This is a genomic window from Pradoshia sp. Z5_111, from assembly GCF_058267535.1.
The window spans coordinates 1-57,671 of record NZ_JBZCPQ010000013.1 but is presented as its reverse complement, the minus strand read 5'-3'; the positions used below and the strand labels follow the sequence as shown (position 1 = coordinate 57,671).

The 57,671-nt window shown below is 36.4% G+C and carries 47 protein-coding genes and 1 riboswitch (1 of these 48 running past the window's edge); of the genes, 32 read left to right on the top strand and 15 right to left on the bottom strand.

From position 1 onward, the window contains the following. Window positions 1-79, top strand: the end of a protein-coding gene (locus AC4D4A_RS17770; protein WP_490997094.1) for an Ig-like domain-containing protein. 158 nt of this gene lie to the left of the window's left edge; 79 of the gene's 237 nt are visible here — the last part of the coding sequence; its start codon lies off the left edge, out of view; its stop codon occupies window positions 77-79. A gap of 396 nt (window positions 80-475) precedes the next feature. Here AC4D4A_RS17770 and AC4D4A_RS17765 read toward each other — a convergent pair whose 3' ends face one another. Continuing rightward, a complete protein-coding gene (locus AC4D4A_RS17765; protein WP_490997084.1) occupies window positions 476-745 on the bottom strand; it encodes a hypothetical protein in 270 nt (89 codons plus the stop codon). Between the two features lie 64 nt (window positions 746-809). Then, entirely contained in the window at window positions 810-1,799 is a 990-nt protein-coding gene (locus AC4D4A_RS17760) for a GTPase (protein ID WP_490997083.1), read from the bottom strand. A gap of 435 nt (window positions 1,800-2,234) precedes the next feature. Here AC4D4A_RS17760 and AC4D4A_RS17755 point away from each other — a divergent pair, with 435 nt between their 5' ends. Continuing rightward, on the top strand, window positions 2,235-4,502 hold the full coding sequence (locus AC4D4A_RS17755) for an AAA family ATPase (RefSeq protein ID WP_490997082.1): 2,268 nt from the start codon (window positions 2,235-2,237) through the stop codon (window positions 4,500-4,502). A 168-nt stretch (window positions 4,503-4,670) separates the two neighbouring features. Continuing rightward, a complete protein-coding gene (locus AC4D4A_RS17750; protein ID WP_490997081.1) occupies window positions 4,671-5,402 on the top strand; it encodes a hypothetical protein in 732 nt (243 codons plus the stop codon). A 664-nt stretch (window positions 5,403-6,066) separates the two neighbouring features. Here AC4D4A_RS17750 and AC4D4A_RS17745 read toward each other — a convergent pair. Continuing rightward, window positions 6,067-7,335 (bottom strand): MFS transporter, encoded by a 1,269-nt coding sequence (locus AC4D4A_RS17745; RefSeq protein ID WP_490997080.1) that lies wholly within the window; start codon window positions 7,333-7,335, stop codon window positions 6,067-6,069. Window positions 7,336-7,962: 627 nt separating this feature from the next. Here AC4D4A_RS17745 and AC4D4A_RS17740 point away from each other — a divergent pair. After that, the gene (locus AC4D4A_RS17740; RefSeq protein ID WP_490997079.1) at window positions 7,963-8,166 is read left to right on the top strand and encodes a hypothetical protein; all 204 of its coding nucleotides are present in this window, start codon (window positions 7,963-7,965) and stop codon (window positions 8,164-8,166) included. Window positions 8,167-8,339: 173 nt separating this feature from the next. Here AC4D4A_RS17740 and AC4D4A_RS17735 read toward each other — a convergent pair whose 3' ends face one another. Continuing rightward, window positions 8,340-9,062 carry a hypothetical protein gene (locus AC4D4A_RS17735; protein ID WP_490997078.1) on the bottom strand — a complete coding sequence of 241 codons (723 nt, stop codon included), beginning with the start codon at window positions 9,060-9,062 and terminating at the stop codon, window positions 8,340-8,342. 870 nt (window positions 9,063-9,932) lie between these two features. Between AC4D4A_RS17735 and AC4D4A_RS17730 the strand changes: the two genes are divergently transcribed. From AC4D4A_RS17730 to AC4D4A_RS17715, 4 genes are all read left to right on the top strand, one after another. After that, a complete protein-coding gene (locus AC4D4A_RS17730; protein ID WP_490997077.1) occupies window positions 9,933-11,075 on the top strand; it encodes a BMP family lipoprotein in 1,143 nt (380 codons plus the stop codon). 127 nt (window positions 11,076-11,202) lie between these two features. Further along, window positions 11,203-12,735, top strand: a complete 1,533-nt coding sequence (locus tag AC4D4A_RS17725) for an ABC transporter ATP-binding protein (protein ID WP_490997076.1) — start codon at window positions 11,203-11,205, stop codon at window positions 12,733-12,735. Continuing rightward, the gene (locus AC4D4A_RS17720; protein WP_490997075.1) at window positions 12,728-13,879 is read left to right on the top strand and encodes an ABC transporter permease; all 1,152 of its coding nucleotides are present in this window, start codon (window positions 12,728-12,730) and stop codon (window positions 13,877-13,879) included. The genes AC4D4A_RS17725 and AC4D4A_RS17720 overlap by 8 nt, the downstream gene beginning before the upstream one ends. Continuing rightward, window positions 13,879-14,838 carry an ABC transporter permease gene (locus tag AC4D4A_RS17715; protein WP_490997074.1) on the top strand — a complete coding sequence of 320 codons (960 nt, stop codon included), beginning with the start codon at window positions 13,879-13,881 and terminating at the stop codon, window positions 14,836-14,838. The genes AC4D4A_RS17720 and AC4D4A_RS17715 overlap by 1 nt, the downstream gene beginning before the upstream one ends. 282 nt (window positions 14,839-15,120) lie before the next feature. On the opposite strand, the gene AC4D4A_RS17710 is transcribed toward AC4D4A_RS17715, so the two are convergent. Then, window positions 15,121-15,612 carry a DinB family protein gene (locus AC4D4A_RS17710; RefSeq protein WP_490997073.1) on the bottom strand — a complete coding sequence of 164 codons (492 nt, stop codon included), beginning with the start codon at window positions 15,610-15,612 and terminating at the stop codon, window positions 15,121-15,123. A gap of 456 nt (window positions 15,613-16,068) precedes the next feature. Next, window positions 16,069-16,173: riboswitch (purine riboswitch) on the top strand. A gap of 82 nt (window positions 16,174-16,255) precedes the next feature. Here AC4D4A_RS17710 and ade point away from each other — a divergent pair. Next, window positions 16,256-17,965, top strand: a complete 1,710-nt coding sequence (gene ade, locus AC4D4A_RS17705) for an adenine deaminase (RefSeq protein WP_490997072.1) — start codon at window positions 16,256-16,258, stop codon at window positions 17,963-17,965. A 497-nt stretch (window positions 17,966-18,462) separates the two neighbouring features. On the opposite strand, the gene AC4D4A_RS17700 is transcribed toward ade, so the two are convergent. From AC4D4A_RS17700 to AC4D4A_RS17690, 3 genes are read right to left on the bottom strand one after another with little or no spacing between them, the layout of a single operon-like run. Next, window positions 18,463-18,831 (bottom strand): hypothetical protein, encoded by a 369-nt coding sequence (locus AC4D4A_RS17700; protein ID WP_490997071.1) that lies wholly within the window; start codon window positions 18,829-18,831, stop codon window positions 18,463-18,465. A gap of 54 nt (window positions 18,832-18,885) precedes the next feature. After that, window positions 18,886-19,959, bottom strand: coding sequence for a HAMP domain-containing sensor histidine kinase (locus AC4D4A_RS17695; protein ID WP_490997070.1), 1,074 nt, complete (start codon window positions 19,957-19,959; stop codon window positions 18,886-18,888). After that, on the bottom strand, window positions 19,956-20,627 hold the full coding sequence (locus tag AC4D4A_RS17690; protein WP_490997069.1) for a response regulator transcription factor: 672 nt from the start codon (window positions 20,625-20,627) through the stop codon (window positions 19,956-19,958). The genes AC4D4A_RS17695 and AC4D4A_RS17690 overlap by 4 nt, the downstream gene beginning before the upstream one ends. A 300-nt stretch (window positions 20,628-20,927) precedes the next feature. Between AC4D4A_RS17690 and bsh the strand changes: the two genes are divergently transcribed. The 6 genes from bsh to AC4D4A_RS17660 all read left to right on the top strand — a co-directional run bounded on the left by bsh (window position 20,928) and on the right by AC4D4A_RS17660 (window position 27,118). Continuing rightward, a complete protein-coding gene (bsh, locus tag AC4D4A_RS17685) occupies window positions 20,928-21,926 on the top strand; it encodes a choloylglycine hydrolase (RefSeq protein ID WP_490997068.1) in 999 nt (332 codons plus the stop codon). Window positions 21,927-22,334: 408 nt separating this feature from the next. Further along, entirely contained in the window at window positions 22,335-22,706 is a 372-nt protein-coding gene (locus tag AC4D4A_RS17680; RefSeq protein WP_490997067.1) for a DUF956 family protein, read from the top strand. A 419-nt stretch (window positions 22,707-23,125) separates the two neighbouring features. Further along, a complete protein-coding gene (locus AC4D4A_RS17675) occupies window positions 23,126-24,094 on the top strand; it encodes a mannose/fructose/sorbose PTS transporter subunit IIA (RefSeq protein WP_490997066.1) in 969 nt (322 codons plus the stop codon). Window positions 24,095-24,137: 43 nt separating this feature from the next. Next, window positions 24,138-24,941, top strand: coding sequence for a PTS mannose/fructose/sorbose transporter subunit IIC (locus tag AC4D4A_RS17670; RefSeq protein WP_490997093.1), 804 nt, complete (start codon window positions 24,138-24,140; stop codon window positions 24,939-24,941). Between the two features lie 18 nt (window positions 24,942-24,959). Next, complete coding sequence (locus AC4D4A_RS17665; RefSeq protein WP_490997065.1) at window positions 24,960-25,871, top strand: PTS system mannose/fructose/sorbose family transporter subunit IID; 912 nt, start codon at window positions 24,960-24,962, stop codon at window positions 25,869-25,871. A 230-nt stretch (window positions 25,872-26,101) separates the two neighbouring features. Further along, window positions 26,102-27,118, top strand: a complete 1,017-nt coding sequence (locus AC4D4A_RS17660; protein ID WP_490997064.1) for an oxidoreductase — start codon at window positions 26,102-26,104, stop codon at window positions 27,116-27,118. A gap of 99 nt (window positions 27,119-27,217) precedes the next feature. On the opposite strand, the gene AC4D4A_RS17655 is transcribed toward AC4D4A_RS17660, so the two are convergent. Next, window positions 27,218-28,246, bottom strand: coding sequence for an HD domain-containing protein (locus tag AC4D4A_RS17655; protein ID WP_490997063.1), 1,029 nt, complete (start codon window positions 28,244-28,246; stop codon window positions 27,218-27,220). Window positions 28,247-28,693: 447 nt separating this feature from the next. Between AC4D4A_RS17655 and AC4D4A_RS17650 the strand changes: the two genes are divergently transcribed. The 4 genes from AC4D4A_RS17650 to AC4D4A_RS17635 all read left to right on the top strand — a co-directional run bounded on the left by AC4D4A_RS17650 (window position 28,694) and on the right by AC4D4A_RS17635 (window position 34,422). After that, the gene (locus tag AC4D4A_RS17650) at window positions 28,694-29,671 is read left to right on the top strand and encodes a tRNA dihydrouridine synthase (RefSeq protein WP_490997062.1); all 978 of its coding nucleotides are present in this window, start codon (window positions 28,694-28,696) and stop codon (window positions 29,669-29,671) included. A gap of 281 nt (window positions 29,672-29,952) precedes the next feature. Continuing rightward, the gene (locus tag AC4D4A_RS17645) at window positions 29,953-31,614 is read left to right on the top strand and encodes a M4 family metallopeptidase (RefSeq protein WP_490997061.1); all 1,662 of its coding nucleotides are present in this window, start codon (window positions 29,953-29,955) and stop codon (window positions 31,612-31,614) included. A 587-nt stretch (window positions 31,615-32,201) separates the two neighbouring features. Next, the gene (locus AC4D4A_RS17640) at window positions 32,202-33,608 is read left to right on the top strand and encodes an MFS transporter (RefSeq protein ID WP_490997060.1); all 1,407 of its coding nucleotides are present in this window, start codon (window positions 32,202-32,204) and stop codon (window positions 33,606-33,608) included. 118 nt (window positions 33,609-33,726) lie between these two features. Continuing rightward, on the top strand, window positions 33,727-34,422 hold the full coding sequence (locus tag AC4D4A_RS17635; RefSeq protein ID WP_490997059.1) for a GntR family transcriptional regulator: 696 nt from the start codon (window positions 33,727-33,729) through the stop codon (window positions 34,420-34,422). Between the two features lie 195 nt (window positions 34,423-34,617). Here AC4D4A_RS17635 and AC4D4A_RS17630 read toward each other — a convergent pair whose 3' ends face one another. Together AC4D4A_RS17630 and AC4D4A_RS17625 are read right to left on the bottom strand one after the other, a co-directional pair. Continuing rightward, the gene (locus AC4D4A_RS17630; protein ID WP_490997058.1) at window positions 34,618-37,002 is read right to left on the bottom strand and encodes a penicillin acylase family protein; all 2,385 of its coding nucleotides are present in this window, start codon (window positions 37,000-37,002) and stop codon (window positions 34,618-34,620) included. Between the two features lie 109 nt (window positions 37,003-37,111). Then, on the bottom strand, window positions 37,112-37,966 hold the full coding sequence (locus AC4D4A_RS17625) for a DegV family protein (protein WP_490997057.1): 855 nt from the start codon (window positions 37,964-37,966) through the stop codon (window positions 37,112-37,114). A gap of 151 nt (window positions 37,967-38,117) precedes the next feature. On the opposite strand from AC4D4A_RS17625, the gene AC4D4A_RS17620 reads away from it, so the two are divergent. The 4 genes from AC4D4A_RS17620 to AC4D4A_RS17605 all read left to right on the top strand — a co-directional run bounded on the left by AC4D4A_RS17620 (window position 38,118) and on the right by AC4D4A_RS17605 (window position 42,762). Further along, on the top strand, window positions 38,118-38,681 hold the full coding sequence (locus AC4D4A_RS17620) for a TetR/AcrR family transcriptional regulator (RefSeq protein ID WP_490997056.1): 564 nt from the start codon (window positions 38,118-38,120) through the stop codon (window positions 38,679-38,681). A 309-nt stretch (window positions 38,682-38,990) separates the two neighbouring features. Continuing rightward, window positions 38,991-39,293, top strand: a complete 303-nt coding sequence (locus tag AC4D4A_RS17615) for a nucleotide pyrophosphohydrolase (RefSeq protein ID WP_490997055.1) — start codon at window positions 38,991-38,993, stop codon at window positions 39,291-39,293. Between the two features lie 41 nt (window positions 39,294-39,334). Continuing rightward, entirely contained in the window at window positions 39,335-40,966 is a 1,632-nt protein-coding gene (locus AC4D4A_RS17610) for a DUF2075 domain-containing protein (RefSeq protein WP_490997054.1), read from the top strand. Window positions 40,967-41,262: 296 nt separating this feature from the next. Beyond that, window positions 41,263-42,762 carry a malate:quinone oxidoreductase gene (locus AC4D4A_RS17605; RefSeq protein ID WP_490997053.1) on the top strand — a complete coding sequence of 500 codons (1,500 nt, stop codon included), beginning with the start codon at window positions 41,263-41,265 and terminating at the stop codon, window positions 42,760-42,762. Between the two features lie 114 nt (window positions 42,763-42,876). Here AC4D4A_RS17605 and AC4D4A_RS17600 read toward each other — a convergent pair whose 3' ends face one another. Further along, window positions 42,877-43,980: an SH3 domain-containing protein gene (locus tag AC4D4A_RS17600; protein WP_490997052.1), complete on the bottom strand. Its 1,104-nt coding sequence runs from the start codon at window positions 43,978-43,980 to the stop codon at window positions 42,877-42,879. Between the two features lie 218 nt (window positions 43,981-44,198). Here AC4D4A_RS17600 and AC4D4A_RS17595 point away from each other — a divergent pair, with 218 nt between their 5' ends. The 5 genes from AC4D4A_RS17595 (at window position 44,199) to AC4D4A_RS17575 (ending at window position 50,303) form a co-directional block, all read left to right on the top strand. Continuing rightward, window positions 44,199-44,984: an SDR family oxidoreductase gene (locus tag AC4D4A_RS17595; RefSeq protein ID WP_490997051.1), complete on the top strand. Its 786-nt coding sequence runs from the start codon at window positions 44,199-44,201 to the stop codon at window positions 44,982-44,984. Window positions 44,985-45,356: 372 nt separating this feature from the next. Next, window positions 45,357-46,118, top strand: a complete 762-nt coding sequence (locus AC4D4A_RS17590; protein WP_490997050.1) for an SDR family oxidoreductase — start codon at window positions 45,357-45,359, stop codon at window positions 46,116-46,118. A 272-nt stretch (window positions 46,119-46,390) separates the two neighbouring features. Further along, a complete protein-coding gene (locus tag AC4D4A_RS17585; RefSeq protein WP_490997049.1) occupies window positions 46,391-48,355 on the top strand; it encodes an ABC transporter ATP-binding protein/permease in 1,965 nt (654 codons plus the stop codon). Window positions 48,356-48,363: 8 nt separating this feature from the next. Continuing rightward, complete coding sequence (locus tag AC4D4A_RS17580; protein WP_490997048.1) at window positions 48,364-48,975, top strand: TetR/AcrR family transcriptional regulator; 612 nt, start codon at window positions 48,364-48,366, stop codon at window positions 48,973-48,975. Between the two features lie 503 nt (window positions 48,976-49,478). Next, a complete protein-coding gene (locus AC4D4A_RS17575; RefSeq protein WP_490997047.1) occupies window positions 49,479-50,303 on the top strand; it encodes an alpha/beta fold hydrolase in 825 nt (274 codons plus the stop codon). A gap of 152 nt (window positions 50,304-50,455) precedes the next feature. On the opposite strand, the gene AC4D4A_RS17570 is transcribed toward AC4D4A_RS17575, so the two are convergent. The 3 genes from AC4D4A_RS17570 to AC4D4A_RS17560 all read right to left on the bottom strand — a co-directional run bounded on the left by AC4D4A_RS17570 (window position 50,456) and on the right by AC4D4A_RS17560 (window position 54,151). Continuing rightward, window positions 50,456-51,637 carry an NAD(P)/FAD-dependent oxidoreductase gene (locus tag AC4D4A_RS17570; RefSeq protein WP_490997046.1) on the bottom strand — a complete coding sequence of 394 codons (1,182 nt, stop codon included), beginning with the start codon at window positions 51,635-51,637 and terminating at the stop codon, window positions 50,456-50,458. Window positions 51,638-51,726: 89 nt separating this feature from the next. Beyond that, window positions 51,727-52,152: a DUF1641 domain-containing protein gene (locus tag AC4D4A_RS17565; protein ID WP_490997045.1), complete on the bottom strand. Its 426-nt coding sequence runs from the start codon at window positions 52,150-52,152 to the stop codon at window positions 51,727-51,729. A 367-nt stretch (window positions 52,153-52,519) separates the two neighbouring features. Next, on the bottom strand, window positions 52,520-54,151 hold the full coding sequence (locus tag AC4D4A_RS17560; protein ID WP_490997044.1) for a Na/Pi cotransporter family protein: 1,632 nt from the start codon (window positions 54,149-54,151) through the stop codon (window positions 52,520-52,522). A 349-nt stretch (window positions 54,152-54,500) separates the two neighbouring features. On the opposite strand from AC4D4A_RS17560, the gene AC4D4A_RS17555 reads away from it, so the two are divergent. From AC4D4A_RS17555 to AC4D4A_RS17540, 4 genes are all read left to right on the top strand, one after another. Continuing rightward, complete coding sequence (locus AC4D4A_RS17555) at window positions 54,501-54,731, top strand: excisionase family DNA-binding protein (RefSeq protein WP_490997043.1); 231 nt, start codon at window positions 54,501-54,503, stop codon at window positions 54,729-54,731. A gap of 298 nt (window positions 54,732-55,029) precedes the next feature. Continuing rightward, entirely contained in the window at window positions 55,030-56,022 is a 993-nt protein-coding gene (locus AC4D4A_RS17550) for a Gfo/Idh/MocA family protein (RefSeq protein ID WP_490997042.1), read from the top strand. 177 nt (window positions 56,023-56,199) lie between these two features. After that, a complete protein-coding gene (locus AC4D4A_RS17545; protein WP_490997041.1) occupies window positions 56,200-56,496 on the top strand; it encodes a phasin family protein in 297 nt (98 codons plus the stop codon). A gap of 41 nt (window positions 56,497-56,537) precedes the next feature. Then, a partial coding sequence (locus tag AC4D4A_RS17540) for an ABC1 kinase family protein (RefSeq protein ID WP_490997040.1) occupies window positions 56,538-57,671 on the top strand: 1,134 nt, incomplete at its 3' end.

Below are 57,671 nucleotides of genomic sequence, written 5' to 3'. Positions count from 1 at the left end.
TGGGGCTAAATTAACAATCTATGTTAAAGACTCAGCGGGGAACCAAAGTAAATCGAAAACAGTAACAGTTAAGAAATAATAAGAGAAAGGAAAATCTGATCTTATATGGTACCTGCTTTTAGGACTCTTTAAAAAAGAGGGTTCTATCTACAGGTACCATAGTAATATTACTAATGATATCTTCTGCTTTTCGTTTTCTCATATCTCAATGATATATATATATATATATATATGTAATGCTGGTAAACCCACCAACATCCCGTATGTTGCCACATACAGTCCACACACGTAGAGTGTGTCTCGCAACTCATTTTAAAAGAAGGCAACTAACCTTTGTGGTTGTTGCCTTTTCTTGTTCTTTGAAGGATTACGAGGTTGTAGTGAATACGTCGTAATGTTGAGGAGTTTTAAACTATTAAAGAGACAATTTCTTTGTGATAAGAGAAACTATCTCTTTTTAGGTATATAAATAGGCTTAATTATCACTTAGTGTTTTTGAGTCTTTTTCTATCCAGGCAATTACATCAGAATCAGTTTGTATATCAGAAAGCTTATTTATGTTTACCCAATCTCCGTCTTTGTTCAAATAAAATCTTCCTGTTTTAGAGTAAAGCTCGGCAAGTACGTTTTTTCTAGAATTCACTGATTTCAGATACTCAATGTTAAAATCAGTGCCTTTAACAACTTTTACTTTATAGTCGGGATGTTCGTTGTAATATGCTAATAGCGAATTAATATTTATCATTATAGACCTCCTTTGTTATAAGAATATATAAAGGACCAGAATAGGCCCTTAGTTTCCCTCAAAATTATTCATTTTTTTTAAAAAACATTTTAGATAGATTTCTTAATACTTCCGCATCTAGTTCAATATTATGTTCATAAGCATACTTAATACCGTAACCCAACGATAAAGTCATACTTCCAGCAACTCCAGCACCGACAAGCGACCCCGCTCCAGGTATAACTTTTATTGCCTGCCTAAAGAGACTCTTTCCCAAGTTTCCAGTCAAAGACGAGATTGCCAATTCCTTAGCTCTGTCCCTTGTTAATGGTTTTTCATATAAAGTTGCCAATCTGACCATCAAGCTGACTTGAATACCAGTTAGGGGAATAAAATCAGAGCCTGGGAGTGGCGCAGCACCTACGACACCGGCTGATGTTGCAGCAGCTAAAATCCACTTGTTTGCTGTCGAAGACTTTTCCTTAATATGTCTTGCGAATAAAATATCTTTTTTTTCCTCCTTTAGAATATCGAGGATATCATTTCTAAGCATATCAATATTTTCGCCCGTTCTTGATGATATTGGAGTAACCTTAAAATCATTACTTGTAGCTTGTTGTACATATTTAACAAGACTTGGAATATCATCAGCTGCGTCAATTTTATTTAAGACAAAGATGATCTTCTTATTGAATTTTTTTATATTTGTATATGATTGTCTTTCACCCTCTGAAAATACTGTTCCTGCCGCATTAAGGAAGAAAAGAATAACATCTGCTTCTTTATAAAACTTAAGTGTTTCCTCAGAGTTTTTACTGTTTATATCGTCTAATCCAGGTGTATCAGCGAATATAATTTTATCTTTATAATTATATTTCTTTACGACGGTAGTTTCTCCGGGTTTTGGCCCAACTGAAGCCACTTCTTCTCCAATTAGGCGATTAATTGTTGATGACTTACCTGCATTAACATCACCAACCATTGCAAATAAAATTTCTTTTTCAAGTTGTTCATCAATATTGTTTATCTCTTCTTCATAGCTCTTTTCAAAATCGTTATCATCAAATTGAATCATAATCTCCTCACTCCTCTTTGTAAAATTAAACCAAATTAACCTATATACACCATTTATATACTTAATGCTTTACCCTCTCACGGTATTTCTTTAACCAGAAAACGCATAAATCTGCAAAATATGAGAAATTGAGTATAAAAAATTACTATTAACTAATATGGTGAGTTTAGTGGGAATAAAAACTATCTTCTACGCCTGCCAATCTATTTTAATGAACACCATTTTATCTATATTAATCAATGGAAGGGTATTTGAAAGACTATCAGTTGGCAATTACTTGATTGTTAATAATACAAATAATTAATTACTTAAATCACAGTTGAATATCCGTTAATTTCAAAAATTTGGTATAATTTACACAAGGAGATAAATGTAAATATTTGTTTATTTTTAGAGTGTATCTCTTTTTAATCCCAAAAATTAAGGGGGAGCAGAATGATAGATAAGATTATACTTAAGAATGTTGCTACCTATAATGATGAAGGAGCAGTCTTGGCAAAATTAAAAAAGATTAATTTTATTTACGGTAATAACGGGTCTGGAAAAACAACAATTTCGGAAGTTTTAAGAAATGAAAGTCATTTTCCAAACTGTTTAATAGAGTGGAAAAATAGAAGGATACCAACTTATGTTTATAACAGGAATTTTGTAAATGAAAATTTCCAACAGGATAAAGTTATTAAAGGTATTTTTACTTTAGGTAGGGAGTCAGTTGAACTTCAAGCTCAAATAGATTCTCTAAAGGAAAAAATCATAAAACACGATGAGGATATAGAAAAATTAGATGAAACATTGGATATAAAGTCTAAAGAGAAGCAAGGTTTAATTGATAAATTTAAAGAACTATGCTGGGATATAAAGAAAGAGGTAGATGAGGATTTTAAGGACTTAATTGAGGGATATAGGAATTCTAAAGATAGATTTATGAGTAAATGTATAGATGAGAGTAATGTTAGTAGAGAACTAAAAACACTGGAAGAAATCAAATTAAAAAAGGAGGCTATTTACGATCGACCAGTCGAAAAATTAGACGTTTATAACAAAATTATTTTTGAAAAATCTATAGAAGATAATTTTATCTTTAAACAAAAAATCATTGGTAAAGAAGATGTAGATATAGCTGATTTAATTATAAAGCTAAACATTAGCGACTGGGTACAACAGGGGTTTTTATACATAAAAAACAGCAAAGAACAATGTCCATTCTGCCAACAAACACTCCCATATGAATTTGAAAATAAGTTGAAAAGTTACTTTGATAAAACTTATATAAAGCATATAGAATTATTGAATCAATCTTCAAGTAGTTATATAAATCAAGTTCTTGCTGTTATTGATAACATTGAACTACTTACAAGTTCTAAGAGCGGATATTTAAATGTAGAAAAGCTACAAGAAATCATAAACTTAATCAAATCTAAATTTAATGAAAATGTTCTTCTTATAGATAAAAAGAAAAAAGAACCGAGTAGAAGTATAGAAATTGTAGCGATTGCACCTTTTATAAATGAGGTTAATTCTGAAATCTTGAAGGCAAATACAGATATCATAGAATATAACAACTTAATAGACAATGTTAAAGTAGAAAAAGCAAACTTGATTAAAGATATGTGGAGGTATATTGCAGAAAAGAATAAAAAACATTTTACTTCTTTTAATAACAAAAAAATAGGAGTAGAAAAAGCGATAGAAAGTATTAAGAAAAGTCGACAAGAAAAACAGATTTTTAGACATAGATTTGAAAAGGATTTGATTGAACTTCAAGAAAAGTCTACCAGTGTAGAGCATTCAGTTAGTGAAATTAATATTTTACTTGAATCCTTTGGGTTTAAAAATTTCAAATTAGCCACTGCCGCCAAAAAAGGGAACTATAAAATTATAAGGGATAACGGTGAAGATGCAAAAGAAACTCTAAGTGAAGGTGAAAAGACATTTATCACTTTTCTATATTTTTATCAACTACTAAAAGGAAGCAATAGCAAAGAAGAGATTGTTACAGAGAAGGTAGTAGTTATAGATGATCCAATATCCAGTTTAGATAGTAATGTCCTCTTTATGGTAAGTAGTTTAGTTAGGCAAATAATGTTTGATATAAAAGAGAATAAAAAGAATATTAAGCAACTCTTTTTACTAACACATAATATATATTTTCATAAAGAAGTGACCTTTAAACAAGGGAAGAAGACTTATGGGGAAGGTGGTTATTGGATAGTAAAAAAGAAAGATAACCAATCGTGCATTATTCAATATGATGAAAATCCAATCAAGACTTCGTATGAGCTTTTGTGGAAAGAATTAAAAAGTAGGGATAAACAAAGTCTTGCATCTATTCAAAATGTTATGCGTAGAATCCTCGAGAACTATTTTAAGTTTTTGGGTAATATAGATCTTGATAGTTTAGAGGAGAAATTTGAATATGAAGATAAAATTAGATGCAGGTCATTGATTTCCTGGATAAATGATGGTTCGCATTTTATTAACGATGATCTGTATGTTGAATCAAGTGAAGATGTAATGGATAGGTACTTCGAAGTCTTTAAAAAAATCTTTGAAACGCAAGGACATATCGCTCATTTTAATATGATGATGGGCGAACTCTATAATAAGCCTATTATATCTGATAATCAAGTTGTAAAACGAAATAGAGATGGTGAAAAAGAAATTAGGACTGCAATGAAAGAAGTAGCTGCTACAACTGACTAAAACCAATTTTTCCTTTAAATATTTTGGAATACTCTAAAGAATCGGTAATATTTTTATATGGCACTCGTACACTTTTATCTGAAATAGAACGAACAAAAATAGTAAAAGTGAAATAAATAATTGATTTGGTTTTAAATATATCAGTAGTAATGGAAAGGAAAGATTGGAATGAATTATATTAATTACAAACTAGAAGTAGAAGGAATAGGACCTTTTTCAATAAGTCTTGATTATAGCGAGGGGATAGTAAAGAATATTATTATAAATTTGGTAGATATACAGAACCAAGTAAAGGGTGAAATGAATATAAAATTTGTTCTAGCATCAAATATAAAAAGTGCTGAGGATGCTTTTAGGATTACCCAAGAATTAGTACAAGATGTAATTAACGTGTTATTTACTAAAGTTAAAGGAAGATTTGGTATACCAAGGCGTGGAACCTACAGTATAAATGGTATGGGAATAGTTGCAATGAATAGCATTACCTTACAAAATGTTGAAACAGTTGATGTACCTGCAAATATTACAAGAGATTTAGAAGTAGGATTGGTTGATAATACGCTATTATTGGATTTGAGGAATAATTATACTCATCGTTTGTTCAGATCTGCTATGAGAACGGATGACACTACTTCACGATTTATGTTTTTATACGGAATATTATTGACAATTGAGCCAAAGCAACCAGGGGTAGATCAATTAATAATTAATGAGGAGCCCTTGGTCGAAATGAGGCCTACTACAAATCCAAAATGGATAGGTCATAATGAAACCAAGTATACCTGGTTGAGGAATCAAATTGGTCATACAAATGCTTTAACTAATATATATGATGTGGAAAATGAGATAGCAGAGGTTTGTGGAGACTTTTCAGAAATAGTAAAAAAAATAATAAATTAATAACGCAAAACTAATGGTTTTCACAGTTTTTTGTTTTGTGTAATGGATTGACCAGTAATCAGTGGATTTTTTTGGTAATTGTTTAACTTATAATTCTAAATCGAGCACATATAACAAAACATAACTAAATTGGTTCTTAGGTATATTTTTCTTCTGTATTGAAATAAAACTCGCATAAATTTTAAAGAATATTGATAAACCCACCAACATCCCTTGTGTTGTCACATACACTCCACACACGTGGAAAGCGTAGCAAAATTAGTATTGAAATAAGGCAGTTGCCCTTTGGCGCTGCTTTTTTCTTTTCCCTGTAATTAGATTTAAGTACTGTTCTTTTTCAATATATAGCAGTAGTAAATTTTCTTAATGATTTCAATCGGTAATACTATTTAAAAAATTTGGTAGTCGTATCCTCATAATTCTTTCGCCTTTCAAGTCCAATACAGACCCATAAAAGCAAGCTATATTTTTCTATGTATTTATATCTACTCTCATTCTTAGCTCCCCTTTGCTGATTTCTATTCGGGAATATTTCCATTTTCATTGCTCTAAAGAAAACGTCCCCTTTGCGTTTAAAGCAAACTGCTAATAGACAAGTGAAAAAGGAGGGTATTAAAAAAGCGAAACCACGGATGTGATTTCGCTTACTTCTTAACTATATCGTTTAATTCCATTGACCTGCTTTTTCTAATTTTTCTTTCCCTTTGAACGCAATGATGATTAACAAGACACTTAACAGAATCATCCCTGCAACAGCATATAACACGTATAGATAGCTGCCCGTTGCATCAAATACAAACCCATAAGCAGGGAGCGCCGTAATACCTGCTAATGCTAATCCTAATGCTGCCGTTCCATAAATGGCACCATATTCTTTCGTGCCGAAGATAGAGGTAGTCAATAACGGTCCTAGCGTTCCAACAGATGAAGAAACAAATCCAAATAGTCCGATTGCCACTGAAAATACCATTGGATTGTCTGGTAAGAAGATTAATAAGAAAACGGAAATCAATCCAACGAACATGGAGAAAAAGGTGGTTTTCTTTGCACCCATTTTGTCGGTCAAGAAACCGAATACCAAGGATCCAACTAAAACACCAAACATGAACACACCCATGACATTTCCGGCAAACTGGACATCATACCCAATGCTTTGTGCGTAAGGGGCAATAAATTGAGCAAAACTTGCAACCGCGGTAATTAAGAATAAAAAGAATAATAGTGCATAAAAGGCCAATGACTTTTTCGCCACTGCGGCTGTGACACCTTTGTTTTCTAACGTTTGTGCGTCTTGTTTCGAATCGTTAGCTTCTGCCTTGTCCAAGCCATAAGGTAATAGACCTTTTTGTAGTGGTGACATACGTATGAACAGTAAAACCACTGGTATTACAATGATAATCGCCGCAATCCCAACGATGATGTAAGAAGTTCTCCAACCTTGTGAGGCAATTAACGTTCCTACATACGGTTGTATGACCGCCCCAAACATTCCACTCGCTGCCATCATAATACCAAGGGCTAGTCCGTTTCGTTTTTTAAACCATTGGTTTATAAGAACGGGACCTGCCAATTGTGTCACAAGAACACTACCGACAGACAGTGGGATTGCTAATAAATACCATCCCCATACCGAGTTCATCATACCAAATAACGCAAATGCACCGCCTTGTAATAGAATGGATACAATCAATACCATACGAATATCGTATTTACCCATTATTTTTCCGGCAAACGGTAAGAATACCATCATCGCAATGGATGAGACACTCAAGTATAGGGTAAGTTGTCCCATACCAACGCCTAAATCTTCTGACACAGGTGTTAAAAATAAACTGGCAGCATTATTTATACCACCACGTGCAACACCCATCATAATGGCTAACCCAAACAATACCCACCAAGCAAAATGAATTTTCTTCTTTTTCTGTTGCATGTTCTACCCCTCCTGTCCCTATATAATTTTTCTTTCGATAACCCTTTGCTTTCGCAAAAAAATATATCAGTATGTTCTATATTTATTTTACCTTATAAAAAAGGAGAGTTACAATTTTTGACTTCCTCTTTTTTATATACTCACATAATACCTTTATCGAAGCTTAGTAGGATTCACACCTGTTTTTAATATAGCTAATGAACAGGGAAAGGATGATGTATGTCATTGTAGAAATTGTTTGACCAAATATTCAGAATAATATTACTATAATTATATAATATATTAGCTTAATTCATACGTGTTCAATACGCCATGCCATTCCACCAGATGGCATTAGGAGCATATTAATTACTTGGCGCAAATTCAGAACAAGGAGGTGAAATTATGCAGGAGAGATTCCCGGGTATCGTGTGGTTTTGCGATCGCTGCAATACTTGCCTGAGCGAACAGCCGGGTTTTGATGACCACCACTATGTTTGGAAATGTACAGAGTGCGGTCATAAGAATAGCATTTCTTCGGATTCAATCTATGAATCTGAGGATGATTTTAGAAATTATGACAATTAAGTACAATTAGCTTAGGGTATTTTGAGTAGACTGCTTTATAAATATAAGGGAGGAAAAGCAATGTCAATTTTTGAACGTGACCACAGAGTTATTCCTTATAGTTTACTTAATGATGAATCTAAAGAACCTGATGAAATTGATGAATCTGAAGAATTTGATGAATCTTTAAGTGTTTACGAAGCTGCAGAGATATGGGCTTCGCACGGGAAAGATGAAGATTATATGTTTGGGTACACTGAAGAGGAATTGGAAGATGCTCTTTAAAAAACAACACCCTGCTAGCATTATATAGTTAGCAGGGTGTTGAACATCTCAGGGTTTGTATATCTTTTATTTTCTATTCGTACTTGAAGAGCAAATCCAGTATTGAAATTAGGCAGTAGCCTTCTAAAGGGACACTGTCTATTTATGTTTACTTTTTCTTTTTTTGCTTCAGTTTATTCCTTTGATTCTTCTTGATTAATTTCAAGATCCTTTATCTCTTCGTTAACTAAATTTAACTCTTCTTCTGATTCTTCAAAATCGATATCTTTGATGGGAACTTTGATTGTTTTATTTTCGATTAGCTTGTTTATTTCGTCTGTTAAATGGTCTTGTACCTTTTCTCTACCCGTTTCAATATGATCTCTAATTGTCTGTTCGATAATTGTGTTTGCTTGTTCATCATATATTTTTGCATCGTCATATGATGTCGGAGAGAGTATAGACTGTGCCCATCCTAAATTTTCATCGGATTCAACCAATTCTTTTGCGTAAAATGCAGTTAGTTGTGGCTCTTTAATTGTCAGTGTCTGCTCTTTTTTATTGTATTTGACGGTTTTCTTGTCAATCTCACCTCTATAACCCCATCTAACTAATGCTTTATATTTCAGTTCAACTACCTTTTCCATTCCCAAAACCTCGTTATAGAAAAAGTTCCCTTGTTTATCAACAGGTTTAAAAGTAGCTGTTACGGGATGTCCTGCTATGTAAGTCTCTTTAATGATATCTTGTATAGCTCCAATCTCTAATTCGGTAATGTTATAGATTTCTATTCCTAGTGGGGCGATAATTGTTTCTTTTGTTTCAGAGTCTCCGAAAAACACTTTCCCTAGAAAAAATACCCCTAGAAGAATTGCTGTAGAAGCTACTCCAATAATAAATAATTTAACTTTTGACATGATGTTCTTCCTTTCATAGATGTTTTTATATTAAAGTGAGCGGTGTTATTTTTTGTGAAATGACAATGTTAAAGTGATCAAAATAATAGCAATAAAATAAAGAAAGGAAAATATTGAACTAGCACTCAAGAATAGATTGTAATGGTTCTGTTCACTTCAGAATCAGCAAGAACTCTCATGTGGACCTTTGTGAGCTGTTGTAGATTCAAAATGTATGGTTAGTGTTTCCCATATATTACTCATAAGGTTTCTACTACTCTGATTAAATGGGTATGTTTGAACAAAGATGAGCTAGTAAAATTTATTAATTAAAGTGATGTCAGGAGAGGCGAGAACAACAAAAGAAAAACTGAGTCACCCTTCTTTATATTAGGATAATAAAATTCTAATTGTTTGTGAATAAATAGACCGAATATTTTTATATTTATTGTATTGGATTTATAAACGTGTACTGAATCCGGATATATCGCAATAGCAAGTGATTTTCTTGCCCAGTGAGGGAAGGAGCTGTAGTCATAATATAGTCGAATTATCATTTCCTTTTGATTAAGGAAGTTTTTTTATAATATGACTCTTATTGGATATTTCGCTTTTCTGTTAAGTTTTTGCTGAATATACTTGTTTTTTAAATCAATTTTAGATATAACACGAATATTTATTTATATTTAAGTAATAACGTACGGTTTTTGTTGACGTTGGAAATTCCTAATGTTATTATTGTTAAGTAAAAACGAATACTATTTCGATATAATATTAAGGTTATAACCTCAAGGTTTTTTACTGTCGCTTGACGTTTTTATAAATAAGAGTCAAGAGCCAGTACAAATAGTTGTTTTTTATAAGTTTACAAAAATAGAGGAGGATAATTTCTTGAAACAAAGTACTAAAAAAATAGTAATGGTCTTATTCATGGCTTTAATGACTGTTGCTATGGCAGCGTGTGGAAACAGTGAAGATAAAGCAGGATCCGAGAGTAACGGAGAAGGATTAAAAATTGCTATTGTAACAAGTCTAACTGGTGTTGATGATGGCAACTTTAACGAAAATAACTATAATGGTATTTTAAAATTCATCGAAAACCATCCAACAGCTACTGTAAAAGCTATTAAAGAAGAAACGGGCGATCCTGCTGCAGGAGTACAAGCCGTTGCTGATATCGTGGCAGATTATGATGTGATTGTAACACCTGGCTTCCAGTTTGCTGGAGTTTCAAGTGTTGCTTTAGAAAATCCTGATAAGAAATTTATATTAATTGATTCTGAGCCTACACCTGTAGGTGACCAAAAAACGTTCGATAATATTTACTCTATGATGTTTGCTGAACAAGAAGGTGGCTTTTTTGCCGGAATGGCAGCAGCACTTGAAACAAAATCAAATAAAGTTGCAGTTGTAAATGGAATTGCTTACCCATCAAATGTAAACTATCAATTTGGTTTTGAATCGGGTGTAGAGTTTGTTAATAAAACATATGAAAAAAATGTTGAGGTTGTTGAGTTATCCGGATATGCAGGAACTGATGTCAACGGAGTGGATGTTGGCGGTAACTATGCAGGGTCTTTTGGTGATGAAGCAACAGGAAAAGTAATTGGTAATGCATTGATTAAAAAAGGTGTAGACCAAATCTTTGTTGCAGCAGGTGGCACAGGTAACGGTGTGTTCACTGCTGTTAAGGAAGCGAAAGGCGATGTTAAAGTAATTGGTTGTGATGTTGACCAATTTGATGATGGTGTAAATGGTTCTGAGAACATTGTATTAACATCTGCAGCTAAATTTATGGGCATGAACGTTGAAAAGCAATTAAATGCCATTGTTGACGGAAGCTTTAAAAGTGGAAACGTAGTTCTTCATGCAGATACAGATTCTACTGGATTTATAAAAGAAGAAGGCCGTCATCAATTATCAGAGGATACTCTTACGAAAATGAACGAAGCGTACGATTTAGTGAAAGAGGGTAAAATCGTACCTGCATCTAACTTTAATGGTCATACGCCAGAAAAATTCCCGGGATTGTAATATTCATTAGAAAAACATAGTGGAATAAATCTTTAGAAGTTTGTCGCCTTCTAATCTAAATAGATTAGGAGGAGGATGAACTTCTAATTTTTTCCTTTCTATTTTAATGTGATAAAGGAGAAGAAAGATGTCTGATTATATTGTAGAGATGAAACATATAACCAAACGATTTCCTGGAATAGTAGCGAATGATGATGTCTCTATCGGCATAAAAAAGGGAGAAATCTTCGCCTTACTTGGAGAAAATGGTGCTGGTAAATCAACGTTGATGAGTATGCTGGGTGGCATGTATGAACCGGATGAAGGCGAAATCTATATCCGGGGTGAGAAAGTGAATATCAGCTCACCTAACCATGCGGCGAAGCTCAATATAGGGATGGTCCATCAGCATTTCAAACTGGTATCAGATTACACGATTACAGAGAATATTATTTTGGGAATCGAGCCAATCAGAAAATTTGCAGGTCTCTTTCCATATGTGGATATTCGAAATGCCAATCGAAAAATTGAAGAACTGTCCAAAAGCTTTGGCTTAGAAGTGGATCCTACAAAAAAAATAGCAGATCTGAACGTTTCCATGCAACAACGAGTGGAAATTCTTAAGGTACTTTATCGTGAAGCGGATATCCTTATTTTTGATGAACCGACTGCAGTCTTAACGCCGCAGGAAATTGAATTCTTGCTGGATATAATCAAAGGACTGCGAGACGGTGGGAAAACGATCATATTAATTACACATAAGCTGGAAGAAATTAAGAAGGTGGCCGATCGATGCGCCGTATTGAATAAAGGCAGATTAGTCGATGTCCTGGATGTAAAGACAACATCGGTTAATCATATGGCTCAATTAATGGTAGGCAGAGAGGTAAACTTTGAAGCTGAGAAACTACCTGCTGAGTTTAAAGAGGAAGTATTAAAGGTAGAGCATCTAACCGTTAAAAATGAAGATGGGTTTGAAGTAGTGAAAGATGTATCCTTTACCATTCGCAGCGGTGAAATCTTTGCCATTGCAGGGGTTGCAGATAATGGACAGGTTGAAATAGCGGATGCAATAGCTGGACTAACAAAAGTCAGCAACGGAACTATACATCTTAATGGCAAGGATATCACGAATGAAACAATAAGAAGCAGAACAGAAGCAGGTATATCGTATATCCCTGAAGATAGACAAAGCTTTGGCTTATTTTTGGATTTCGATTTAGCTACTAACCTAGCATTAAAGCAGTATTATAAGGAGCCTTTTTCTAGTAAGTGGATGCTAAATAAAGAGGAATTCGAGCGATCTGGCAGTGAGTTGATTGATAAATATGATATTAGAAGCGGACAAGGCGTCAAAACGCAAGTTCGTTCGATGAGCGGCGGTAATCAGCAAAAAGCCATTATTGCTCGAGAAATCGAATTACAATCACCTCTTATGATCTTCGTTCAACCAACACGGGGAGTAGATATTGGCGCAATCGAAAATATTCATAAGATGATCATTCAGGAACGTGATCGTGGAAAAGCGATTCTCCTTATATCATTGGAGCTAGATGAAATTATGAATGTAGCAGATACGATAGGAGTTATCTATAATGGCCAACTTCAAAAGATTGCTAGCAGAGAGTCATTAACGACCAATGAAGTCGGTGAATATATGATGGGGGCAAAGCATGAGTAAAGATAGAAAGAGTAATAACTTACGTAGTAGTCTTATTCGGCTAATAAATAATGAGAAGTGGCAATCAATCTCCATTCCATTAGTCGCCATAATTATAAGTTTTATTGCGGCAGCTATTGTCATACTTTTAATGGGTAAAAATCCTTTGCAGGCGTTCTACAACTTATTTCAAGGGGCAGGAATTTTACCGAAGCCATTTTATGCTGGCTATAAAAGCATGCTGACTGATTTCATGAGTTTGCTGAACGCGATGACGCCGCTTTTATTTGCGAGCTTGGCAGTTGCTGTCGCATTTAGAGCGGGTCTATTTAATATTGGGGTTGCCGGTCAAATGCTCGTCTCTGGTTTTTTTGCGACGATTATTGTCGGCTACAGTGGCTTGGATGCGGTAATCGCAAAGCCGCTTGTTTTACTGATTGGTATAGTCACAGGGGGACTAATGGGAGGATTAGTTGGGTGGCTCAAATATAAATTTAACATCAATGAAGTCGTATCTACGATTATGTTGAATTATATTGCTCAATATGTCATTAGCTTTTTTATTCAAATGTATTATATTGATCCAGTCTCAAGGCAATCTAAATATATTTCTGAAGCAGCAAGATTAACATTGGCGAATGTTGAAATAGGGGCCTTGAAAATGGATATTCCGTTAGGCTTTGTTTTGGCCATCATTACCGCTATTTTAATAAAGATCCTCATGGACAAAACGGTTGTTGGATTTGATATTAAAGCGGTAGGCTCCAACCGCAATGCAGCAAAATATGCGGGAATTAATGTAGGAAGAAATACAGTCCTGGCAATGGTTATATCGGGTAGTTTGGCTGGACTTGCCGGTGTCACATATTATTTAGGTTATTACGCTTCTATACAACCAAAGGTATTGTCAGACATCGGCTTTGATTCCATTGCTGTAGCCCTATTAGGAAACTCTCATCCAATTGGTGTTATTTTTTCATCATCTTTAATATCAATCATTGATCAAGGAAGCACGTATATGAGTTCACAGGCAGGCATTAGACAAGAGATTTCTTCTGTGATCATCGGGTTGATCCTTTTATTTAGTGCATGTGGTGTATACCTGAAATATAAAATTAGCCGCATGAATGAAAAAGCAGTGGAACGAAAGGAGAGTAAATCATAATGGATACAGTACTTATTGATGGTCTATCCTTTGCTTTGCCTCTTTTTATTATAGCAATTGGCGGTATATACAGTGAAAAGAGTGGTATTACCAACTTAGCACTTGAAGGATTTCAAGGTTTTGGGGCATTCATCGGGGCGCTGTCAGCTGTATTAATCGCAAATGCCTTTGGTACAGATATTCAAGATTTGTTTTACGTAGCGTTATTATTTGCTATGCTTGGCGGGATGGTTTTTGCCGTTATTCACGCTGTACTATGCATTAAGTTTAAGGCAAACCAAGTTATCAGTGGTGTCGTCATTAATATACTGGCGTTGGCTTTAACAACATTCTTAACGACACAAATCAATGCGCTTGTCTTCGGAACTGCTTCGGACAAGTTCCAGTTAGGTGTCATGGAGCGGTTTACTATTGCTGGTTTAGCCGATATACCAGTAATAGGTGCAATCTTTACGAATGTGTATCCGTTTGAAGTAATTATCATCGTGATTGCCATTTTTGCTTGGTATCTTTTATATAAAACAAAGTTCGGCATGCGCTTAAGGGCGTGCGGGGAAAATCCTCATTCCGTGGATGCAGCAGGTGTAGATGTAGCGAAAATCAGGTTTACAGCAGTCTTAATATCAGGTCTATTATCTGGTCTGGGCGGCATGTGTTTTGCCTATTCCATTTCAGCTAACTTTTCTTCCAGCATTTATATGGGATATGGATTTTTAGCGATTGCTGCATTAATTTTTGGTAATTGGAAGATTGTCCCGACGCTAGCTGCGTGTCTTTTGTTTGGTTTTGCGAAATCTGGTGGAGCTTTTATTGCTCAATCAATGGCATTGCCAAGCAGTTATACTGATTTATTTATGATTTTGCCGTATGTATTAACATTATTGTTATTAATCTTCTTTTCTAAATCAAACCGTGCTCCGAAAGCATTAGGTGAGATTTATGACAAAGGAAAGAGATAAATAAATTTACTAAGCAGTTTCCATGGGCTAACATGTTAAATTTGGTTAACGAAACGTGTGAGTATCGATAAATTACGGTTCAAGATAATGCACACTCTTATCGTGCGTCGACATAAGGTGGAAATATACCTAGTGTGTGGGCATACAGTCCACATGTGGATAGTGTAGCAAAGCTTATAATGAATAAGGCAGCAGCCCTCATTGGGGGCGCTGCTTTTTTCGGTTTCTCACAATGAACAAAGCTGTATTTAATGTGAATTATCTTATCTGATTGTCAGGTACCTACCAAATGCTATCCCAAGAGGATTGCAACTTTCGCAATAGAACAATTTGGCCGATATGATATGAATCGTGCATCATGATATTGCTGAGTAAACGCTCAATAGAGTACCTGTTAGCTGCATACAATGTTTTTAGCTTTTCATCCTCAAGGTCCGCAATGACCGTTTTTAATTTATTCATGACTTCAATAAGGCGCTGCACTGTCTGGACCCATCTGATTTCGTCTTCTGGATCTCCTGGATTTCCGAAGGTTTCTTCATTGTTTTCTGGCTTCTGCGGATTCTCGGTTCCCTTAATTCGATGGATTACATCTTCATTCCAAAATATCAAGTGGTTGACAATTTGCCAAATCGAATTGCTGTTTCCCGAACTTCGCCATGCCGCCTCAGCTGCGGTAACTCCATGAAGTGCCTGATTCATGGAAGCAAACCATTCATTCTCATGGCAATGCATGTCGAGTTGTTCTAAAAACAATTTAGTTACGACTTGCATACTACCAATCTCCTCCCTGTTTGGGATCATTTTTTAAAGTTAAAAGATAAGTAAAAAGCTGACGATAATAAAATCCTATAATCTATTTAGCAAAAAGCCACTCATACGCATATAATTTTGGACTGCTGGCTATATAAGGACGAATGTATTCTAAATAAAATGCTCTATACATTTATTTTGAGAATACAACCAAACTATAACACTCTGACTTTATTCGGCGCATCCAGCATGTATTCCTTCCACATAACAAATAAAGTTCTTATATATGGGATAGGTAGGCTATGCTTAACAAATTCCTCATAAATCTACGATTATTCCTGGTGATAAAAGCTATTGATTCCATACCTGGAAGTTAAAGATTAAAATAATTCATAAGAATAAATTTAGTAAAAATATTTCATTGACTATCAATGCATGTGTTGTTAGAATGCAAAAAAGGTTTACGAAATAAAAACAGTTATATTATAAAAATAAACTCGTATAATCTTGGAAATATGGTCCAAGAGTTTCTACAAACTAACCACTTTAATTAGTTCGTCTACGGGAATAGATACGTACAGAATGTATAGTAAACTGCTATTTTATTTATACATCCTTCTACTTTCTTATTTGTCCCGCTGAGCACAAAATGAGGAGGAATAAGATGAAAACCCCAAAACAAATCAAATCCCAAATATTAGCAGCAAGAAATATCAGTTTACCTGAGTTAGTTATTAAAAATGTTCAAACAGTAAATGTGTTTACGGATGAATTGGAGCGTGTGGATGTTGCCATTCACAATGGTAAGTTCGTAGGTATCGGCCATTATAATGGTAAAAAAGAAATCGATGGCACTCCATATACAATGGTTCCAGGTTTAATTGATTCACACGTCCACATCGAATCTAGTATGCTTTCTCCTTCTCAATTTCAAAAAGCTGTTTTACCGCGAGGAATTACGACTATTATCACAGATCCCCATGAAATAGCAAATGTCCAAGGGTTAAAAGGAATAGAATGGATGTTAAAAGACAGTGAAAACTGCCTATTGAATTATAGCTATCAACTGCCTTCCTGTGTCCCGGCAACTTCCTTTGAGGACAATGGAGCAACTCTGACGGCAGAGGATCTTGCGTCTCTTTATAATCATAAGCTTGTGCTTGGCTTGGCGGAAGTGATGGATTTCCCCGCAGTATTATCCGGTCAGGAAGATATAATATCAAAGCTGTCCGGGGCAATTATCAACAATGTTCCGATTGACGGACATGGTGCTGGTTTAAGCGGGAAAGATATTAATGCCTATTTGACAGCGGGTATTACAACGGATCATGAATGCGTAAAACCAGATGAAATGATTGAACGCGTCAGACGAGGTATGTATGTGATGCTTCGCGAAGGCTCTGCTGCCCGCAATCTTCATGATTTGTTAGCCGGCTATAGTAAAGAGCTTTCGCATCGTTTAATGTTTTGTACAGACGATAAGCATATAGATGATTTATTGGAAGAGGGAAGTATTGATTATCATGTACGTGAATGCTTAAAGGCTGGAATCGATGTATATTCTATTATGAGAATGGCATCCCTTAATGCGGCTCAATGCTACAATCTAAAAGGGAAAGGGGCAATTGCTCCTGGCTATGATGCTGATTTTATTTTATTGAATGCAATAGAAGAATTTGATATACATTCTGTTTGGGTAAACGGCATCCGTTACGAAGAAAAAAACGAGCAATTGAAAGAAGCACCTTTTGAAAATACCGTGATATTGGGAAGCTACTCAAAGGAGCTTTTACATCTGCCATTGACTTCTGATGTAGCAAGGGTAATTGAAATTATTCCTAACTCGATTGTGACGAAAAAAGCTCAATACAAGGTACCAGCTGTCAATGGCCTGTTTGTGCCAACTGAAGAAGAGGATTTCGTAAAAATGGCTGTAGTCGAAAGACATAAAGGTACAGGAAGTGTAGGAGTCGGTATTGTAAAGGGCTTCTGTCTGCAAAAAGGAGCTATTGCTACAACGATTGCTCATGATTCGCATAATATTATATGCATCGGAAAGAATGATGAAGATATGGATGTCGCTATCAGGCAGCTTGAGAAAATTGGCGGAGGTATTTCGATTGCTTGCAATGGAGAGACAATCGCTTCATTATCATTGCCTGTTGCAGGATTAATGACAACCATCTCACCTGAAGAATTAAATCATCAATACAGCCAACTGCTGAGTGCACTTTCATCACTTGGCATCACGGATGAATTTTCACCTTTACTAACATTATCCTTCTTGGCCTTGCCAGTTATTCCTTCGTTAAAGCTTACGAATCAAGGATTGTTTGATGTTGATTCATTTACGTTTGTAGATGTAAGTGTATAAATTAATTGGAGGGTCTCTCTAAAGTCTTCAATGATTTTTGAGAGGCCCTTCTTTGTTTGTGCAGGTGCGTATGAATCCTCCCCAGTAAATTTGTTTAAAATATCCATTGGATGGAGCACCTGTATATATAACTAATTCAGTGAAAAAGTGTCGCTAAGCTTAGAAATGAGGCAGTAGCCCTCCGTAATAAGGGAGCTGCCTTTTTATATTAGAGAATGCAGTAATTATTGGATAACTATATAAGGTTGATTCCACAAACCTAGTGTAAGTACATATCCTGCTGCTGCACCCATCAATAATGTAATAAAAGTCCTTTTGTTTTCCATCTTGTAATATCTCCTTTGTATACTTCATTTGATAGTTGTATTTTACCTATTTGATGTTTGCAAATTGCAAAAGAAATGTTTATTAAATGTTAAAATGAAAAAAATATTATCCATATATAAAAGAATCCTATAAACGATTACCGTTTATAGGATGTTATACTTCCATTATGGCTATTTTAATAAATCCTCGCTCAAAGATAGTATCTGTGGTGCTAGTTTTTCTCGTTTTCTTTTTGTTATTTTCACATATATGGGATAGGCAACGCTTATTAGCACAATTCCTAAAAAACCTACAATTATTCCTGGTATGAAAAGCTGTTCATCCCATACTAGACAGCAGCTCATACCTATTCCAAATAATAATGTTCCTATAAGGCCTGACATAATGGCCAAGATTGTTCCTGGTCTTTCTGCACTTTTATCCAAATTTCGTAACTGTTCGAATGGATCATCTTCCTTTTTCATATATTTCTTTTTAATAGCTTCTATTTCTGACTGCCTTTTTGCAGAATATGTATACTCAAATTTACTATTTTCCATCATTGTCATCCATTCCTGATTTATATTTACGCATAAGATAATATTTCTATCATTTTATTCGATTACGTTCTCCTTTAAGTAGACAGTAAACGTGCTTCCTTCTCCCGTTGTACTTTGTACATGAATATCTCCACCAACTATATCAATCACTTTCTTTACCAATGCTAGTCCCAAACCGTTTCCTTGCGTAGCATGGGAAGTATCCCCCTGATAAAATTTTTCGAAAATATGCTTTCCTGTTTCAGGGCTAATGCCACAACCGCTGTCGCTGACTTCTACAAATGCAGTAAGTCCTTCTTTTTTTACCTTAATACCAACAGTTCCGCCATGATCCGTAAACTTTATCGCATTTGAAAACAGATTGTTCCATACTAGACTTAACAGTTCGGCATCTTCGTGTATGAAAATATCTTCCTCTAAATCGGTTTCAATATTAATGTTCTTACTTCCCCATGATTGTTCAAACAAAAGTAAACATTCGCAAATCTGTTCTGTTAAATTATAATGTTTTCTCTCCGGAAAGATTTGTTGATTTTCCAGGCGATTTAATTTCAATATATTTGTAATCAGACCAGATAATCTTCTTGTCTGCTCGGTAATGGCCTTTGCATATTCTACCTTCTGTTTTTCAGAAAGGGAATGTCCCTGAAGCAGCGTTCCATAATTTTGGATAGCCGCAAGGGGGGTCTTAATTTCATGAGAGACATTTGAAATAAAATCTGTTCGGAGAGTTTCTACTCCAGACAACTCTATAGCCAGTTCATTAATCCCTTTGATAATTGCATCGAATTCATTGCTGCTGTTTTCATTTCTAATATAGGGAATCTGTGTGTTGAAATTGCCGGACATTATTTCATCCAGACCTGCCTGAATCCGTGCTATTGGTTTTCTTACCATCAAGGTCCGGCGAATTTCATCAATCATACTGAAAATAAATGTGAGAATGATAACGTTTAAGAAGGTAATGGGAACAGCTGCTTTCATTTCTTCCGTCGTCAAATCAACCCAATGTAAAAACAGAACCAGATTGCAAGTAACTACAAATGCCATCAGTATAAAAAATATTAGGAATCTCCCAAAATTAAATAAAAACTTTTTCCTATTTCGTTCATCAGTTGTAATTCTCATTTGAGCACCGTCTTATATCCTAATCCATGTACGGTAACTATTTCAAAATCATTGCACGCAGAAAACTTATCTCTCAATTTTGTAATATAAACATCCACTACACGTGGTCCTGACTGAGATTCGGCACCCCAGAATTCATCCATCAACTGAGTTCTTGTAAATGTTTTCTTCGGGTATGACAACAGCTTATACAATAATTTGAATTCTCTTACTGTCAGATTGATTTCTTCCTCGTTTAAATAAGCTGAGTGCTCTTCAATATCAAGCCTTAGCTGGCCAATCTCGATTTTTTTATTGGATGCAATTTTTGCCCTGCGGAGCAATGCTTCTAGTCGAAGGAGTAATTCATCCAAATCGACAGGTTTAACCATGTAATCATCCACACCGGCATGGAATCCTTTTCTTTTTGATTCGAGATCTTCCTTTGCTGTCATAAATAACATAGGGATATCATTGTTCAATTCCCTAACAGACTTAGCAAATTCAAATCCATCAATCCCCGGCATCATTATGTCAGAAATAATTAAATCAAATATATGGTCAGTCATCGCATCATAGGCATCATTGACATTTTGAACACCTTTAGCTTGATAGCCGTTTAGGTTCAAATAAGTACAGACTGTCTGATTTAAATTTTCATTATCTTCTACTACTAATATTTGAAACATATGTATTCTCCTCGTTGTATTTTTGACATTATAGCATGTGATTGTTTACGAAATGTTAACGTATTATTAAAACGTCTAATAGATAAATAAAAGATATGCTATAAGAACCATCAGAAGAAGAAATTGGTCTATTGTTGACTGATACTAATGAGAGCCTAATCTAGAGTCTTTAAACAAAACTGATTCAATAATGATTACGATGTGAACATAGCTTGTATAAAAATTAAAAAATGCAGAAAAATATAGTGGATGATAGATGGTTATTTTTGCATATCTGATCTTTTGTAAGATAAAAATGAGGTGACCGATATTTGTACAGGATTAAGTATTCAATCTCAAGAGGGTAAGTGGTTTTTTGGAAGGAATATGGACTTAGCCTATTACTTCAATCAAGCAGTTATGATTATCCCAAGAAATTATCAATATCAAGATAGAGTCTCAGGTAATATGGTAACCAATAAACGCGCTATCATTGGAATGGGGACGGTAATTGATAACCATCCTCTTCTGGCGGATGCTATGAACGAAGTTGGCCTAGCCTGCGCAGGATTAAATTTTGAAGGGTACGCGTACTTTGAGAAAGAACCGATTGAAGGGAAAAATAATATTGCACCCTACGACTTTATACAATGGGTTTTATCAAATCACGAAACAGTAGAAGAAGTTAAACGTGGGATTGAGCATCTAGAACTTGTGGATTGCCCAATCAATGAAAATACACCGGTTTCAATGCTTCATTGGATGATTGCAGATAAGACAGGAAAGGCTATTGTGGTAGAAAAGACAAAAGACCGCTTGACTGTACATGACAATCTGATAGGAGTTTTGACCAACAATCCTACCTTTGATTGGCATTTAACTAACTTGAATGAGTATTTACATCTGACACCGATTTCACCAAAAGAAACAAAATGGGGTAAGCAAACATTAAAAGCATTAGGCATTGGAGCTGGAACATTAGGGATACCCGGTGACTTTGCTTCTGTTTCCAGATTTGTAAGGATTGCTTATATTCGTACACATATGCCTAAAATTGAAGGAGATATTCACTCTATTACTCAATTTTTTCATATGCTGGATTATGTAAAAATGGTTAAAGGTGGGGTCCTTACAGATGAAGGATTAGAGGATGGTACAACCTATTCCTCTTGTATGGATCAAGAAAAAGGTGTTTATTACTATAGAACGTATGAAAATAATCGTATCAATGCAATCGATATGCATAAGGAACAACTAGAGGGGACAAATCTTAAAATCTTTAAATACCTCACAAACCAGGATATCAACTATCAGAATTAGGTTCACTAAATTCACGAGCGTAATGTTTCATGTTTCTCGTAACATATTTATGTTTAAAGGCAGTCTGTCCTCACCGAATAGGGCGCTGCCTTTTACTGTTTCCAGTTTGGATTTATCGATATGTATGGACTTCGGCTATGCTTCTAGAGCTGTGCAAGCATTCTCTTGGCAAATGGTGAAGGAGTTGAGGTGTTACTGTCTAAAGATTCTTCAATTAGTGATTAGTTTCTTTTATTATTTCAATATAAGCTCAGTTAGTATCATCAGAAGAATATCCTCTATCAATCATCTACTGTTTAGTTCTATCTATGAAGATGGTTTTTCTATGATTATTAACTCTATTCACTTAAAGTGAGAAAATGCGTATAATAATGAATATTAAAAGAGAGAAATGGAGTAGTATATCAAATGGTTCAATCAATCAATACAAAAGATGAGTTAGTTATTGATGCGACCTCACATAACGGGCTTCCTGAATATGGAAAAATTATGATTGGTGACAAAGGATTTGAATTCTTTAATGAACGTGATGCTCGTAAATTTATTCAAATTCCTTGGGAGGAAGTTGATTATGTGATTGCTTCTATCATGTTTAAAGGGAAATGGATTCCGCGTTATGCTATTCAAACTAAACGAAATGGGACATTTACATTTTCCTCAAAGGATTCAAAAAAAGTTTTACGAGCCATTCGTGAACATGTTGATCCTACTCGTATGGTTCAATCATTAAGTTTCTTTGATGTAATCAAACGCAGTGTGAGTAGTATATTTAAAAAGTAATAGTTCACAAAAAAGATGAGTTGGAAGAACTTATCTTTTTTTGTCGAAAAAAAATTCCCTGATAAAGAGACTTTGGACATAGAAAAATTTAATCCTGCTTGAAAGCGAATTATTCGGCATGCTATAATCACTAAGAAAGTTTATTGAAATTTTCGAAAAGCTAGTCTAAATAACCATCTCCTTTATTTTTTACGCGATTCTACTTCGATCAGATGTAAGTAAAAAGTATTGATTGATGAAGAGAAAAAAGGGGTCTTTTTACCTGAAACTTCATTTAATCACTTTTTTTTATGTCTTTTTTTGTCGAATATAGTCGTTTTAGATGGTTGGAAAACACATCTATAGAAATCTATAAATATAGAAATAGACGTGTTTTACTGTATTAGTTGCTTGTAACAATAATAATAGGAGGTTAGAAGATGGTAGGGATTATCATTGCTAGTCATGGTGAATTTGCGAATGGTCTCTTGCAATCTGGAGAAATGATCTTCGGAGTACAAGAAAATGTAAAAGCTGTTACATTGATGCCGAGCGAAGGACCTGATGATGTAAAGGCAAAAATGAAAGATGCAATTGCCTCTTTCGATAACCAAGATGAAGTCTTATTCTTAGTCGATCTTTGGGGTGGTACTCCTTTCAACCAAGCCAACAGCTTGCTTGAAGAACATCAAGACAAATGGGCAATCGTTGCGGGTATGAACTTACCAATGTTGATTGAAGCTTTTGCATCTCGTTTCTCAATGGAAAAAGCTCATGAAATTGCCGCTCATATTTTGGGCACTGCTAAAGAAGGGGTTAAAGTAAAACCTGAAGATTTAGAACCTGTTGCAGAGGTTAAACCTACTGATAAACCTTCAACAGCTGGTGCACCTGGTAAATTTGAGTACGTGTTAGCTCGTATCGACTCTCGTTTGCTTCACGGACAAGTAGCTACTGGTTGGACTAAAGCAACAAATCCTACTCGTATCATCGTTGTATCTGATACCGTAGCTAAGGATGATCTTCGTAAGAAATTAATCCAACAAGCTGCTCCACCAGGTGTAAGGGCACATGTTGTTCCTGTACATAAAATGATTGAACTTGCAAAAGATGATCAACACTTTGGCGGTCAGCGCGCATTACTTCTTTTCGAAAACCCGCAGGATGCACTTAGGGCGGTTGAAGGTGGGGTTCCATTAGAGACAATCAATGTTGGTTCTATGGCACACTCACCTGGTAAAGTTCAACCGAATAAGGTATTGGCATTCAATCAAGAGGATATTGAGGCTTTTGCTAGTTTAAAAGAGCGTGGTTTGAAATTTGATGTACGTAAAGTTCCGAACGATTCAAAAGGCAACATGGACGAGATTATCAAGAAGGCTCAAGAAGAGTTAAACAAACAAAAATAATCATGATTATCACGAAAAAAAGGGAGGATAAATCATTATGGATTTGACTATTATTCAAATAATATTAGTCCTTTTCGTAGCATTCTTAGCCGGTGTAGAAGGAATTTTGGATGAATTCCATTTCCATCAGCCAATTATTGCATGTACGTTAATCGGCTTAGTTACAGGAGAACTTGTACCTTGTCTTATCTTAGGCGGTACGCTTCAAATGATTGCTTTAGGATGGGCAAATATTGGAGCAGCCGTAGCACCGGATGCTGCGTTAGCATCAGTTGCATCTGCTATTATTTTAGTTTTAAGTGGACAAGGTCAAGATGGAGTATCTTCTGCAATCGCGATTGCAGTTCCGCTTGCAGTTGCTGGCCTTTTATTAACAATTATCTGTCGTACGATTGCGACTGCATTTGTTCACTTTATGGATGCTGCAGCTGCAGAAGGAAATATCAGAGTAGTAGAATTTTGGCACATCGCTGCAATTTGTATGCAAGGTTTACGTATTGCAATCCCAGCTGGATTAATTTTAGCCATTGGTGCAGGTCCGGTTCGTAACTTGCTTGAATCTATGCCAATGTGGTTGACAAATGGTTTAGCTATCGGTGGTGGAATGGTCGTTGCTGTCGGTTATGCAATGGTTATTAATATGATGGCTACAAAAGAAGTATGGCCATTCTTTGCAATTGGATTCGTATTAGCAACTGTTACAGAAATCACACTTATTGGTTTAGGAGCTATCGGTGTGGCTCTGGCACTCATCTATTTAGCTCTTTCTAAACAAGGTGGTTCAGGTGGTAATGGCGGAAATGGTAATACAGGTGACCCAATAGGCGCTATTATTGATAATTACTAAGAAGGAGGAGGACAGAAAGTGGAAAAAGAATTGAAATTATCGAAAAAAGATCGTATTTCTGTTTGGTGGCGTTCAACCTTCATTCAAGGTTCCTGGAACTATGAACGAATGCAAAACGGTGGTTGGGCGTATGCAATGATCCCAGCTATTAAAAGATTATATAAAACAAAAGAAGACCGCTCTGCTGCACTAAAACGTCACTTAGAGTTCTTTAATACTCATCCATATGTAGCTTCACCTATACTCGGGGTAACTTTAGCGCTTGAAGAAGAACGTGCAAATGGTGCACCGGTTGACGATGTAGCTATTCAAGGTGTTAAAGTCGGTATGATGGGACCTTTAGCAGGTATCGGGGATCCAGTTTTCTGGTTCACGGTTAAGCCTATCCTTGGTGCGTTAGCAGCTTCTCTTGCTATGACTGGTAATATACTTGGTCCAATTCTTTACTTCGTTTTATGGAATCTTATTCGTATGGGATTCACTTGGTATACACAGGAATTTGGTTACAAAGCAGGATCTAAAATTACAGACGACTTATCTGGCGGATTGCTTCGAGACATTACTAAAGGTGCCTCGATACTCGGGATGTTTATCCTCGGTGCATTAGTAAACCGTTGGGTATCAGTTAAGTTTACGCCAACTGTATCTTCCGTTCAGCTTGATGAAGGTGCTTATATTGATTGGGATAAGTTACCTGCAGGAGCAGAGGGAATTAAAACAGCGTTGGAACAACAAGCTGCTGGTCTCTCATTAAGTGATGTTAAAGTAACAACTCTACAACAAAATTTAGATAGTTTAATCCCAGGCTTATCTGGATTGCTATTAACACTTCTTTGTATGTGGCTGCTTAGGAAGAAAGTATCACCAATCGTAATGATCCTTGGATTGTTCGTCGTTGGTGTTGTCTTCCATGTATTAGGCATCATGTAAAAATAAATTTATAAAGCTTGTTCAGACTTATACAAAGATAGATTATAAGACTGTTAAACAAATAGGGAAGCACCTCCTGAAATTGAGCGAATCATTTTCAGGGGGTGCTCTTTATATACCGCCAGAAACTTGATCATTACTACTATATACATATCAATGGAAACCATTTTGAATTAAACTATTGCTTAATAGAAGATATTAAGTATAAATTTATATTTTAGGAGGCTGCCATGCTTACAATTGGCTATATTGGAAATGGGAAAAGCACGAACAGATACCATTTACCGTTCGTCCTGCAAAGAAAGAATATAAAGGTAAAGACAATTTATCAAAGGAATCCTAAACATGAAAGCTGGGATCGGATTCCAGGGGTCAATTATATATCTGACTTAGATCAACTATTAAATGATAAAGACATACAACTTATTGTAGTTTGTACAAAACATGATAGTCATTATGAATACGCCAAATTGGTATTAGAACATAATAAACACTGTTTGGTTGAAAAGCCTTTTATGGAAACATCCGAGCAGGCAAAAGAGATATTTGCAATTGCCCGTGAGAAGGGACTAATTGTTCAAGCGTACCAAAACAGACGCTTTGATAGTGACTTTTTAACTGTTCAAAAGGTTATCGAAGAAGGGAAGCTAGGAGACCTACTGGAAGTGGAAATGCATTTTGACTATTTCCGCCCCGAAGTACCAGAATCCACAACTACCTTCGATCCTGCTATGTCATTTTTATACGGGCATGCTTGTCATACACTGGATCAGGTTATCAGCTATTTCGGCAAGCCAGATCACATCCACTATGATGTTAGGCAATTATTGGGGCAAGGCAGAATGAATGATTATTTTGATTTGGATCTATATTATGGTGAATTAAAGGTTACTGTAAAATCCAGTTATTTTAGAATTAAAGAAAGACCTAGCTTCGTAGTTTATGGCAAAAAGGGATGCTTTGTGAAAGCTACGAAGGATCGCCAGGAAGAACACCTAAAATTATTTTACATGCCGGATAACAAGGATTTTGGAGTAGATACGCTAGAACATTATGGTGTACTGACGTATGTTGATGAAGAAGGCACCATCCATGAAGAAAAAGTGAAATCGATAAATGGTGATTATGGGTTAGTGTATGATGATTTATATGAAGCCATTGTGAATGGTAAAGATAAAACTATTACAGATGAACAGACACTGCTGCAAATGGAAATATTAGAAACTGGGATTAAGAATTTAAAATAAAACTTTATGATAGGGGCAGCCCCCAATACCGCACACTATGTTGGTATTGGGGGCTGTTCACTTTTATTGGCAAACACAGCTGTATGTGATCACATATCTTTATTGATCTTTTAGCTCGTAGAGAGCCAGAAATGCACATTCTATCGCGCGCAAAGTATGGGCTGGAATTCCGCCGCCCATATTGTTCCACAGATCAGCGAATAGTCTCGGACTATGACCTTCACGCAATAGCTTTTTAGCGTATAAGACGATCATATTCGGGTCGCGTTGATGGCGTAACATGCACATAGGAGACGGATAGTCTTCACGGAGTCTATTTTCCATCTCAAGAGCTTCCCTTTTCGAAATGGCAGTCAGTGCCGGCTGAATTTTTTCCCATTCATCGAGCATAATGGGTATCCATTGGCAATTGTCCTCATGATAGAAATAAGTCTCCTGACCATTGGTCTGATAAATAATCTCTGCACCTTCGTTAAAGTCACGATAATAGGTTACGAAAATATCCGTATACAGATTGGAAATCTCCCAATACATATCATATTCATGCAGGGGCGCAAATGCATCAATTAGCTTACTGTAATACCAGCTCTGCTGCTCTTTTCCACGGTTGAACCTGGTCCAGAGTTCGTCTCCGCATTCAATATAGTCTGCTTTAATACTGCGCAGATTGGATAGTTTGTCCGCGCAGGCAAGTAAGAGCTCTTCAAAGCTAGCTGACTCTGTCATGTAGTCGATGGTATGCTGCTTTCGCTCTTCCCAGCTGCGTGATTTGTCCTCGCTGTTTGACTGAATAAGGGACAAAACCAGAGGACCAAATTCACTTTCAATTGCTTCGGAAGTCTCGTCTGTATCTTCCAGAACGTCATGAAGCAGGCCGGCGATAATCAACGCAGTATTACAACCGGCAGAGGTTAAAATCTGGGCAACCTCGAATGGATGAGAAATATACGGAATATCCGTTCCTTTACGAGTCTGTCCCTGATGTGCCTTTGTTGCGAAGAGAATTGCTCGATGCAGGATAGCATTTCCTACCCATTTATTTGACGTATATAGTGCACACTCTTCATTTGCCTTTTCGACATCAGGTATCTTTTTAAGCTTAGATGAATCTATCCTCTTTTCCGTCATTGAGTTCCCTCCTTCTTTTCCTCTATATAGTTCATGATATATTATATAAAAATAATTATAACATCTATAAGCTGAGACTGATGAGGAATACAATCAGGTGAAATGTCGTCTATTTGATTTCTTCTGTTCTATTCCAATAATATCTTGGTTCGCTTAATAGAAATTATTCAGATCAGCAATTTAATATCTTAGTAAAATTCTTTGGGAATATGCAGTAATGGGTATGAACAAGGATAATGTACTTTGGCAGTGACCAAGACTGGGCCTAATTTTCCTGGTTTTCTTTGTACTTTTTGTTCATAATAAGGAATAATATGTTCAAAATTTCTATAGTTTGATAAAAAGTGCCTAAGCATGCTATAAGTGTAAAAGAAGATTATTTCTGTTTAGTTTTGGGATAGATTTTAATATGATATCCCATTTTAATGAGAGGATTGGAATTCGAATATGAAAGAAAATTTTTGGCGTGATTTACCACGACCTTTTTTTGTACTGGCACCCATGGAAGATGTGACGGATGTTGTTTTTCGCCATGTCGTGAGTGAAGCTGGGAGACCTGATGTGTTTTTTACAGAGTTTACAAATTCTGAAAGCTATTGTCACCCTCAGGGAAAAGAGAGTGTACGTGGACGTTTGGCCTATACAGAGGATGAACAACCGTTGGTAGCCCATATATGGGGGGACAGGCCTGAAAACTTCCAAAAAATGAGTATTGGTATGGCGGAGTTAGGGTTTAAAGGCATAGATATCAATATGGGATGTCCCGTACCCAATGTAGCTGACAACGGGAAGGGAAGTGGCCTGATCTGCCGTCCCGAAGTTGCAGCCGATTTAATACAAGCAGCAAAAGCAGGGGGATTGCCGGTAAGTGTGAAAACACGGCTTGGTTTCTCTGATATAGACGAATGGCGTGATTGGCTGAAACATATATTGAAGCAAGACATTGCTAATCTTTCTATTCATCTGCGTACACGAGATGAAATGAGTAAAGTAGATGCTCACTGGGAGCTCATTCCAGAGATTAAGAAACTTCGCGATCAGGTAGCGCCTGATACACTTTTAACAATCAATGGGGATATCCTTGACCGTGAAATGGGATTGAAACTGGCTGAACAATACGGTGTAGATGGAATTATGATTGGGCGTGGTATTTTTAAAAATCCATTTGCCTTTGAGCATGAGCCAAAAGAACATAGCAGTAAGGAATTGCTGGATCTCTTGAGGCTCCATTTAGATCTCCATGATAAATATTTAGACGTAGTAGCTCGTAAGTATACACATCTTCATCGTTTCTTTAAGATCTATGTCCGTGGATTCCATGGGGCTGGTGAATTAAGAAATGAATTGATGAATACGAAGTCCTCAGATGAAGCGCGTGCATTGATCGATAAATTTGAAGAGCTTAATGGGATGGACGAAAAGTAAGAAGCATTCGAATGAGAAAATTGTTGCTACTTCTCTATAGTAGAACGGATTTCATATCTGTATGGTATGTTATGAAGTAATCCTAATCTTAAAATAACCCTTGGAACTGCGTGATTTCCGCATGTCTAAGGGTTTTTTCCTTTAAAATAATTGATTGCTGTTTCTAGTATTGTAGGATTAACTATCTATCGATTTAAATATTTTAATAATTCAAATTATTCATGATATTATTCTTCCTCCGCTTTATAATGAATAAAATAGAGTTTAGTGGAGGGAATATATTGAAGAAAAAATTGATAGTACCAGTACTTCTAACATCCGCTATATTAGTAGGATCGATTCCGGCTGGGGGTGTATTTGCGCAGCCAGTTAATTCGAAAGCAGTTAGTAAGGAGTGGAATGAGAGGGCTAGCGTTCCTTTATTCGTGAAGGAGCGGTTTGCTGAAAAATATTCTTCTAGTACTCCTTCCAATGCTTTGGATTATTTGAAGAATAGGCAAGGGAAGACTGGAATCAGTAATCCAGAGAAAAATTTGAAGGTAAAAGATGTACAAAAAGATCAACTGGGTATGACACATATCCGCTTTAATCAAACGGTAAATGGAGTAAAGGTTGAAGGGTCAGACATTATTGTTCACTTTAATAAGGATGATGAAGTTGAATCTGTTAATGGAAGAATGAATCAGACACTTAGTGAATCAAAAGTGAATACAGCCGTCTCCTTAAGTGTTGATAGCGCAGTAAAAGCAGCCTTATCCTCTGTTAAAGCCCCTGAAGAGCTGACATATGAACCTACTGCTGAATTGGTCGTCTATCCTTTTAAAGAAGAAAACCATACAGCCTATAAAGTAAATGTTAACTTTATGGGTATGGAACCTGGAAACTGGTTTGTCTTTGTAGATGCACAAACAGGTGAGATAATTGATCAGTATAACGCTCTCATGCATGCCGCTGAAAGAAAAACGCAAAAGGGTACAGGAATCGGTGTACATGGAGAACGCAGAGAACTACATATTACCCGAGTTAAAGAAAAGAATTCTGGTACTAAGTTTTCGTTAGCAGATTACGCTCATTCCAATTTAGAAGGAATTGAAACATACGATGCCAAAAACGATAACACTTCCAGTAATGATACGCTATATGTAGGGAATTCAGCTTCATTTATCAAAGACTACGATCGTGCAGCTGTCGATGCGCACTATAATTCCGAAAAAGTATACGAGTATTTTCTAAACGAGCATGGCCGTAATTCTCTAGATGGAGAGGGAATGGCGATTATATCTAAAGTCCACTATGGCACCAATTATAATAATGCTTCCTGGAACGGACGTTGGATGACCTACGGTGATGGAGATGGAGAGTTTATGATTTCTCTGGCAGCAGGACTTGATGTAGCTGCTCATGAAATGACCCATGGTGTAATTTCTCACTCAGCTAATCTGGTTTACCGGAATCAATCAGGTGCACTAAACGAGTCTTTTGCTGACGTATTTGGTGTACTAGTTGATGATGGTGACTGGGAAATGGGAGAGGATATTATGGCACCAGCTGCTAAAGCTGAAGGGGTGACGGTATTGCGCAGTTTAAGTAATCCTAACAGTGTAATTGTCAGCAACGAGCAAAGAAGAGAATATAGCACAAATGGAGGTGTCTATCCAGACCATATGGATGAGTTCTACCATATGCCGACTTCCGTAGATGGCGGTGGTGTTCATGTTAATTCCTCTATTACAAACCATGCCGCATACCTGATTGGTCAAGAACTTGGAAGAGAGAAATTGGGGGAAATCTACTATCGAGCTTTAACGGTTTATTTAACCTCTAATTCAGATTTTAGCGATGCGCGGAACGCAATTGTGCAGTCTGCTATTGATTTGTATGGTGAAGGCAGCGAGGAAGAGGCAGCCGTACAATCTGGTTTTGATGCGGTGGGAATCTATTAAATTATCCCGATGATTTGAAGGAAAGTTAGTTTATATTTATTCGCTCCCTTAAACGATGAGTTTAAGGGATTTTTTATGTGAATATAAACTACTAGCTTCAAAAATTAAAAGCAAATGAGTTGTAGATTATATAAATTGATTGTTTAAAGGGGAATGATAGAAATCAATAGTTAAAAGGTTAAGTCCTATAGTAATTTTTGTATGATTAAGTTCATTTTACGAAGTGTATATATTCTTAAATTTAACAAAAAGATTTGAAATGTGTAAAAAGTTTAAAAAAGGGGTTGGCATGCAATTTAAAACATGCTAGCATACTAGTATGGATGATAATAGAGTTTATTTTATTGGCGATTAATTTGTGAAATGTTGAGCAAGTTTATGTGAAGTATTGTGCATTATTAATATGTAATATTGGTTTGCGTGTAATTAGAACTTATAGAAGAGCTAGAAATACTTATTTGAAAACATAAATTAAGCTCAACTGATTTTAGATCAAATTTGAAACCGTTTGCAAATTAGTGTCCAAGTGGATAAATCTAGATCCATTACATTTAAAACTATTATTAGAGTGCTGGAGGAGAAGTGAAATGGGTGAACCACAAGTAAAAACGATTTCTGATCTACAAGAATCAACTGTAACACATCGTCCTTTTGGTATGAGGGACAAAATTGGTTATTTGATGGGCGATTTTGGAAACGATTTCTTCTTTCTATTAGTAAGTGCTTATTTAATGGTTTTCTACACAGATATATTCCATATCAGTGCAGCTACTGTAGGGGTACTGTTCATGGTGGCACGTCTGTGGGATGCCGTTGCTGATGTAACGTGGGGGCGTTTTATTGACACAAGACCAGCAACTAAAAACGGAAAATTTAAACCATGGATTTTGAGAATGTCTTTCCCACTTGTTTTTTCAGGAGTCTTGATGTTTGTAACCATTCCAGGAATGAGCGATGGCTTTTATATGGCTTGGGCTTTTGTTACATACATTGTTTGGGGAACATTATACAGTACAGTAAATATTCCGTATGGATCAATGGCATCTGTTATTACAGATAACCCAGATGAACGTACAACTTTATCCACTTGGAGAACAGCTGGTGCAATGTCAGCTAGTTTGATTATTAACGCAGTTGCTCCATTAATCGTGTTCGTAGATAACCAAATCGATGCGAACCGTATGTTTATGGCGGCATGTATTTTCGGTGTTCTTTCAATCTGTTGCTATATGACTTGCTATAAACTATCAACTGAACGTATTACAGCACCAGAGGGAACAAAAGAAACAGGTAATATGAAAGCTACGGTTAAAGGATTAGTTAAAAACAAACCATTACTTTGGATTTTGACAGCTTCATTATTACTTATGATGAATACAATGCTTATGGGGGCAGTTAACGTTTATTTGTTCAAAGACTATTTCACAAATGCAGCTGCATTAAGCCTTATGGGAGTTGTTCAGACAGCCGGTACATTTGTAGTAATGCCATTTGTGAAACCACTAGTTGCAAAGTTCGGTAAGAAGGAATTATCATCTGTAGGGATGTTAATGGCAACAGTAGTTTACTTGGTTTTATTCTTTATGAAAGATTTAAGTGCTATACAGTTCATTGGTATTGCTACACTTGGTATGATTGGATTAGCTTTCTTTAATGTTGTCGTTTGGGCATTCGTAACAGATGTTATCGATTACCATGAATTATTGACTGGCTTACGTGAAGATGGAACCGTTTACTCTATCTATTCATTCGCGCGTAAAGTTGGTCAAGCAATTGCCGGTGGAATCGGTGGTTTTGCCATAGGTCTTGTTGGATACAATGCTGCCAATAGTGTACAAACTCAAGGCGCTCTTGATGGTATCCACATGTTAGCTACTTTAGTGCCAGCCATTGTCTTCGGGTTAATCTTCCTTATCTTAGTATTTTTATACCCGCTAAATAAGAAACGTACAGATGATATGGTTATTGAATTGAATGCTAGAAGAAATCAATAATCTCTATAGATAAATAGTAGTCATTAAAAGAAGATAGCTGATGATTCATTAGTTATCTTCTTTGTATATAAATTGATAATAAGCTTGTTAAGCGCTGATAGTTAAGGAGGGTCCAATCATGTTAGTTGTGACACCGAGAGCAATTGGAGAAAATACGAAAGAGTATTCATATCGCCTGGTTAAGAACGCTATTATGTCATTGCAACTGCAACCTGGCCAATCCATTAAAGAAGCAGATTTAGCTGCATCTTTGCATATTTCGAGAACACCGATCCGAGAAGTAATGGCAAAATTGAAGGAGGAGCACCTAGTAGATGTTTTACCACAAATAGGTACATATGTATCCAAGATTAATTATCAGTTAATTGAGGAAGCAGCGTTCATGCGCTTTACATTAGAAAAGGAAATTTTGAAATTATCTTGTCGGAAATTTTCAAAGAAGAGTTTAAAAGAGTTGAAACGAATCGTAGCTCAACAAGAAGAACTTATTTGTGAAAAAGAATATGTACAGAAGTTTCATCAATTGGATAAACAATTTCACGCTTTAATTTTTAGAGAGAATAAGAAAGAGCACATTTGGGAGGGGATTATGCGTCTAAGTACACATTATAATCGTATAAGGTTACTTTCTGAAATGAACAATAGCTTTGAAGAGGCGATTAAACAACATCAAGACATTATCCAACTAATTGAAAATCAAGACATGGAATATGCTTCTCAAATTGCCTATCAACATATAATAGAACCAAAAAGAAAGTGGAAGCAATTTTTAGAGGAAGGTAGTCCGTACTTACATTATTTTGATGTGCAGTAAGAAAAGTGTCCAACATATAAGGATACTTTTTTAATTTATAGCCAACTATTCTAAATGAACTAATGATGTACTAGCCAAAGATTAAGGATGTTCTTTTAATTTTTTATTACTGTCGGAATAGCAGATCAGAGTAGAAAACTTTCTTCATGAAAGAGAGACTGCAACTATATGTTGAAGTCTCTTTTTCGTCTCTTATTATTGAGGTGTTAATATCAATGTCTGATCTTCATTAACTGACTCATTGAGTGAAGTGATGTGATAATCTCCTGTCACCCAGTCTTCGAATTGATTATTATACCATTCACTTTTAAAGTGTCCGGACTGTCCTGGCGCAACAATATGATGAGCTTTAGTCATATCACTTGTGTCTATGACATAACGCCAAGAAGCTCCATGATTGACCAAACCGGTTTCATCATTTCGTCGTGCCGCTTGAACGGTCACGGCACTTCCGCCGACAGGGATAGCTTGTTTACTATTGAAAATATACTGAAGTGGACTCACACTGGATAATGGATGAGAAAACTGCAATTGATGCTCATCTCCCCATTTCCACTCACTCATCTTGTCTCCATAACGTTCAGATAATGTTTCGATTGTTTGTTTCAGGGCATCATAAATGACTTCTGATAAACCGCCATTGTTCTTAATCCAAGGACCTTCATTTCCTTCATTGGCACGGCGAATTAATTCGTCTATAACCTGTGCTTTTCCTTCAAAAAGCTCCATCATTTCATCAGAAATTTTCTCTCCGAATAAAACGTTCGAGATTTCTAGTAACATCGTTTGGAACAGCAATGGAGCAGTCTCTGCCTGGTCATCCTCAAATTCCCACTCTTTTAGTAGTGTAACCGCTTCTTGCTCTTGCTCATTTAATGTTTGTTTAGATAATTGTTCAAGGAAAATAGGGACAAACTCTTCTGCCTGTAGATTTTTAATATCCAGTTGAAGTTCTTTCATATCTTCAACTGTAAAGGTATCTTTAGAGTTCAATATTTCTAAAATACGTTGCTGACGATAGGGTTGTGCCCATACATGAGAAATATGATATGGATAGGAATCATCGACAATTTTATTATTAGCGGTAGCAATAAAACCTTCTTCAGGGTTGATGATTGTCGGCAATTCATTATGCGGAATATATTTTTCCCATTCATAATCATCATTCCAGCCTGGAACTGGCACTAAACTTTCGCCATTTTTTCGAATAGGAATATTCCCGGATGCTTTGTAGGCGATTGTCCCTTCTTTTGCAGCGAATACAAAATTGGATGCCGGTGCTTTGAATCTTTCTATCGCTGTATCGAATTCTTCCCAGTTACTCGCTTTATTCATCGCTGGGATTGCTTCTAAATCCTGCGTTGCGTCTAAACCTGTCCACTTTAATGAAAGTACTGTATCACTCTTATTATCATGAGCAAACTCAGAAATAACAGGACCATGACGAGTAACCATAACTTCATAATTAATAGACTTTTGTCCTTTTACCTTGATGGTCTCTTTAATGATCTCTGCATCTATCCATTCATCATTATATAAATATTGATTTGGATTATCTGGATTAAGTTTTTCAATATATAAATCTTGTACATCCGGTCCTACATTGGTAATTCCCCAGGCAACTTCTTCATTGTGTCCGATGATAATACCTGGAATTCCTGCAAATGTCACACCGCTAATATTTTGCTCATTTGATTTTAACGTTGATTGGTACCAGATAGCTGGAGTCATTAATCCTAAATGCGGATCATCTGCCAAAAGTGCCGACCCGCTTTCACTTTTCTCTCCGCTTATAACCCAGTTGTTACTGCCGTTGAACTCATCTGGGATATGGGCATTTGCAAAGCTTTTCTCCCAATCGATCGCACCTTCATCAATTACGGTTGGTGCATCTTCGGAATAGGATGGAAACAAATCTAAGGCTTCTTCTTCAGTAAATTCACTTAATAAATAACTGCGGAAGGCTTGGCCTTTCCAGTGTCCGCCTAAATCATAGGCCATGTATTTGACAATGGTTAAGGAATCGATGATCGTCCATTCTGACGGTTCATAGCCTAACAATGTGAACTCGACAGGCAGTTTATTTTCAGAGATGGCTTCCTTCATAAACATATTTACCCCATCCGCATAGCATTGCATGTATTCTTTCATTTCATCTGAATAGCCGTTATAAGAAGCTTCAGCAGCACGTCTCAAGCCAAAAGTACGAAAGAATTTATCCTGATCCACCATACTTTCTCCGACAACCTCGCTTAATTGTCCGGAAGCTTGTCTTCTGCTTAAATCCATTTGGAACAAACGGTCCTGAGCAGTTATATAGCCCTGAGCCATATATAAATCATGATCATTTTCAGCTGTGATATGAGGTACGCCTTCTTCATCACGCACAACAGTGACTTTATCTCGTAATCCCTCGAGTTTTATTTCTCCAGAAATTTGCGGTAATGAACGCTTTGCATACATATTAGCTGCAACTAAAATGGCTACAAGGATAAGGGGTAGTCCAAGAAAGGAAAAACCGACAATTTTGGGCCACCTACGTTTTTTTCGTTCTATCTGATTTTCTACATTTATACACATCGTAAGTATGTTCTCCTTATCGATAACTATCGAATATTCATACAAACCCTCTTAGAGTGGGAAAGTACTATAAAAGAAAGAACAGAAGGGAGATATCCCTTCTTCTCGGTTATTGTTTTATATAAGCAAGTCCTAGACACCCTGGACCGGTATGGCTGCCAATGGATGGGCCGATTTCGGTGATGAATACTCGCGCGAAGGATTGTTCTAACTCAAGATCAGCTTTTAAGGATAATGCATGATCCAGATTATTAGAGTGTAAAATACAAATCATTTCTCTCTCAACATTTGAAGCTAGGAATCTCTCTTTGATTTGTTTGGTTGCACCGGATGTTTTGCGAGCTTTGCAGACAGATTCAATGACTCCATTATCTGTAACGGAAAGGATTGGCTTGATTCCGATTAGTCCTCCAATCTTCGCAATAGCCGGATTAAGTCTGCCACCTCTGGCTAGGTATTGTAAGTCATTCACGTAAAATTCTACGTGGAAGGATTGTTTGTTTTCTTCCAGGTATTCGACAATTTGATCGTAGGAATACTTCTCATCTCTCATCATGCAAGCTTTGACCACTAACATTCCCATAGCCATAGAACCAGTTAAGGAATCGATTACGGTGATGCGACTTTCCGGATATGAATCTAGTAATTCTAGACTTGCCAATCTAATATTATTAAACGTGCAACTTAATGCACTGGAAAGAGTTACGCAAATGATATCATTTCCTTTTTCCAATTCTTCTTTTAATACTTGAATTGCGGCTGAAGGAGAGCTGGCACTTGTCTTGGCAACCTCACCGTTTGCTAATCTTTTATAAAACTCCTCAAGTTCCATCTTACGTTCGGAACCGTACTCTACTTGATCCTCAAACTGAAAATGAAGAGGGATTAATTTTATTCCATATTTTTCGATTACCTCTGAAGGGATATCGCAACTTCCATCGGTAATAATTGATATATTCTTCATGAAAACCTCCGTTAGTTATTAAACACTGTGTTGTATAAAATTTGTTATCATTGTATAATGATGCCCCGGAAGCATCAATCATCAATTTTAATCAGAATGAAAGTTATTAAACAGAATGGGACGATTTGTTTAAGAATAGGAGTCAGAATGGATGGAAGATCGCAGAATAAGATATACCAAAAAAGTAATTAAAGACACATTTATCGAATTGTTAGAGAAGAAGCCTATCAATAAAATTACCGTAACCGAGCTATGTACACAGTCTGAAATCAATCGGGCTACCTTTTATCGGTACTATGAGGATGTATATGATTTGATGGAGAAGCTAAAGAGTCAGTATGTAGCTGAACTGAAGGCAGCTATCTCTATTTCAAAGGACGACTACACGATTTCGGGATTTACAAGTGAAATTCTCGAGGTAATTCTAAGGAATAAGGAACTGAGCAGAGTTCTCTTTACTTTGAAGAACGGAAAAGATTTCTTGGATGATGTTCTGGATATTGCCCATCAGAAATGTGTGGAAAAGTGGAATCGATACGGTAAAAATGTACCGCAGGAGCAGGTTGGGTATTTATCAACCTTTATAACTGCTGGAACAATAGGTATTCTGAATGAATGGATTCAAAATGATTACAAAGAATCACCTTCTGAGATTGCCAATCTGATTGAAAATATGAGTCACTATGGTCTGGCGAAAATTATTTATGGGAAGTAAGTAAGCAATCAGCTTTTAGATGACCGTTATTTATACAGAATTATTAAAATGATCAGCCCTTCTCATTTTAGAGTTAGGGTTTTTTTGATAGTTGTATTTTATAAAGAAAAAGCAATAATATTAGTTTTCAGCGCTCTACTCGTTTGAGTAAATAAGATGACGATCCGGATATATGATAAAGCCAAATTACCAATCAATCCTCTGAGCTCATTCAACTTTTTGCGGATCAATAATAGGTAGGTCCTTTTAATATTTTCTGATAAAAATGATAAAGTAGAGTATATAGAATAAAAACTAGGTGGTTTTATAATGGAAAAAGTGATGCAAAAGGTTTTAGAGTTCAGGGATGAGCGGAATTGGGGACAATATCATAATGAGAAAGATTTAGCAATTTCGATTTCATTGGAAGCGAATGAACTATTGGAGAATTTTCAGTGGAGAGATAGCGAAGAGGCAGTGGCTGATTCAATCGACAATATAAAAGAAGAAATGGCCGATGTATTTATCTATCTCTTGCAGTTAGCGGATAAATTAGATATCGATCTGGAAGTGGAAGCACTCAAGAAACTGAAGAAGAACGCCATAAAATACCCTGCTCCGGCAAAGAAATAATCATATTCAGCTTACAATCATGTGTAATGTGGAGGTGCGGTATGAGTACAAGTACAGTAGAAATTGAGACACTGCCTTTTAACAAGGCATCAATAAATCGCCTGAGCGGCTATTATATTGATTATCCTGTCGTTTATTTTCTGAACAATGAAACTACCGTCTATATAGGCGAAACAGTGTCAGTTAAAAATCGGATGAGGGACCATCTGAATAATCATGAACGAAAATCATTAAATAAGATGTCCTTGATTATCCATAATAAATTTAATCGCTCGGCTACATATAATATTGAAACGAAGCTAATCAATTATTTCTTGGCGGATGAACGTTATAAGCTGCAGAACAAGAGTCAAACTGCAAAGAATGTAATGCATAATTATTATGAAAAACAGTACTATGATGAACAAGTTTTTGATGAAATTTGGACTGAGCTTTTAAATAGAAAAATTGTCGATCATTCCGCACAAGCAATTGAGAATAAAGATATTTTTAAGTTATCACCCTTTAAGGAAATGACGACAGAACAGTTAGAGCTTCAGCAGGAAATCATAAAGGTTTGCAAAGAACATATTATGGATGAAAAACCGTTTGTTTTTCTTATTAAAGGGGAAGCGGGTGTCGGAAAGAGTGTTGTCTTAAGTTCGGTTTTTAATAAAATTCAAGAACTCTCCAAGGAAAAGGATAACGATCTATCCAAAACTGAAAACTATTTATTAGTTAATCATTCTGAGATGTTAAAGACCTATAGAAAAATAGCTGGGAATGTTAAAGTACTTTCTAAAAAGAATTTTGAAAAGCCAACAACATTTATCAACAAGCGAAAGAAATTGAGGAAAAAGGCTGATATCGTTTTAGTAGATGAAGCTCATTTATTGTTAACAAAACCTGATAGCTACAATAATTTCAACGAAGAAAATCAATTAGAAGAGATCATTAGACATAGCAAGGTCGCTATTATTGTCTATGATGACAAGCAGGTTTTGAAAATGAAAAGCTACTGGGACGAAGAAAAGCTTTATTCAATTACAAAGGGCTGTAATACAGGAAAATATGTTTTGACGAATCAATTTCGAATGCGTGCCTCTGATAATATGGTCAATTGGATTAATAATTTTGTAGAGAAGAAAATTACTCCGATGCCGATTGAATATGCATATGATTTTCGGATTTTCAAATCGGCAGCAGAAATGTATAAAGTAATCCAAGAGCAGAATAACAAATTTGGTTTGGCGAGAATTGTGTCCACCTTCGATTATATACATAAGAAAGATGGACTAACCTATTACGTGGAAGAGGATGGTTTTAAACTTCCATGGAATAATGATTATGGAAATCATACATGGGCAGAAGAAGCAAATACCATAAAGGAAGTAGGATCCATTTACACAATTCAGGGCTTTGACTTAAATTATGTTGGAGTTATTCTAGGCCCATCAATCGGCTATGATAAGGAAACAGATATGTTAATAATCATTCCTGAAAACTATAAGGATACAGAGGCCTTTAGGGGAAGGAATGAATATGAAAACAGTGAAGAAATTATGGAAAGAATTATTTTGAATTCACTTAACATACTGATGAAGAGGGGCATACATGGCCTGTACATATATGCACATGATCCGGAATTAAGGGGTAGATTGTTGGAGTTAGAAAAGAAAAGATTTCCTAGGTAGGACTAAAGAAGGATTCTGATCTCATTATAAAGGGCAAAACCCTTAACCAATCTGAATGAGGGTAAAAGGTGTTTTGTCTGCCTCCCTTTGAATAAAAGCTTCCATCTTCAATAAAATCGCCAAATAGTTTATAATTATCTGTAAATAGTAGATATTTAAGTCCAAGAATCATTATAATGGTATGAGATATGGTAAAAAATGAGATGTAAGGGTTTCCTAAGCAGAGCCTTTCTTTTTGCTTTTTTTAATAGGAGAGCTTGCTCTTTTTTACAAATTAGGGGATGAGGATGGTTATAATGAGCAACATGCAGAAGAAAACAGACGTTATCTTAATTGGTGCCGGGATTATGAGCGCGACATTGGGGTCAATACTTAAAGAGTTAGCACCTGAATGGAACATCAAAGTATTTGAAAAACTTGCAAGTGCAGGGGAAGAAAGCTCAAATGAATGGAATAATGCAGGGACGGGGCATTCTGCACTGTGTGAGCTTAACTATACATCTGAAAAAGCTGATGGATCTATAGATATTAGTAAGGCTATCAATATTAATGAGCAGTTCCAGCAATCAAAGCAGTTTTGGTCATACTTGATTAACAGCAATTTGATTCAAAATCCACAGGATTTTATCATGCCAATTCCTCATATGAGTTTAGTGCAGGGAGAGGATAATATAACTTTCCTGAAAAAACGTTTTAAAGCGCTTTCTAAAAATCCTTTATTTGAAGGAATGGAATTTACAGAGAATCCAGATAAACTGGAAGAATGGATTCCTCTAATAATGGAGGGACGCTCATCGGATGAACCGATTGCAGCAACAAAAATTGATTCAGGAACCGATGTTAACTTCGGTGCGTTAACACGCATGCTGTTTGAACATTTATATAGTAGCGGAGTAGAAGTCAATTATAGGCATAGTGTAGAAGATATTAAACGTACCACTGATGACTTATGGCAGGTGAAGGTGCATGATTTGGAAAATGGTAAACTTGAATACCATACGGCGCATTTCGTCTTTATCGGTGGTGGAGGCGGAAGTCTTCCTTTACTTCAAAAAACAGGTATTCCGGAGTCCAAGCATATCGGAGGTTTCCCTGTAAGCGGACTGTTTATGGTTTGTAATAATCCCGAAATCGCTGAGAAGCATCATGCGAAAGTATACGGAAAGGCTAAGGTTGGTGCACCGCCAATGTCTGTTCCTCATCTAGATACACGGTATATCGATAATAAGAAAACGTTATTATTTGGGCCATTTGCCGGTTTTTCACCCAAATTCTTAAAAACTGGTTCCAACTTAGATTTGTTTGGGTCTGTAAAACCGAACAATGTAATTACGATGCTGGCGGCAGGAGTTAAAGAAATGGCATTGACTAAATATTTGGTTCAGCAAGTCATGCTATCGAATGAGAAGCGTATGGAGGAATTACGTGAATTTATTCCGAACGCCAACAGCGATGATTGGCATACAGTAGTGGCAGGCCAACGTGTGCAAGTAATCAAAGATACAGAAGAAGGCAAAGGAACACTTCAATTTGGTACAGAAGTAGTCAGTGCTGAAGATGGTTCGGTTGCTGCATTGCTCGGAGCCTCTCCTGGAGCCTCTACTGCCGTTCACGTTATGCTTAAAGTATTGGATAAATGTTTCCCTCAAAATATGAAGGAGTGGGAACCTAAAATAAAAGAAATGATTCCATCTTATGGCTTATCTTTGATGGAAAATCCAGATCTTTTCAAAGAAATTGATAGATCAACTTCAGAAACTCTTAGACTTTGTACAAAAGAAATGATCTATAACTAAACATCTCTTAATTATAAATAAGGGCAACTCACTGTATTATGTAGGTTACCCTATCTTTATTTTATAAATAGTAGAACAACCCTGCACTAGACTTACCAATGCAGGGTTGTTTTATTAGTACTTATTAAGTTCATTAATTGGGGTCTGAATAATGACTGGCTTCTTTTTAGGGTCCAACCATTTCAAAATCTTTTTCATATTTGTTTCAGAAGTGGCGGTGCAGCCTAAAGTATAGCTATCACCAATGTGGAAGAAGATTGCACTTCCTTTATAAGGAGTTCGCTTTGTATTGTAGTTGATGACAAAGCCATATGTATAGGCTGAAATATTCATATTCTCTGCGCTTTTCCATTGGCCCTTGGTTTTCTTTTTGGACTGCCAAGTATTATAAAGTTTCGATTTCGGATCATCGACCCATACGTCATCCGCAGTGATTTTACGATAATTCAGCTTTGTTCCTGGATTGGCTTTCCGGCCAAAAGCTGTACCGATTGTATACTTCCCAATCGGAGACTTTTTGCCTCCCTCTTTCATATCCTTTTCCTTCGCAAACCCGTACTTACCAATATAGCCTTTGGTCGTTAATACAGGAACCCATTTTCCTTTGGAGTTCCTTTCGAATGTACGGATTTCAGCATTGGGTGTATTATATCCATTTGAAGTTACAAGAATGAGTTGCTTGTTGCTCCCAACTGTCTTTAAGCCTTCAGCTAAATTTTTCGGAGCTGCCGGCTTTTTGGAAGTTAAATACTTGCTTGAAGCCCAACCGGTTTTACTGCCGGTGATTACCTTGCTCCAGGAGCCTTTCGTTTGGGTTACTTTAACTGAGCTGTTCTTTTTGATAGTGGCGATTACTTTGTATTTAGTTCCGGCACCACTGCGGATATTTAACGTACTGGCTGACACGTACATCGTTTTTGTAGTGGTTTTAACAGCTGGCTTCTTGGTTGTTAAATACTTACTGGACACCCAACCGGTTTTGCCGTTTACAGTTACTTTTTCCCATGAACCTTTCGTTTGAGTAACTTTAACAGAGGTATTCTTTTTAACAGTTGTAACTACTTTGTATGTAGTACCCGGGCCACTTCGTACATTTAGTGTACTGGCCGTAACATATTTGGTTTTTGATGTCGCTGCTGCTTGAACGTCTTTTCCCATTGGTAAAGCTGAAAGTAGGACGAATAGCGCAACTATGATAGCTAAGCCCTTTTTTAACATGCTTCATTTCCCTCCCAGTTGAGAAATCCCTTTAATTTTTCACATATCTATTATAAATTAGAATCCACCTTTTATTTCCACTTGTTTGTTAATTTTACTTTAAATTTTAAGAGATTCTAATATATATTTCTATCAGTCAGTTTTAGGAATGTTTATGTCAAAAACCATCGGGAAGAAGGAAAAGAGGCGAAAGAGAATTGAGAAGGAGGAATTACTAAATGGAAAAAACCATTTTTATAACAGGAGCAGGGAGCGGACTTGGTAAAGGTGCGGCCATTGGACTGGCAAAGAAAGGTCATCGTGTGATCGCAACGACTGAAACTACTTCCCAGAAAACAGCGCTTATGCGGGAAACAAAAGACTTAGACATAAATATGAATGTTTTTAAGCTTGATATTACCAATCCTATTGATTTAAGAGAAATTGAAAAATATGATTTTGATATTTTTGTAGCAAATGCCGCGATTAATGAAGGAGGACCCCTGGGTGAGATACCAATGGAGCGGTTCCGGGCTATCTTCGAGGTGAACGTATTCGCTACACTTGAAACAGCTCAAATAGCAGCAAGAAAGCTGGTTGAAAAGGGGAAAGGGAAAATTGTTTTCTTAAGTTCGATGGCAGGTATTATGACAACTCCTTATGCAGGTCCATATGCAGCCACGAAGCATGCCATTGAAGCAATGGCTTTGACCTTAAAAGATGAATTAAAAGAGTTTGGCGTACAGGTGGCTACTATTAACCCTGGTTCATTTGATACGGGCTTCAATGATCGGGCCGTAGAGGAAAAGTGGAAATGGTATAATGAGGAAGAACACTTTACCCGTAAAGAAGATATGAAAGCGATGGAAGAGGGATTGGAAAATCAAATGGATCCAGAGGATATGATTGAAAAAATGATAGAAATTATCCCGGCAGAACATCATAAATTCCGTACGGTTTATCCCGAGCAAACAGAAAAACAGATGAAGGAAGCTGAACAGAAAAAGTGGTCGATGGAAATTTAGTTCGACAAAATCTTAATTTACGTTCACTCTTTTTTCTCTTTAACTACTAATTGTCACATTGTGTCCAACTTTTGATCTAGTAAATCAGGAGTTTTAGTTTTATTTAAATTTAAATATAAGTTAAAATATTCATGAAGCAAGAATATCATTTTTTTTGGGTAAACTTACTTTCTTTTATGTCTAGGCAAAATTAGGCTATGTTAAAGTCCATTATGTTGGCTAAGCAAGTTTACTTGAAATGGATCTGAGGACTAGGGTATGTCTCGCTTTTATGCTGGATTAATACGAAGTGTCACAGACAAAATCCAAGTATAAATTTTAAAATCCGTATGGATAAACAGAACCTACACTTTAATGAGGAGGTAGTTCAAAATGAAATTAGAGGGAAAAGTAGCGGTAGTAACAGGTGCAGCATCCGGAATGGGGAAAGCGATTGCAGAGCTTTATGCAAAAGAAGGAGCTAAAGTCCTTGTGACAGATCTTAACCTTGAGGGTGCCGAAAAAGTAGTCGAAGGGATTACAAACAATGGCGGTACAGCGAAAGCATTGCAAGTGAACGTAGCAAAGCTTGAAGATATCGAGGGAATGATTGATACAGCTGTTAGTGAATTTGGTACGTTAGATATCCTTGTTAACAATGCAGGCATTATGGATGGTTTCGAACCTGTTGCGGATATACAAGATGAAAGATGGGATTTAATTTTTGATATAAATACTAAAGGTGTTATGCGTTCCATGCGTAAGGTCGTTCCATTATTCCAGGAAAAAGGCCAAGGCATCATTATTAATATTGCTTCTACTGGTGGATTAAACGGTGCTCATGCAGGTGCTGCCTATGGCGCTTCCAAGCATGCGGTGGTTGGTCTTACTAAGAACACAGCCTTTATGTATGCAAAAGAAGGCATTCGCTGTAATGCAATCGCACCAGGTGCGGTTGAAACCAATATTTCTGCATCCATGGGAAATGTTAATGAATTTGGAATGGGCCGTTCTAGATTAGCACAAGCTGCGATTCCTAGAGTGGGACAACCGGAAGAAATCGCTGCAGCTGCCTTATTCCTTGCTTCTGAGGATTCCAGCTTTGTAAATGGTACAGTTTTAGTAGTTGATGGTGGTTGGACTTCAGCATTCTAATAAATAGTAATAATTGATTATGAGTTGGCAGTTTGTTTCTCTTCTGTAGAGGGGCAAGCTGCTTTTTGTTTTGAATAATATATATTTGAATAATAAAATTTTACATAAACAGATTTAATTCATTATATTAAATCGATAAATATTATTTTAATATAATTAATTGACAGGTGACAGGTTGTCACTTATAGTAGTCTTACTTGATAAACTGTCATAAAACTGACCAGACTAATTACATCAAGAGACTAACAAGTAAAGGGTGTCATAAAACATATATGAAAGTACTTGAATTGCAGCATGTGAACAAACAATACCCGATTGCAGATGGTCAATACTTCCCTGCTCTTAAAGATGTTAATGTTTCCTTTGAGAAGGGAGAATTGGTCTCCATCATTGGTGAATCAGGAAGTGGTAAATCCACTCTAATGAATCTGATTGGCGGGTTGGATTCTGATTTTACCGGTTCCGTTCAGTTTGAAGGGAAGAATATTGGTGAGTTTAATGAAAAAGAAATGGATGAATATCGAAAAAATAAAATAGGCTTTATTTTTCAAAGCTTTAATCTGATTCCGCATTTGTCTGTCCTCGATAATGTCACGATTGCGATGACTTTATCGAATGTAGGGAAAGAGGAACGCATTAAAAGAGCGGAGGAAATTCTAACTCAGGTTGGTTTGAAAAATCATATTTATAAAAAGCCAAATCAATTATCCGGCGGTCAAAAGCAAAGGGTTGCGATTGCGCGTGCATTAATTAATGATCCTGAAATCATCATTGCCGATGAACCAACCGGAGCACTTGATTCTGAAACAACGGAACAAGTATTGGCGATCATAAAAGATATTGCTAAGCAAGGTAAGCTGGTTATTATGGTTACTCACTCTGAGCGAGTAGCGAACCATTCCTCAAGGGTAATCCAAATTGCAGATGGGGAAATTATCCGTGATGACAGAGGAGAACCTCTAGAACAAATGGAACCTCAATCCAATCAAGTGGAAAAGAAGGTTGGTGAAAACCTTAGCTTTGTGGCGGCCGTGAAACTTGCATTTCTGAATATGAAAGAGAAGCTTGGTAGAAATGTTTGGGTTTCATTAGGAGCAAGCATAGGAATCATGAGTGTCATCTTTTTCCTTTCATTAGGAAATGGTGTGAAGACCTATATGAATGACTCTATGAACAGTATGGTGAATCCGCTTGTCGTAGAAGTAAATATGCCTTCTGAGGAACAAGAACTACCAACAAATGTAGATGAAAATCAGGCCATGATGCTATCGATGATGGGTGAACAAACACCATTTGAGGAAAAGGATATAGAGAAATTATCCAAAATCGAGAACGTCTCTTCAGTAGAAAAAGGTTTCAATCTAATATCATTTGGTTCCAACGCAGTTAAATATGAGGATAAAAAGGTTGATTTAATGATGATTTCAACCGTCTCCTCTAATTTAACCGAAACGAGTATTAAAGAAGGCTCTTTACCTGGAAAACAAGAAATTCTTCTTGCGGAAGGTACCGCTGAAAAATTAGGTGGAGATATGATCGGTAAAGATGTTAACGTAACGCTAATGCTTAATGAAGAATTATATGAAAAAACCTATAAAGTTAGCGGGATTATATCGTTAGGCAGTCAATTTGCGGCAATGGATTTAATCTATGTCAATTATGATGACCTTGTACTGCTTGCCAAGGATAACGGTCAGACACTAGAACCGACAAGTATCTATTTAGTGGCAGATAATGAAGAGTTTACGGAAGATATAAAAGCAAAAATCAAGGATATGGGCTACAGTGGTTCATCCCAGGAAACAATGACAGCCATGATGAACGAAATGCTGGATGTTTTGACATATGTCTTAACAGGGATTTCAGGAATTTCACTATTTGTTTCAGCAATCATGATTTTGGTTGTTCTCCATATTAGTGTTGTTGAGCGTACAAAGGAAATCGGGGTTCTAAAAGCGATCGGTGCAAGACGCATGGATATTAGAAGAATTTTTGTGTCTGAAGCATTCCTGATTGGACTATCCAGTGGAATCATCGGTGTTCTGGCTGCCTCTTTATTAACAGTTGTGGCTAACAGCCTTTCAACAAAATTGATTGATTTTGAAATTGTACAAATAACCTCAGCATATATTGCTTTCGGTGTTGCTGCCAGTATCATTATCAGCATGCTTTCAGGACTTATGCCTGCCAATAAAGCAGCTAAATTGGATCCGGTCGACTCTTTACGCAGAGAGTAGGATAGTATATGCCAAGTCAAACATTTGTGAATTTACCAGCGGAAAAGCGTATCAGGATTATTCAGGCTGCTAAGGAGGAATTCAGCCAATATTCCTTCTATGATGCATCTATTAATCGAATTATTAAAGAAGCGCAAATTCCTCGGGGAAGCTTCTATCGTTACTTTGAAAATAAAGAAGATCTGTTTCTGTATTTATTAAATGAGTATAAAAGTGATCTCCATAATCAGATCAACAGCAAGATTAACGATCGGGTAAGCCTCTTTTCACTTCACTTTATGCTATTTGATTATATTACTAAGAAAGCGATGGATCCTGCTCATTCCAAGTTTTTGGTCAATGTGTTTACGCGGACGGATATTAAGCTGGCTGAACATTTAATGAGCTTTACGGATGTGCGTGAAATGGAAGAGCAACACGAGAAGTTGCTGAATCTAGTTACTGACACTCATTTACTAAAGGTTGAAAATAAAGAGGAATTATTTCAAGTTATTGCGATTTTGAGAACTATTACATTCAATCAAATTATCCTGGCGTTAAATGATCTTTCGACTGTGAGTCAAAAAAGAAAAGACATGGAGCGTCAATTTCACTTTGTTAAATATGGTGTACTGAAATAAACAAAGTAAAAGCCTTGAACTTGTGTTCTGAACAGGTTCAAGGCTTTTTATTATAGTCAGGTAGCTTCCACTTAATCTGCAAATATGAATATTGTCTTTAATAATGAAGGCTGTTGATCTGCCGGGTACGATTTTAATGCTAGTTTGGCAACGAATTTCTCGGAAATCCCTGATGCTTGACAGAATTTCTCCATCGAAGCAGTCCTAAAGCAGTAATGATGCTTTTATTTCTCCATATAAATTCTCTTTTGCCCCCATGTTTTACCTCATATTTAATTATGCCTTTATCATACATTGGAAAATTAAACGTAAAGATATATTCATTAAATTCTATAATTTTGCATATAGAATTTGTAAATGCAAATATAGAAGTTATTCCGTTTTAATAGTCAATTGCTCATATGGAAGTATCCTTTCGGCAATACATGAGAGGAACTAAGTTTTTACGAATATAAGTCAATATCTCCATTTTAAAAGAAATGGAAACTCTGGGAGGAGTGAATATGCTAGCCAAAGGCGGTAAATATATTGAAGTGGATCACGGTGTGGAGCTGTTTGTTCAGGATGTTGGATCAGGGGAACCGATCATTTTTATTCCAGGCTGGACTTTTACAACAGAAGTATTTTCAAAACAAGTTGAGTATTTTTCAAAAACCAACCGTGTCATTGTAATTGACCCAAGAAGTCATGGACGGTCAACAACCGCCTTGCACGGAAATGAATATATCACTCATGGTGCAGACTTGGCCATAATTCTAGAGAAATTGGAGTTGAAGGCTGTTACACTGGCAGGATGGTCATTCGGCTGTCTGACAATCTGGGAGTATATAAGACAATTTGGAATGGACAATAGCAAAGCGTTTATCTTTGTGGATATGTCCCCAAAACCATTATCGACGGACCATATAAGCGACTGGGTTGAAGGCTCATTGGATGATATAGGGCTGGCCTATAATACTTATTTACGCAATCCGGAAGGGCAAAGGTTATTTATAACTGATTATGCAAATCAGGTGATGGTACAGAGAAAGCTTACAGATGAAGAGTTGAATTGGATAGTAGAGCAATCTTTGAAAACCCCCTATTATATAGCCGCCAACTTATTCGCTTCTGGAATGTTTTCGGATTATCGTGAGGAAGCAAGGCTCACGAGTGAATCGCGGCCGACCTTGACGATTGTGGCAGAGCATTGGGCAGATACAGCCAGGGTGTTTACACAAAAGGTATCTCCTAAATCTAAAGTAGAAGTTCTTGGTGGCCATTTAATGTTTTGGGAATATAGTGCTAAATTTAATCAAGTAATAGAAGAATTTTTAAGAAATAAGTAGAAAGAGTATAGCGGATCGCAATCTTTTCTTATTATTCGACTTTTCCCCATGTATTAGAAAATAGATTGCTAGCAGAGAATCGAGGTGGTTGAAGCGGTATGAAGCCAAAAAAACTCCTGTCTGCTTTTTGGCGGACAGGAGTTTTTATTGTATTAATTAACGATGCTGAATAAACCTTTAATATGTGACAGATAACGGATATTACTAGCTTCTTTCATCATTGTAGCCGGTAAGCCTTTTAATGGTGTTGAGTTCCCGCCAATAATGGCTACGCCATCTTTACGTCCAAGACTGGCTAATGTTCCTGAGTTTACTGGAGCAAATACTTCAGGAAGAGTGCCCTTTATGGCTGCTGCAATATTATAACCAATCAATTCGCCCATTTGCCAAGCCATTTGTGCAGTTGGAGGGTATGGTCTTGCTCCTGGAGCAGGGAAGACAACTGCACTGTCACCAGCAATGTAAACATCAGGATGTGAAGTAGATTGCAGATATTCATTAACAGTAGCACGGTTACGATCTACAGCTAAACCGGACTCACCAACAACAGGAAGGCCTTGTACGCCGCCAGTCCATACAAATGTATTGGAGATAATTTGTTGGCCATCTTTTAACTCGATTACATTTCCGTTTACACCTGTGACAGGAAGTCCAGTCAAGAATTGAACTCCGCGATTCTCTAAGCTTGTCATAGAACGCTCAATTAAATGATCAGGAAGCATAGGTAAAATTTTTGGACCTGCTTCAACTAGGATAAATTTCAGCTCAGAAGGATCAACCATGTATTTTTTAGCTACTTTAGGAGTTGTATCTGCAATTTCTCCAACTAATTCAACACCGGTTAGTCCACCGCCGCCGATAACAATGGTTGCATCTGCTGGATTTTTAGTTTGTGCATATTCTTTAATTCGATCTTCGATATGCTTGTTAATTTTATTAGCATCCTCTGCTGATTTTAAGACCATACTATTTTCTTCAAGACCAGGGATGCCAAAATAAGCAGTTTGGCTGCCTAATCCAACGACTAATTTATCATAGGTTAAGATTTTTCCGCTTGAAAGGGTTACCTTTCTTTCATCTGCTGATATAGATTCAACTTTAGAGATGATTAGATTAATATCTTTTCCTTTAAACAAACGATCTAACGGCATAGCAATTCTGCCTTCGCTAATATTGCCTGCTGCCAAGCGATGCAGTTCAGTAATAATTTGATGTGTCGGATATTGGTTAACAACTGTAATAGTAGCTTCTTCAGGAGTTAAATGCTGACGTGCTGATAATGCTGAAAGAAGACCGCCATACCCTGCTCCTAAAATAACAATTTCTTGTGCCATGATATGTTCCACCCTTGTTTGTAATATTTTTAATCCAGTATATTTCGAAAATCATATAATAAGTGCTTTTTGTATAAATGAATAAGCTTTTATTTGGAACGTTCGTTGCTTACTTGAAGATAAGCGCTGGCAAAACGAAGAACCTTTTGGATTTGAGGATCTTTTAGCATTTTCATCAAACCGAATACACTGATCACTTCTTTGCTTTGTTCAGCTCTTTCTTTTGCTTCCATAGCATTGACAGCTATATGTTTGGCTGTTTTCGTAACAGGCTCTGCAAATTCCTTCGCTGTACTGGCAAAATCATTTACTAATACTTTATCAGTAGCGACGGATTGAGCGAATTCATATGATTTGTTCAATGCTGTTACAACTTCAGTTAATTGTGGTAATTGATTTAATAGAGTAACTAATGATTCCTGAACTTCTGGTTTTGATAATTGTTTTAACAATTCTTCTTGTGAAGCAACCGGAGAGGCTTGTGTCTCTGATTGTTGTTTCATTGTGTCTGACATAGCAAATACCCCATTTCTGTTTGTTATAGCGAAAAATTAAATTAGTTATATTTATATAACCATAAATCCTCTACTTTAAGCATACTCCTTGTGTATAAATTCACAAAACTTTTTGCTCAAAAAAAGCGCTTTCATAGTAAAAAGAATGCTATTTACACTATATTGATAGTAAAATACTTCATTCATCAATAGTTACCGTTGTAATTTTTGATTTATAAATAATGAAAACAGGAGGATTTTGAGGATGATAAATATGTGTAAATCTTAAAATAATTTATGGGTAGAGAGTGTGTTTAGGGCATTTTATGATAGTGAAATAATGAAAGGAATAAAAAAATAGACCCTCCGTGGAGAGTCTATTTACTGTTTATTCTTGTTCGCCGATAATCGTTTCGGCAATGTTTTTAGCATGATCACCGATGCGTTCAAGATTACTTAAAATATCAACGTAAACAAGGCTTGCTTGCGCAGAACAGGATCCATTATTTAAACGGATGACATGTTGCTTTCTTAATTGGCGCTCCATCTTATCGATTTTACGTTCCAATTCAAGCACCTTATATGCACTTTCTTTATCTTGATTCTCTATTGCCACCATCGCTTCTTTGACCGCTTCTATAGTTAGTGTGAACATTTCAGACATGCCTTCTGTAGCCTCATCTGTAAATGTTGCTTTATTTGTATTTTTATACTCTGCAAATTCCAGAATATTTTCGAAATGGTCACCAATGCGTTCGATATCTGTAATGGTATGCATTAGAATATTATGTTCGTCAGATTCGTTAGCAGACAGTGAACTTGTAGAGACTTTAACGAGATAATCTGTTATTTTGTGATCCAAGTTATTGAGAGCTTCCTCAATTTGATTACCTGTATTTAATGAAGCAGTTTCATTCGTTAACAGGTAGTTATACGTTTCTTCCAATCCTTTAATAGCAAACTCGCCCATTCGCAAAGTTTCCTTTTTCGCCTGTCCAAGTGCAATAGAAGGAGATTGGTCGATGATTCTCTCATCTAAATGCTCCGGTTTATACTCAATCACAGTATCCTTTCCTGGAATGAGTTTAGTAACGATCCACGCATATGCACCTATGAATGGAATCATGATCAGTGTGTTTGTAATGTTGAATGTTCCATGTGCAAAGGCGATGGTCATTTCCGGATTTAGTCCAAGTGTTTTTTGGAACCAACTAATAAGAGCCGTAAATGGAACGAGCAGAATCATAAAAATGATAGTACCGAACACATTGAAGAGTATGTGTACACAAGCAGCACGTCTGGCTGCAACCGATGCACCAATGGATGCAAGCAGGGCCGTAATGGTTGTACCGATATTATCTCCGAATAGTACCGGCAGAGCACCTTGCAGATCAACAAGTCCTTCACCAAATAATCCCTGAAGGATACCGATTGTAGCGCTGGAACTTTGTACTAATAATGTAAAGACTGTTCCTACCAAAACACCAAGAATAGAATAATCACTTAAGCTTACTGTTAAATCATGAAACCATTCGAAGGAGCGAAGCGGCTTCATTCCACTGCTCATAAGCTCTAAGCCGAAGAATAAAAATCCGAACCCGAATAGAATTTGACCGAAGTTGTGGATCTTTTGGTTTTTAAAGAAGAATAATAGCACTGCACCGACAAAGATAATTGGCAATGCATATTCACCGACATCAATACCGATAATGAAGGCCGTGATGGTTGTACCGATATTTGCCCCCATAATAACACCGATTGCCTGGCGAAGTTTCATAAAACCGGCACTTACTAATCCAACTGTAATAACCGTTGTACCTGAACTACTTTGTATTAAAACAGTAACCAGGATACCGACCAAAATCCCCATAATAGGATTGGTTGTATATTTATCCAATAGATCTCTTAGGCGGTCACCTGCAGATTTTTGGAGTCCATCTCCCATAAATTTAATACCGAATAGGAAGATACCCAATCCGCCGAGAAACTCAAATAGCATTTCTTGAATACTTATATCCACTATTTACACCTCAACATTATTTTAAAAAAAGTATTTTCGATTATCATTATTATGGACAAGAAGTTTAAAGTAAATACTAAACAGTCATATTTAACTATAACTTTACGCTTCCTTTACGTTCGTGTAATTTATCAATAAATTTAAAAAATATATCATTTTAAAAAATAGGTTCGTGATGAAAAACAATGTATGGTTACATTAAATTCTGGATAGAATTAATGACTTCTATAAGAGATAACAGTACCAGATATGAAAGATATGTAACTCTAAATCTTCAACTGAATGAAGAACATTAAAAAATATGATAGACTTAGTAAACAATATTTTTGGGAGAAGAGGTGGATGATTGGTGTACCTTTCCGTGAAAGAAACAGCAGAATACTTATCATTGCCGGAATCCTATCTTGAAACACTTATCAAGCAAAAGAAAATCCGGGCTATATTTGACGGGGAGCAATATTTGATTAACAATGATCAATTTTCCAATTATCAAGAGCAGCTGCAGGAATATAAAAAGCTTTTCCAGGAATGGTTATCTGAACCGATTCCTGAAGATTGGGATGCGAAAGATGAGGATTAGTAAAACAGGAGGCATATTTTGCCTTCTTTTTTTTGCTTAAATCCTTATCTCATTTCGTGTTCGTAATAAACCTATCCTTTAAAGGTGATTCCAAATGAATATCTTTAATCCTTAGTTAAAAACATCTAATTGTAATGTAATGTCTGCAGTCATTTTTTGATATGATTTATATAGCGTTCGTAATTATAAAAAAATTCTTATATAGGTAAGCATGCTCCTTTATTGGGGTACTAGTAAGAATAAATTGGCACTTTTGAAATTATAGCTTTTAATTTGGTAGGCGAGGGAGAGGTTACTTATGAATCTAGCAACAATTGGTACTAGCAGCATTACAGAACAATTTATAGATGCAGTTTTAGAAAGTGATGGTCTTTATCTAAAGGCGATTTATTCAAGAAATTTGGATAAGGCGTCTCGTTTTGCGAATAAACATGAGGTCGATCTTGTTTTTAATCAGCTGGAGGAACTAGCTAAATGTAAGGAAATCGATATTGTCTATATCGCTTCTCCAAACTCATGTCATTTTGAACAAGCGGTTTTAATGTTAGAAAACGGTAAACATGTCATATGTGAAAAACCGTTTTTCTCTAATGTGGCAGAGTTGGATCAGGCCTATCAAATCGCTAAAAGGAATAACGTCTATCTTTTTGAAGCCATCCGAACCCTTCATACACCCAACTTCAAGTTACTGCAGGATAATATAAAACGTGTGGGAAGAATTCGTAATGTAAACTTACAATATATGAAATATTCTTCAAGATATGATCAATTGCTGGAGGGGGAGATTCCTAATATATTCTCAGCTGATTATTCAGGGGGTGCTTTGGTGGATCTGGGTGTTTATCCTCTATCCATGGCCTTCGCCCTTTTTGGAAAACCTATCTCGACCAGCTATACTCCAGTTATGCTAGATAGTGGCGTTGATGGAGGAGGAACACTAATCCTCAAGTATTCTGATTTTGTATGTACAATTGTTTGCTCGAAAATAGTCAATTCCTATGGATCAAATGAAATTCATGGGGAGACGGGAAATATTATCTTCCCTGGATCAGGAACCATTCAAAAGCTTGAGTATATTGATAGAGAAACAAAAGTGTGCGAACCCTTTTCTATTCCTCAAAAAGAGAATGATATGGCGTATGAAATTGATAACTTTATCGATATTATCAATCATGATAAACAGTCAGATTATCAAAAGCTAATTGAGATTAGTAGAGGGGTACTGGAAATCACAGAGTACTCCCGCAAAGAAAATGGAATTGTATTTAGTACAGAAAGAGAAACTGAATGATTTTTTAATAGAAGGCTGCCGTCAGGGCAGTCTTCTATTTTTTATAAGCAGAGATGTTTATTAATTCAAAAAAAATACACAATTTATAGGTTTGTTTTGATTAAGTGGTGGAAAGGTAATATTGGGAAATACTTTGCTTTATTCTATTAATCATAAATTCAAGGAGGAGAAGTGAGCATGATTAGGGACATTATAAATAAAACGTTTTCTATGGGAATTGGAGCAGCTGTAACAAGCAAGGAACAAATTGAAAAATTAGTGGATGAATTGGTGAAAAAGGGTGAAGTAACTCAGGCAGAATCCAAATCAGTGGTAGATGATCTAGTGAAAAAGGGAAATGAAGCCCGAGCAGAATTTGAACAACAAATTAATTTAAAGGTTAAGCAACGTCTGGCAGAAATGGATCTTGCCACAAAAGAAGACATTGAACGATTGGAAAATCGAATTGCTTTGTTAGAGGCGAAGAATCAATAACGACACAGGTATGTGATTGAGCAGGTTAGGGGGGAAGAGTGATGCTTAAAAAGAGAATACGTCACTTTAGTCGGTACCAGGATATCATCCGTGCAATGATTCATAATGGATTTGGATCCATTGCCAAAGAGCTGGGATTATCCGATATGCTGCCGCTTGGAGGGCAGTGGACGTTTGAAGGCAAGGAGGTTAAAAATCGGCCTGCCGCAGAGCGGATTCGTGCCATTCTTGAGGAGTTGGGTCCGACTTTTGTAAAGCTTGGGCAGATGCTGAGTACAAGACCTGATATCATTCCTCCTTCCGTTATTCTGGAATTGGAAAAGCTGCAGGATCATGTGCCTGCCTTCTCCCCTGCAGAAGTTAAAAAGATTATTGAAACGAGTCTGGAAGCAACCATTGATGAACTGTTCTCCGACTTTACGGAAGAACCGTTGGCTGCGGCTTCTATTGGCCAAGTACATAAGGCTGTTCTTTATACAGGGGAAGCGGTCGCTGTAAAAGTACAACGACCTAATATCCAAAGTAATATTGAGACGGATCTTGAAATCTTGCACAGTATTGCTAGATTGGCAGAAAAACGATTCAGCTGGGCTAGAGAATATGGCATAAGTGATATAGTGGATGAATTTTCTCAATCCTTACATCAGGAACTAGATTATGGAATTGAGGGGAGAAACTCTGAAAAAATAGCCAATCAATTTATCGATAATGACATAATTAAGATACCCACTATTTATTGGGACTACTCTACTAAGCGAGTATTAACGATGGAATACGTAGAAGGTATTAAAATAAATGATATTGAAACACTGGATGAACTTGGGTTTGACAGGCAACTAATCAGTGAGCGCTTTACAGATGCAATGATGAATCAAATCTTAATCAGCGGCCTGTTCCATGCTGATCCTCATCCAGGCAATGTTCTGATTCAACCTGGAAATCGAATTGTTTTGATTGATTTCGGTAATATTGGTCACCTTGATACACGGATAAAGTATGCATTTGCGACATTGATTATTGCCTTAAAACGAGGTAATACAGACAGTGTCATGCGTGCAATTCTTAAGCTGGGCTTCACACCTGATGATATCAATTATGATAAACTGCGATCTGATGTGGAAGAAATTATCGATAAGTATTATGGCCATCCTTTAAATACCTTAAATATGAGTGAA

What these genes read in the sequence shown, in the direction of transcription:
- AC4D4A_RS17765 (WP_490997084.1), bottom strand. Translation starts at nt 745, where the DNA reads ATGATAAATATTAATTCGCTATTAGCATATTACAACGAACATCCCGAC.
- AC4D4A_RS17760 (WP_490997083.1), bottom strand. Translation starts at nt 1,799, where the DNA reads ATGATTCAATTTGATGATAACGATTTTGAAAAGAGCTATGAAGAAGAG.
- AC4D4A_RS17755 (WP_490997082.1), top strand. Translation starts at nt 2,235, where the DNA reads ATGATAGATAAGATTATACTTAAGAATGTTGCTACCTATAATGATGAA.
- AC4D4A_RS17750 (WP_490997081.1), top strand. Translation starts at nt 4,671, where the DNA reads ATGAATTATATTAATTACAAACTAGAAGTAGAAGGAATAGGACCTTTT.
- AC4D4A_RS17745 (WP_490997080.1), bottom strand. Translation starts at nt 7,335, where the DNA reads ATGCAACAGAAAAAGAAGAAAATTCATTTTGCTTGGTGGGTATTGTTT.
- AC4D4A_RS17740 (WP_490997079.1), top strand. Translation starts at nt 7,963, where the DNA reads ATGTCAATTTTTGAACGTGACCACAGAGTTATTCCTTATAGTTTACTT.
- AC4D4A_RS17735 (WP_490997078.1), bottom strand. Translation starts at nt 9,062, where the DNA reads ATGTCAAAAGTTAAATTATTTATTATTGGAGTAGCTTCTACAGCAATT.
- AC4D4A_RS17725 (WP_490997076.1), top strand. Translation starts at nt 11,203, where the DNA reads ATGTCTGATTATATTGTAGAGATGAAACATATAACCAAACGATTTCCT.
- AC4D4A_RS17720 (WP_490997075.1), top strand. Translation starts at nt 12,728, where the DNA reads ATGAGTAAAGATAGAAAGAGTAATAACTTACGTAGTAGTCTTATTCGG.
- AC4D4A_RS17715 (WP_490997074.1), top strand. Translation starts at nt 13,879, where the DNA reads ATGGATACAGTACTTATTGATGGTCTATCCTTTGCTTTGCCTCTTTTT.
- AC4D4A_RS17710 (WP_490997073.1), bottom strand. Translation starts at nt 15,612, where the DNA reads ATGCAAGTCGTAACTAAATTGTTTTTAGAACAACTCGACATGCATTGC.
- ade (WP_490997072.1), top strand. Translation starts at nt 16,256, where the DNA reads ATGAAAACCCCAAAACAAATCAAATCCCAAATATTAGCAGCAAGAAAT.
- AC4D4A_RS17700 (WP_490997071.1), bottom strand. Translation starts at nt 18,831, where the DNA reads ATGGAAAATAGTAAATTTGAGTATACATATTCTGCAAAAAGGCAGTCA.
- AC4D4A_RS17695 (WP_490997070.1), bottom strand. Translation starts at nt 19,959, where the DNA reads ATGAGAATTACAACTGATGAACGAAATAGGAAAAAGTTTTTATTTAAT.
- AC4D4A_RS17690 (WP_490997069.1), bottom strand. Translation starts at nt 20,627, where the DNA reads ATGTTTCAAATATTAGTAGTAGAAGATAATGAAAATTTAAATCAGACA.
- AC4D4A_RS17680 (WP_490997067.1), top strand. Translation starts at nt 22,335, where the DNA reads ATGGTTCAATCAATCAATACAAAAGATGAGTTAGTTATTGATGCGACC.
- AC4D4A_RS17675 (WP_490997066.1), top strand. Translation starts at nt 23,126, where the DNA reads ATGGTAGGGATTATCATTGCTAGTCATGGTGAATTTGCGAATGGTCTC.
- AC4D4A_RS17660 (WP_490997064.1), top strand. Translation starts at nt 26,102, where the DNA reads ATGCTTACAATTGGCTATATTGGAAATGGGAAAAGCACGAACAGATAC.
- AC4D4A_RS17655 (WP_490997063.1), bottom strand. Translation starts at nt 28,246, where the DNA reads ATGACGGAAAAGAGGATAGATTCATCTAAGCTTAAAAAGATACCTGAT.
- AC4D4A_RS17650 (WP_490997062.1), top strand. Translation starts at nt 28,694, where the DNA reads ATGAAAGAAAATTTTTGGCGTGATTTACCACGACCTTTTTTTGTACTG.
- AC4D4A_RS17640 (WP_490997060.1), top strand. Translation starts at nt 32,202, where the DNA reads ATGGGTGAACCACAAGTAAAAACGATTTCTGATCTACAAGAATCAACT.
- AC4D4A_RS17635 (WP_490997059.1), top strand. Translation starts at nt 33,727, where the DNA reads ATGTTAGTTGTGACACCGAGAGCAATTGGAGAAAATACGAAAGAGTAT.
- AC4D4A_RS17630 (WP_490997058.1), bottom strand. Translation starts at nt 37,002, where the DNA reads ATGTGTATAAATGTAGAAAATCAGATAGAACGAAAAAAACGTAGGTGG.
- AC4D4A_RS17625 (WP_490997057.1), bottom strand. Translation starts at nt 37,966, where the DNA reads ATGAAGAATATATCAATTATTACCGATGGAAGTTGCGATATCCCTTCA.
- AC4D4A_RS17620 (WP_490997056.1), top strand. Translation starts at nt 38,118, where the DNA reads ATGGAAGATCGCAGAATAAGATATACCAAAAAAGTAATTAAAGACACA.
- AC4D4A_RS17615 (WP_490997055.1), top strand. Translation starts at nt 38,991, where the DNA reads ATGGAAAAAGTGATGCAAAAGGTTTTAGAGTTCAGGGATGAGCGGAAT.
- AC4D4A_RS17610 (WP_490997054.1), top strand. Translation starts at nt 39,335, where the DNA reads ATGAGTACAAGTACAGTAGAAATTGAGACACTGCCTTTTAACAAGGCA.
- AC4D4A_RS17605 (WP_490997053.1), top strand. Translation starts at nt 41,263, where the DNA reads ATGAGCAACATGCAGAAGAAAACAGACGTTATCTTAATTGGTGCCGGG.
- AC4D4A_RS17600 (WP_490997052.1), bottom strand. Translation starts at nt 43,980, where the DNA reads ATGTTAAAAAAGGGCTTAGCTATCATAGTTGCGCTATTCGTCCTACTT.
- AC4D4A_RS17595 (WP_490997051.1), top strand. Translation starts at nt 44,199, where the DNA reads ATGGAAAAAACCATTTTTATAACAGGAGCAGGGAGCGGACTTGGTAAA.
- AC4D4A_RS17590 (WP_490997050.1), top strand. Translation starts at nt 45,357, where the DNA reads ATGAAATTAGAGGGAAAAGTAGCGGTAGTAACAGGTGCAGCATCCGGA.
- AC4D4A_RS17585 (WP_490997049.1), top strand. Translation starts at nt 46,391, where the DNA reads ATGAAAGTACTTGAATTGCAGCATGTGAACAAACAATACCCGATTGCA.
- AC4D4A_RS17580 (WP_490997048.1), top strand. Translation starts at nt 48,364, where the DNA reads ATGCCAAGTCAAACATTTGTGAATTTACCAGCGGAAAAGCGTATCAGG.
- AC4D4A_RS17575 (WP_490997047.1), top strand. Translation starts at nt 49,479, where the DNA reads ATGCTAGCCAAAGGCGGTAAATATATTGAAGTGGATCACGGTGTGGAG.
- AC4D4A_RS17570 (WP_490997046.1), bottom strand. Translation starts at nt 51,637, where the DNA reads ATGGCACAAGAAATTGTTATTTTAGGAGCAGGGTATGGCGGTCTTCTT.
- AC4D4A_RS17565 (WP_490997045.1), bottom strand. Translation starts at nt 52,152, where the DNA reads ATGTCAGACACAATGAAACAACAATCAGAGACACAAGCCTCTCCGGTT.
- AC4D4A_RS17550 (WP_490997042.1), top strand. Translation starts at nt 55,030, where the DNA reads ATGAATCTAGCAACAATTGGTACTAGCAGCATTACAGAACAATTTATA.
- AC4D4A_RS17545 (WP_490997041.1), top strand. Translation starts at nt 56,200, where the DNA reads ATGATTAGGGACATTATAAATAAAACGTTTTCTATGGGAATTGGAGCA.